The sequence below is a fragment of the Variovorax robiniae genome (assembly GCF_037889955.1).
Lineage (GTDB): Bacteria > Pseudomonadota > Gammaproteobacteria > Burkholderiales > Burkholderiaceae_C > Variovorax > Variovorax robiniae.
On the sequence record NZ_JBBKZS010000009.1, the window covers coordinates 226,023 to 282,694 of the forward strand.

Consider the following 56,672-nt stretch of genomic DNA (forward strand, 5'->3'; position numbering starts at 1 on the left):
CGCATGCACCCGTCGTGCTGCCGCGCAAGCCCTGGTCGCACCTGTCGGACCATGCGCCACTGGTGGCCGACATCGAACTTTGAAATGAACCGGAGAACCGCACCATGAGAAGCCGCTGGACCACCGGCAACAGCATCGAACTGCTGGAGAACGGCGAGAGCTTCTATCCGCGCGTCTTCGAGGCCATTGCCAATGCCGAGCGCGAAGTGATCATCGAGACTTTCATCCTGTTCGAGGACAAGGTCGGCGAGGCACTGCGCGACGCCATGCTTGCGGCGGCGCAACGCGGCGTGAAAGTTGACGTGATGGTCGACGGCTTCGGCTCGCCCGACTTCTCGCACGAGTTCGTCGACAGCCTCACGCGCGCCGGCGTGAAGGTGCGCGCCTTCGACCCTGGCAGTCCGGTGCTCGGCAAGCGCGTGAACCTGTTGCGCCGCATGCACCGCAAGATCGTCGTCATCGACGGTGTGCTGGCCTTCGTGGGCGGCATCAATTTCTCGGCCGACCATCTCGCGGACTTCGGGCCCAAGGCCAAGCAGGACTATGCGGTCGCGCTGCGCGGTCCCATCGTCAACGACATCCACCGCTTCGTGCTGCATGCGATCGCGGCCGGCGGAAAGGGCCTGCGGTGGTTCCGCCGCCGCGTGGAAGCCACCGCGCCCGACGTGCAGGCCGCACAGGCTCCGGGCAACGCCGACGTGCTCTTCGTCACCCGCGACAACCGCCACCACACCAACGACATCGAGCGCCACTACCGCGCCGCGATCCGCTCGGCGCGCCATCGCATCATCATCGCCAATGCCTACTTCTTCCCCGGCTACACCCTGATCCGCGAGATGCGGCGCGCGGCCCGGCGCGGGGTCGATGTGCGCCTGATCCTGCAAGGCGAGCCCGACATGCCGATCGTCAAGACCGCCGCGCGCATGCTGTACCACCATCTGCTGCATGCCGGCGTTCGCATCTACGAATACTGCGACCGGCCCCTGCACGGCAAGGTCGCGCTGGTCGACGACATCTGGAGCACGGTGGGCTCCAGCAACCTCGATCCGCTGTCCCTGTCGCTCAACCTGGAAGCCAACGTCGTCATTCGCGACAAGGCCTTCAACGCAGTGCTGGCCGAACGGCTCAGCCATCTCATGTGCGAAAGTTGCACGCAGATCGAACACCAGCACCTGGACGACTGGAGCGGGTGGCGGCTGGTGCGCAGCTTCTTCATCTTCCACCTGATGCGCTGGTATCCCTCTTGGGCTGGCTGGCTGCCGCCGCATGCGCCCAAGGTGGAGCGCGTGCACCAGGGACAGCCTGCCTCACGCGGTGCCACGCAAACGGACGCGGCATGAGCTTCCATTCGCTCACCGCCCGCCCGTGGTGGCCTTGGGCCAAGCGCATCGGCGTTGCGGGCTTCATCGCCTTCGTGCTCTTCATGCTCGTGCATGAAGCCCGCACCATCGACTGGGGCGAAGTCTTCGCGACGATGCGTGGCTATCCGCTCGGTGTCGTGGCCCTGGCAGCCGCGCTGGCCTGGACCAGCCACCTGATCTACAGCACCTTCGACCTGGTCGGCCGGCACTACACGGACCATCCCTTGCGCCCGGGCTCGGTCATGGCCATCACCTTCGTGAGCTATGCCTTCAACCTCAACCTGGGCACCGTGGTCGGTGCGCTGGCGATGCGCGTGCGGCTCTACACGCGGCTCGGCTTGGAGGCGCCAGTCATCGCGCGCATCGTCGGCCTGAGCATGCTGACCAACTGGCTCGGTTATTGCCTGCTGGCCGGCTTGGCCTTCCTGTTCTGGCCGGTGCCGCTGCCATCGGACTGGCACATGGGCACGGTGGCGCTGCGCGTGCTGGGCGGGGTGCTGGTGCTCGCGTCGCTGGGCTACCTGCTGCTCTGCGCGATCTCGAAGCGCCGCGAATTCAGCGTGCGCGGCCATGAAATCGACTTGCCGAACGTGCGCCTGGCCTGCGTGCAACTTGCCCTCTCGAGCGCCAACTGGGCAGTCATGGGCGCGACGATGTTTGTCCTGCTGCAAGGCCAGGTCGCCTACCCCGTGGCGCTGGGCGTGCTGCTGATCGGCGCGATCTCGGGACTCATGTCGCGCGTGCCGGCCGGGCTCGGCGTGCTCGAAGCTGTGTTCATCGCGCTGCTCTCACCGCCGCTGTCGACCACGACGCTGATTGCCGCGGTGCTGACCTACCGCGCCGTCTACTACTGGGCGCCGCTGGCCGTTGCGACCGTGGTGTACCTGGCGATGGAAGCCCGTGCGAAGAAGCTCGCAGCGCGGGCATCCGACGAGGGCGCAGCGCGAGGGCAACGACTGCAACCTTCCTGCTGACGACCTCAGAAGCGGTAGGCGTAGCGCAGCTTCACCAGGTTTTCCCCCGGATTCGGCTCCTTGATGCCGCCATTGGACACATGCAGCAGGCGCAGCGAGACCTCATGCGCGCCGGTCTCCCCGAAATTCCTCCCCACCGCCAGGACCTCGGTGAACTGGAACTGCGTGCTGAACCGTCGGCTGTCGGTCTCGTAGTAGCCGTCGAACACGGTCAGGCCGATGCCGAGCTCCGTGAACCAGGGCGAAGCGCCGCCGCTGAATCGGTAGCGCGCATTGGCAATCGCCCCAATCTGGGTGTACGTCTGATGACCCAGGAATCGCTGTCGGGCCCGCCAGTTGCTCACGAAGAAGTCGCCATAGGTCGTGACGACCCCGCCCCACATCTCACGCCGCGGCCCGAACGGGTAGGTGACCCCCACCGCGAGTACATCGGACTTGGAGGTGCCCTCCAGCGTCGATCCTCCTTCCACGTAGATGCCCCAATGCGTCGTCTGCGGCTGCGGACCCTGGGAGGACTGGGCCATCGCCGACCCTGCCGCCACCGCCATCACCCCACCGGCTGCACACGCTGCCACCGTCCTTCGCACGCACATTGGTTGAATCCCCCGCGGCAATCGCGCCGCCAACAAGATCTTGTTTGAACAATTGTGTCCAACGAAACGGAAATTTACCTGGGACGCGGTAGGAATGCAGGCCACCCCAATGAACTTTTTGCTGCAGTGCAGCAAAAAGGGATCGTTGCGCCGATAATCGAGGCCATGCGCACGCCCAACACCTCTCCCCGCTTCTTCAATCCGCTGATGCTCTGGACCGATGTCGCCCTGAAGACCGGCGAAATGCTGGTGTCCTCGGGCTCCGTCATCCAGATGCGCACGAGCCGCATGGCGATGCACGGCCTGCAGCCCTCGCCGGCCGACATGCGCGAGATCCACCTGATGAGCGAGGAAAAACTCGCCGCGGCCACCGAATCCGGCACTGCCATCGTGAATCAGCTGCACACCACCAGCTACGCGCTCGTCAATCGCGCCGTGCAACAGTGGTTCGAAAGCCACGGCGCGCTGTGGTCGCTGGCCACCAGCTTCACGCCCGCCCAGCTGCTGACCCGCAGCCAGGCCCTGCTGGATGCCAGCACGCGCCTCGTGCACACCTGGAGCCAGCTCTCCAGCGCCAGCGCCCGCATTGCCCAGCGTGCGCTCAAGCCGATCCATGCCAAGGCCACGTCCAACGCGCGCCGCCTAGCGCTGCCCGCACCCGCGGCGGCCTGACGCCTTTCAACGCGCGCGCACAAGGCGCAGCAGCGCGATTTCCGAGGGCGCGCCAAAGCGCTTCGGCGGCCCCCAGTAGCCGGTGCCCCGGCTCACATAGACCCACATGTCGCGCAGCCGGTGCAGGCCGGCCGTGAACGGTTGCTGCAACGGCACGAACAGGTTCCACGGAAAGAACTGGCCACCGTGCGTGTGGCCGGACAGCTGCAACTGGAATCCCGCCGCGGCGGCCGCCGGCGCGCTGCGCGGCTGATGCGCCAGTAGCACGCGCGTCGTGCTGGCCAGGGGCGCCCCGGCCAGCGCGCCTTCCGGATCGCTCGCCTGCGACGCGTCGAAATGGCCGGCGGTGAAATCGGTCACCCCCGCCAGCACCAGCGCCTCGTTGTCGCCAGTCGAGCGACCCGGTGAGTCCTGGCGAAGCACCACATGCTCGTTCAGCAGCACCTGCAACCCGATCCGGCGGAGCTCCGCGATCCAGGCCGGCGCCCCGGCGTAGTACTCGTGATTGCCGGTCACCACGTAGGTGCCGTGCCGCGCACGCAAGCCACCCAGCGGCGCGATGTGCTCGCGCAGCTCCGGCACGCTGCCGTCCACCAGGTCCCCGGTGATCGCCACCACGTCGGCATCCAGCACGTTCACCGCGTCCACCATGCGCTGGATATAGCCGCGCTTGATGGTCGGCCCGACGTGGATGTCGCTCAATTGCGCGATCGTGAAGCCTTCCAGGGCGCTCGGCAGCCCGGCGATGGGCACGTCGACCCGTCTCACGCCCGCTGTACGCCGCGCATTCACGAATCCGAGGAGGGAGGTACCGGTGGCCATCAACGGCACCGCAGCGGCGCTCCAGGCGGTTGCCACGGGCCAATCGACCGTCCAGAGCCCGGCCCAGTCGCCCAGCCAGGCACCCAACAGGCCGGCATCCCGCACCAGCGTCAGCACGAACATCGAGGAAAACCACCCCATGCTGAGCAGTCCGACCCACTTCAAGGTGTCCGACACCAGCTTCGCGGATGAACGCCGCCCGATGAAGGGCAAGGGCATCGTCACGGCGGAAACGAGCAGCAACAGCAACACCGCCGGCCACAACGGTGTCAGGCTCGCGAGCGAAGGAAGAAGCCGCACCCCGATCAGGAGGTGCAGCAGCAAGGTCAGCAGTGTGAGGGGGCGGATCGGCATCGGGGCCTGAGGCGACGGGGTATCCCGGGCCTATCACATGCAAGGCGCATGCCCCGCATTCAAGGCGCGGTCGCGAGAGATATTCCGGTTCTCAAGACGAAGTAGCTTCGCCGCCGTCAGCCCCGCGCAACCCGACCCCGGGGGGCTCAGGAACTCAGCGCGCTGGTCGGCCAGACAAAGGTCGCCTTGCTCGGCTCGCCCGCGCGCACCGTCAGTTCCTGCGTCAGCGTCTGGCCATTGAGCGTCGCCTCGACGTCATAGCGGCCCGGATCCAGCCGTGCCAGCAGGAACGGCCCGTCCGACTTGGCACTCAGCAACGCCCTGCCGGTGGCGGCATCCAGCACCCGCACCTTCACGTTGGCCGTGAAATCCGCGCCGCGCGCGTTCGTCGGATCCTTGACCGCGAATTCCAGCGTGGCCGCCCAGCGCGGCGACACCGTTTCCATGAACTGCGCCTCGTCCTTGCCGATACCGCCGCTCATGTACTCGATCCCATTGGTCATGCGGATCGGCGGATTCGCTGCCTGCGCGGAGAGCGCGCCGAACAGGCCGGCGCCGCAAAGCACAGCGATCGCCACGGGCCGCATCCTTGATTGCCAGGTCGTCATGGTCCAACTCCTTTCAAAGCGTGTGTGACATCCACATGCACACTCTGCGCCGCGCACCTTAGGGGAACCTGATCGACTCGGCGCCGCCGGACGGCTACAACCAGCCCGCCTTGCGAAACCGGTAGTACAGGTAGCCACTGGTGCTCACGATCAGCCCCAACGCCATGACGTAGCCGTAGCGCCACTTCAGTTCCGGCATCGCTTCGAAGTTCATGCCCCAGATGCCCGCGAAGGCCGTGCACACCGCAAAGATCGCGGCCCAGGCCGCCAGCCGCTTGGTCACTTCGCCGTCCTCGATGGTCACCATCGACAGATTGACCTGGATCGCCGTGCTGATCGTGTCGCGCATCGACTCGATCGACCCGTTGATCCGGCCCAAGTGGTCCACCACATCGCGGAAATACTCCTGCGTGCCCACGCAGACTTGCGGCACGCGCCCGCCATGCAGCTTGTTGGCGCCCTCGAGCAGCGGCGCTACCGCATGCTTGAGCACCATCACGCGCTGCTTGAGCGCATACAGGTTCTGGATGCTGGTGCGCGCGTTGCGCTCGACGAAGATCTGCCGCTCGACCTGCTCGAGCTCCACCTCCAGCGCATCGATCACAGGAAAGTAGCGGTCCACCACCGCATCCATCAGCGCATACAGCACGAAGCCAGAACCATTGCGCAGAAGCTCAGGCTCCCGCTCGCAGCGCGCCCGCACCCCCAGGAACCCCGATTTGCTCCGGCTGCGCACCGACACCACATAGTTGCTGCCCACGAACACGTCGACTTCGCCGACGTTGAGCCCGTGTTCTTCGCCACCCGCGACGGGTTCCACGATCTGCATCACGACGAACAGCGAATCGCCGTACTCCTCGATCTTCGGCCGCTGGTGACCGTGCCGGGCGTCCTCCACCGCCAGCTCATGCAGGTCGAACTCCAGCTTGAGTTCATCCAGTTCCTCCGGCGACGGGTCGCTCAGCGCCACCCACACGAAGCAGCCGGGCCGCAGCATGTAGTCGCTGATCGCCGACACGGGGATATCGGCCAGCTTGGCCCCGTCTTGATACGCAACACAGTTGATCAGCATCGTGAGTTGACCTCCGGTGGAGGTGTTGTGGCTTTGACAAGATTGTCCGGCTGGCCCGAGGGACGCGGTTGTTCTTGCTATTTCTTCTTATTCTTCTTATTCAAATTAGTAGTAGTAGTAAGGGCAGCGCTTTTCTGTGGACAGTGCCGTTTTTTCCTTTGGTTGCAAGGACTTGCGTCACTTCAACGGCTGTGCGCAGCCGCGCTTCCGAGCTGTCGCGCCGAAGCGAACAACATCGCGCTCGATCCGCGCGCTGTGGACAACCCGCCACTTGTGCCGAAAGCGTCCCCAGACTTGTACTTTGACAGCGTCCGAAAACCCCGATAAAGGGAGAAATGCACGTCGCAGTCCTCTGCCCAAGGATTAAGCAGACTGTTGATTCCCATTTAAAATCAACAACTTGCACGATCCCTACAGGTCAGTCCTACAGTTGTCCACAAAGTTACCCAAGTTTTGTGGGGAAAGATGTGACACGCGCATGACGCCGCGCGCACGGGATTGACCATTTCTTTTCGATGTTGCGCGGTGCACCAGGAAGCGCGCGCAAACATCGCTCAACGGTCTTGTATCGACGCTTCAGAAGGCGATGCAACCGGCGCCAGGCGCTGCCAGGCCGCCGCAAATGACGGTGGCGATGGGTCAGCGCGCCCCTTGCCATGGATCGCTTGGCCGGCCTCGCATGGCATGCCAAGCCCGAACCGCATGGAAAGCCCACAAATCATCCCTCTGGCAAGCCGCGGCCGCTCGTCCTCCGTCGCTCCATTGCCCATGCGTGGAACACGAGCCGGCATTCGAGCTCATCGAGATGCTTGCCGAAGCGGGGAAAGCATTCGGCGGCCACGGTCGTCGATCCTCGGCTGTTGCGAATTTCAACTGTTGCGTCGATGCGCCGCCGCAACGCGGGGCGGGGCTCTTCCTGCTATCTCTTCTTATTCTTCTTATTTAAATTAGTAGTAGTAGATAAGGATCGCACCGTCCTGTGGACAGCCTTCTTTTTCTGTTCTCTGACAAGAACTTGCGCCTCCTCAACCATTGTGCGTACCTGCGCTTTTGTGCTGTCGCGCCAAGGCGAACAACATCGAAAGCGTGGCTGGCGCTGTGGACAACCCCTCGCTTGTGCCGGAACGATCCCCAGACTTGTGCTTTGACAGCGTGCGGAGGACTTGATAAAGGGCCGAAATTCCATGCGCCAGGCACTGCCCAGGAATTAAGCAGACTGTTGATTTCCTTTGAAAATCAATGACTTGCATCGGTCCTACACAGTACTCCTACAGTTGTCCACATGGTTGCTCAAGGTTTGTGGGGAGAAGCTTGTGACAGGGTGATGACGGCGACGTTCGAGCCGAGAAATTCGATGAATGACTTTGCATTAACCCAAAAGTTAACAAGTGAAATAACTGCCGGTGAATGCTATGGTTCGCCCGCAGCTCCGCCCGCCCTTCATGAGCCTCCAAGACCCCGACTACATGCACCAACGACGTCAGGCGAGGACTGGCTGGGAGCGCAATCTGCGGCCGCAGCCGGAGCGCCTTGGCGTGCCCTTGCTGCTCTTCTGGATCTTCGCTCTGGCTTTGCTCTACCTCGGAGGGCGATGGCTGCTGGCGCTGCGCTCGCAGCGTCAAACGGCACCAGTAGCCACGAGCGTGCCGAACGTCCAGCGGCAGGCGCTCCCGTCTCCATCAGAGCCGAGTCAGACACAACCGCAGGCGCCAGCTGCTGAGCCTCCGCTCAGCGTTGAAATCACCAAGTGCGTATCGGGCGCCGGCAGGGCCGAATACTCCGATGGACCTTGCGCGAAAGGTTCCCGCGCTGTCGCCGTCCGTGTTCAACCCGACATCAATCTCGCTGATGGCATGAGTCCACAGGCCCGCGAGGCGTCGCGCCAGAACAACCGCGCACTTGCGTTGGAGGTCCGTCGCCGCGAAGAAGCCGTGGCGCGAAACGTTGGCTTCGACAACTCGGCGGCGTGCCGGACGTGGGAAGAGGCCATCGCATCGTTGGATGCCCTTGCTCGCCAACCCAACAGTCCGCAGAGGCTCGATTGGATTCGAGACGAACGAAAAGCGCTGAGAGACCGGCGATTTCGCGCGGGATGCCGGTGACGTCGCTGAGACGAGACGCGACTGTTACTAGACCGAGAACCTCACGCTCATTGGGTTGCTCCCCGTGTGGGACTGGTACCGTGCCTTGCCTCGATACTCGAATGGAGCAGCCTTGCCGCGTTCCAACTTGGTGTCCCGCACAAACAGGTGGATCTCGATTCCCAAGGCCTCGTGTCGAATGATCTCCTGGCCTCGCTTGCTCTGGGGTGTCGTGGCATTCTGACTTTGCCAGTGAAACGTAGACTCGTCGATCCAGCGATCAAGGTATCGGTGTTCGGCTGCTTTGCCCTGCTTGTTCAAGGTGACCAACAGGATATGCACCTTCTTGTCGTTCAGCACCACGTGGCCGACGTTCCAACTCCCCGGATTGAACGACTCGTCGAAGAGCGCTGGAATATCCTCGCGCGCGAACGACTGGCCGACAGCCAGGTCGATTGGTGCGATCACGTTGCGCAATCTGGCAAGCGTGCGCATGTCGTCCTCGGCGGGTAAGTCGGCGTAGTCGGGATTGTTGGCTCGGAGGATGTAGCGGCCATCCTTGGCCTTCGTGACCACTCGGAGCAGATATTGGTTATCGCCCCCGACTTCGTCTTGGCGTTCAAAGGCCATGACAGTACCGGTGGTCGAGCCGGCCTTGCTGGGGCTGAGCATTTCAAGCAGGAGGTAGTCTCCGTCGACGATGGGGTTCTTACCGCCGTTCATCGAGTTGCCCGAAGCGCGTGCGATGAAGTGCCGCGTCGGGTCCAATTGGCCATATTCCGCAGGAAGTGACCGATGCTCCTCGGCATCCGCGCGACCTGCTCGGAAATGGCCGCATGCAATCTTCAAGTTGGGAAAGTAGGGAAGCTCGACGATTGGCTTTGCCTTGGGGACGAAAGGGATGACGTTGGATGCAGCAAGGCCCGTGGATTGTCGGAACTCGTATGTCGCCAATCGGTAGTCGACGAGTTCCTGGATCATTGCTTCGGCAGTGGCCCCGGACCCTTGCGGCAAACTCTTTGCAAACTGGAATCGGTCGTTATCGATGCGGAAGTGCGCCTCGGAGGTGTCCGTGCGAGCTGCACGGATCCAGGCATCGATGGGATTTTTTTGCCAGTAGTTCATCCATTCGGCGGCCCGACCTCCGGACAACTGTTGCTTGTCGTCGGGCAAGTCGCTCAGCAATCCTTTCGGCGATGGATGACTTCCCATGATCGATCGGCCAGGTCGGCGACGGTCGGCGGGGAAATCAATCCATCGAGTTCCAAGAGGGCTTCGAGCAGCACCATCTTGAAACTCTTCGTCAGAGCTGTGGTCTCCACTTCCAGGAAGAAATCGCCAATGCGTTTCAGCAGGTCCGTCTCGCTCTCATCGAGATCGCCCATCGCGTGGACCAACTGGAACCACGAGCCATATTGACGGCGCACTGCCTGCACGCTGGAACCGGAACGGAAAAACTCGGCCAGCGTAGGCCGCCGACCGAGGCTGGCCCGCGAGGCTTCGTATTCTTTCTGTGGCCCTCTGCTGTCCAATGATTTAAGGAACTCGATGATCGCCAAGTCATAGTTGACGTAGCAACCATCAGGCAAATTGAGGCGTTCGTGCTCGGTATCCCTTGCAAAGTCGGCGAGCGCCTTGTAGGTAGCACCGACGCCGAAGAGCGCTTGTGGCTTCTGAAGAAAGCTCTGGTGGTTGCCGATGAAGTCCAAGACCACCAAGTACTTTTTTGAATCGTCACGCCGCAAGCCGCGTCCCAATTGCTGGAGGAAAAGAACCTTTGATTCTGTTGGACGCAACATCATCACGGTGTCGATGCTCGGCAAATCGATGCCTTCATTGAACAAGTCGACCGAGAAGATCACCGCCAGTTCACCATCGCGCAATTGATCCATCGCCTCGGTACGCCCGAGGACAGACCCGCCATAGACTGCCGCCGACGGAATTCCAGCCTTGTTGAATTGATCGGCCATGAAATCGGCATGCGCAATCGACACGCAGAACGAGAGTGTTCGACGCTGTGCACGTGATCTCCATTCTTTGAGGGCATGACGCGCACGAGCCAGCGTTGCAAGCTTGTTGGACAACTGCTCTGGATCGAAACGGCCATTGCGCCACGGGACTTCCCGATAGTCGACCGTCTCGTCGACGATGCCGAAGTAGTGAAACGGTGCGAGCAACTTGGCCTCGATCCCTTCGAACAAATGGCAGGTGAAGACGAGGTTGTCGTCGCACAACGAAAGGATGTCGGATTGGTCCGTGCGATCAGGCGTAGCGGTCAGCCCCAGCAGGAAGTCTGGTGCGAAATGGCCGAGCAGTCTTCGATATGTAGCTGCAGCGGCATGGTGAAATTCGTCGATGACAACGTAGTCGAAATGGTGTGGCGAGAATCTTCCGAGGTGTTCTGTCCGTGCCAGCGTTTGAACAGACGCGCAAAGGATGTCGACCTGCGTATCGCGGTTCTGGCCCATGTAGTAGCCGACACGCGCGCCCGGTCGGATCCGAATGAACGTCTGCGCTGCTTGATTCAGTATCTCTTCGCGATGCGCCACGAACAGAACGCGCCGAGCACCCATTCGCGCCGCATCGAATGCGGCCAGCCACGTCTTGCCCAATCCAGTGGCCAATACGACCAGCCCGCGACGGAATCCTTCGTTGCGTGTTTCGTTCAACGCGTCGAGTGCTTCAAGCTGCACTGACGTCGGAACAGGTGGCGGATCTTGTTCCTGGCTTCCAGGCGCAATGGCGCGCGGTGGCGGCACACGGCGGCGTTCGTAGTCTTCGATCCAACTGTCGTCCAGCGTCACCGTGTGGGGATGAGCAAACAGTTCCGCGAACCGTTCACGGGCTTCGAGGAAGCCATGATCGTCGGGGTAGGCGACCCGGTAGTTCCATTCGAGCCCGTCCTGCAATGCTTGACGGCTGATATTGCTGGAACCAATGAAGGCGGTGCCTTCAACGATTGCACCGGCGGCATGCTGGGCGAATATGTACGCCTTGAGATGGAAACTGCTGTTGCCCTGCGCTGCATAGACTCGAACCAACCCGCCTTGCTCTTGCAGCAATTGGAGATTGCGTAGGGCTTCAGGGTCTGTGACGTCCAAGTAATCACTGGTCAGGAAACGGACGCGGCACGGGGGCGACTTCGTGTTGGCCTGCGGAGTCAATGCCGCCAACAGGTCCGGCATCAGCAGACGCAGTCCCGTCATCTTCGTGAATGCGACGGCGATATCGATCTCAGTGGCTTGCGCCATCGCATGCGACAGATGCGGCAGGAATGGATCGGCGCCGCCAGTGACCAGTTTTCTCTTTCGTGTGTCTTCGCGAAGGATCAACGCGTTGATCCATTGTTCGGCACGGTCGGGCCGCTGGTCGTCCGTCACCCAAGTGTTGATTGCCTCCACTGCGGGTATTGAGCGGAACCACCCACGAATGGTCGCGTCATCTGCATCCGTAAACCGGCGACCACCATGCAAACGATCGCCACTCCCGAGTTTGAAGCTCACATAGAGGCAACCGCCCGGCCGAAGCGCTCGCCACAAGCGATGCAGCGCATCAGGGATCTCGGGCGACGCTACATGCAACAGGCTCGCGCAGGACCAGATACCGTCATAGGCAGCGATTTCCTCGACCTGGGCAAAGGTTCGTGCTTTCACTTCGAAGCCACAGTGATCACTGGCCAATTGGGCCAGTTCGGCTGAGGCATCAAATGCGCTTACTTCGAAGCCTCGAAGCGCAAATGCCTTGGCGTCTCGGCCTGAGCCGCAGCCGGCGTCCAGGATGCGCGCGCCCGGAGGCAATTTTGCGAGGAACGCCGCATACAACGTCGACATGTCGACATTGACGGTTGCTTCGAAAAACCTGCTCGCGTTTTGCTGGTAGTACTCGGTGTTCGGGTCCATCTCTGATGTCAGGCAGCAGCCCAACGGACAACGTGGAAGCCGGCGCGCTGCAGCCTACCAGGTGTCTCAGATATTGTTAACAGCCAGAACTGTGAGTGCCGAAATCCTACAGGGCAGCAAGCTTGGCGGAAGTGCCAATTTGAGATGCCAAGCGCTCGCCTCGAACGCAATCTGCATCAAACGTCGATATTCGCCGCCCGCAGCGCGTTCTGCTCGATGAACTCCCGCCGCGGCTCCACCTCATCCCCCATCAGCATCGTGAACACGCGATCCGCCTCGATCGCATCGTCGATCTGCACTTTCAGCAGGCGCCGCACGTTCGGATCCATCGTCGTTTCCCACAGCTGCTCAGGATTCATCTCGCCCAGGCCCTTGTAGCGCTGGCGCGAGGTCGTCCGTTCGGCTTCGCTGATCAGCCACTTCATCGCGATGCGGAAGTCGCCCACGCGTTCTTCCTTGGCGCGCTCGCCTTCGCCGCGCTTCACCACCGCCTGGTCGGACAGCAGGCCGCGGAAGGTGTTGGCGGCCTCGGCCAGCGCAGCGTAGTCGGCGCCGTGGACGAAGTCCTGCGTGATCACGCTGCTCTTGATGTTGCCGTGATGGCGGCGGCTGATGCGCAGCAGCGGCTTGTCGGTGCGCACGTCGAACTCGCTCGCGACTTCGGCGGGCACACCGGTCGTGTTGAGCTCACGCAGCTTGGTCTGCAAGGCCACGGCCGAGGCTTCGGCGCTGCCGGTCGTGTCCAGGTCGAGCCGCACGCCGTCGGCAATCGCGCGCAGCGCTTCGGCATCCATGAAGTTGCGCAGGCGTGCAATGACGGCTTCGGCCAACTGATGCTTGCGCGCCAGCTCCGCCAGCGTGTCGCCGCTGATCGTGGTCGACTTCTCGCCGCCGGTCTCGATGCTCGCATCCTTCAGCGCCACCTTCAGCAGGAACGCATCCAGCGCCGGGCCGTCCTTCAGGTACTGCTCTTCCTTGCCGACCTTCACCTTGTAGAGCGGCGGCTGCGCGATGTAGATGTGGCCGCGTTCCACCAGCTCCGGCATCTGACGATAGAAGAAGGTCAGCAGTAGCGTGCGGATGTGCGCGCCGTCCACGTCGGCGTCGGTCATGATGATGATGCGGTGGTAGCGCAGCTTGGCGACGTTGAAGTCGTCCGCGCCGCCGCCCGCCGTGGTCGCGCCGGCACGGCCGATGCCGGTGCCGAGCGCGGTGATCATGGTCAGGATTTCGTTGCTGGTCAGCAGCTTCTCGTAGCGCGCCTTCTCGACGTTCAGGATCTTGCCGCGCAACGGCAGGATGGCCTGGAACTTCCGGTCGCGGCCTTGCTTGGCGGAGCCGCCGGCGGAGTCACCTTCCACCAGGTAGACCTCGCACAGCGCCGGGTCCTTTTCCTGGCAGTCGGCCAGCTTGCCGGGCAGGCCCATGCCGTCGAGCACGCCCTTGCGGCGCGTCATCTCGCGGGCCTTGCGGGCGGCTTCACGGGCACGCGCGGCCTCGACGATCTTGCCGCAGATGATCTTGGCGTCGTTCGGGCGCTCCTGGAGGTAGTCGGTCAGCAACTTGCCGACGATGTCTTCCACCGGCGCGCGCACTTCGCTCGACACCAGCTTGTCCTTGGTCTGGCTGGAGAACTTGGGCTCGGGCACCTTCACGCTCAGCACGCAGCACAGGCCTTCGCGCATGTCGTCGCCGGTGACTTCGACCTTCGCCTTCTTGGCGAACTCGTTCTCTTCGATGTACTTGTTGATGACCCGCGTCATCGCGGCGCGCAGGCCGGTCAGGTGGGTGCCGCCGTCACGCTGGGGGATGTTGTTGGTGAAGCACAGAACCTGCTCGTTGTAGCCACTGTTCCATTGCATCGCCACTTCCACGCCGATGTGCGTGCCGGGGATGCCGCCGTAGGTGTCGGCCGGGCGCTCGCCCTCGGCATAGAAGGAGTTCGGATGCAGGACGGTCTTGCCCTTGTTGATGAACTCGACGAAGCCGCGCACGCCGCCGGCGCCGGAGAAGTCGTCTTCCTTCCCGGTGCGCTCGTCCTTCAAGCGGATGCGCACGCCGTTGTTCAGGAAGCTCAGCTCGCGCAGGCGTTTGCTCAGGATTTCGTAATGGAAGTCCGAGTTCTCCTTGAAGATCTGGACGTCGGGCAGGAAGTGCACTTCGGTGCCGCGCTTGTCGGTGTCGCCGATGATCTTCATGGGCGAGACTTCGACGCCGTCGACCGTGTCGATCAGCCGGTTCTGCACGAAGCCGCGGCTGAATTCGAGCTCGTGGATCTTGCCTTCGCGCCGCACCACCAGGCGCAGCATGACGCTGAGCGCGTTGACGCAACTGACGCCCACGCCGTGCAGGCCGCCCGACACCTTGTAGCTGTTCTGGTTGAACTTGCCGCCGGCATGCAGTTCGGTCAGTGCAATCTCGGCGGCCGAGCGCTTGGGCTCGTGCTTGTCGTCCATCTTCACGCCGGTCGGGATGCCGCGGCCGTTGTCGGTGACGGAGATCGAGTTGTCGGTGTGGATGGTGACGACGATGTCGTCGCAGTGGCCGGCCAGCGCTTCGTCGATGGAGTTGTCCACCACTTCGAACACGAGGTGATGCAAACCAGTGCCGTCGGAGGTATCGCCGATGTACATGCCGGGGCGCTTGCGCACCGCTTCCAGGCCTTCGAGGATCGTGATGGAGCCTTCGCCGTACGAGGTGTCCGGCGGGGTGATTTCAATCGGAATCGCGCTGTCGATTTCCGGGGTGTAGACCGGCTCGGTGTGCGGTACTTCGGGCTTGTTTTCTTCGCTCATCACTTTCCTTCCTCGGGCAACTCGGTGCGAGTCACCGTTCTCTCTCTGGTCCAGGGATGCCGCGCAACCGACGCTTGCCGCGTTGCGGGCATCGCCCCTTGCAAGGGGCTGGTCGGCCGCACGTCGTGCAGCCGACTTGTCCTCAAATCCGCATCGGCATCACGACGTACTTGAACGAAGCGTTCTCAGGGATGGTCAACAACGCAGAGCTGTTCGAATCGGCCAGGTCCAGCTTGACCATGTCCTGGCCCATGTTGGCCAGCGCCTCGATCAGGTAGGTCACGTTGAAGCCGATCTCGATCGCGTCGCCGCCGTAGTCGATGTCGAGCTCGTCCTGCGCCTCTTCCTGCTCGGCATTGCTCGATGCGATGCGCAAGGTGCCCGGCTCGATGTTCAGTCGCACACCCTTGAACTTCTCGCTCGTCAGGATGGCGGTGCGCTGGAGGCTGGCCAGCAGCGGCGCGCGGCCCAGGGTCACGCTGTTCTTGTGGTTCTTGGGAATCACGCGGTTGTAGTCGGGGAACTTGCCCTCGACCAGCTTGGTGACGAATTCCATGCCGCCGAAGCTGAACTTGGCCTGGTTGCTCGCGAACTGCATCTCGATGACCGGCTGGTCTTCACCGCCGGCATCGCTCAGCAGGCGCTGCATTTCCAGCACCGTCTTGCGCGGCAGGATCACTTCCTGGCGCGGCACTTCTACGTCCAGCGTGGCCGAGGCAAAGGCCAGGCGGTGGCCGTCGGTCGCGACCAGGCTCAACTGCTTGCCTTCGGCGACGAACAGGATGCCGTTCAGGTAGTAGCGGATGTCATGCACCGCCATCGAGAAGGACACCTGGCTCAGCAGGTCCTTCAGCGTCTTCTGCGGCACGCTGAACACCGGGCCGAAGCTCGCGGCTTCCTGCACCAGCGGGAAGTCCTCGGCCGGCAACGACTGCAGCGTGAAGCGGCTCTTGCCACCCTTCAACACCAGCTTGCTCGCGCTCGATTCCAGGCTCACCGTCTGGTCGGCCGGCATGGTGCGCAGGATGTCGATGAGCTTGCGCGCACCGACGGTCGTCGTGAAGTTGCCCTCGTCGCCGCCGAGCTCGGCGCTGGTGCGGATCTGGATCTCCAGGTCGCTGGTCGTCAGTTGCAGTTGCCCGCCGGTCTTGCGGATCAATACGTTGGCCAGGATGGGCAATGTGTGGCGCCGCTCCACGATGCCGGACACCGATTGCAGCGCGGCGAGAACTTTGTCTTGTGTGGCCTTCAGGACGATCATGCTTGCTTACCTCTTCCAGTCTTTCTTTGAATTGCGTTCCAACACTTGGAGGATCATCAGCCCTTGAGCGTCTGCTCGAGGACGTGCAGTTGCTGATTCAGTTCGGTGAGCTGCTGCCGCTCGCCGGAGATCTTGCGCACGGCGTGCAGAACGGTCGTGTGATCGCGTCCGCCGAACAGCTCGCCGATCTCGGGCAGGCTCTTCTGCGTGAGTTCCTTGGCCAGGTACATCGCGATCTGGCGCGGCCGCGCGATGCTGGCCGGGCGCTTCTTGCTGTACATGTCGGCGACCTTGATCTTGTAGTAGTCGGCCACCGTCTTCTGGATGTTCTCGACCGAAATCTGGCGATTCTGGATCGACAACAAGTCACGCAATGCCTCGCGGGCCAGCGCGATGGAAATCTCTTTCTGGTTGAAGCGCGAGTACGCGAGGATCTTGCGCAGAGCGCCTTCCAACTCGCGCACGTTGGAGCGCACGTTCTTCGCGACGAAGAAAGCCACTTCCTCGGGCATCTCGGCCGACTCGGCGCGCGCCTTGTTGATCAGGATGGCCACGCGCATCTCGAGCTCCGGCGGCTCGATGGCCACCGTCAGGCCCGAATCGAAGCGCGACACCAGCCGCTCGTGGATGTCCGCCAGACCCTTCGGATAGGTGTCGCTGGTCATCACGATGTGCGACTTCTTGGCGAGCAGGGCCTCGAAGGCGTTGAAGAACTCTTCCTGCGTGCGGTCCTTGTTGGCGAAGAACTGCACGTCGTCGATCAGCAGCAGGTCGAGCGAGTGGTAGCGTTCCTTGAACTCATCGAAAGTCTTGCGCTGATAGGCTTTGACCACATCCGACACGAACTGCTCGGCATGGATGTAGAGAACTTTCGATTCAGGCTTGTCCTGGAGCAGGCGGTTACCCACAGCGTGCATCAAGTGGGTCTTGCCCAAACCAACGCCGCCGTAGATAAAAAGCGGGTTGTACAGATGGCCGGGCATGCCGGCCACGTGCATGGCCGCGGCGCGTGCCATGCGGTTGGCCGTACCTTCCACCAGGGTCTCGAAAGTGAGGCCGGAGTTCAACCGGTTCTTGAAGCCGGCAGCGACCGGATCCTCGCCCGGGCCGGCCACGTCGCGGGGCACATCGGTCTCGGCCAGCGCCACCATGGGCGAAGGCCGCACGGGCGCTTCACGCGGAGCAAGCGCTAACTCAACGGCCACCGGTTGACCATAAAGCTTCTCCGCCATGGCGGCGATGCGGCCGGCGTACTGGGCCCGGATCCAGTCCAGCTTGAAGCGGTTGGCCACGAACACCGTCATGCGCGACAGGTCCTCTGCGACCTGTGCGGTGAGCGGTTTGATCCAGGTGTTGAACTGCTGTTCGGACAGCTCCTGCGCGAGCTGGTCGACGCAAGCCTGCCACAGGCTGTCGCCTATGCTGTCACTTGACATGGGGCTGCGGACGAATGGTGAAACCCTCTGTCATCTCTTGTTTGTGTTGTGGATATTTGCTGGTGCGAAGCGCCGGGCATTCTAACTTGTCAAAAACTTATCCACACGTCCGCGACGTGCCCGCAAAAGCCCGACTAAACAACCCTCCATTGTTGCCACACAAAATGTCTGCGATAATCGCGGGTTTCCCTGAATGCCTCTTAGTGTGTGTGTTTCGGGGGCGTCCGGCGCGTCACCTGTCATCCGACAAGCATCGATGAGCCGGACTAATCAGGAAGAACCATCATGAAACGCACCTACCAAGCATCCAAAGTCCGCCGCGCCCGTACCCACGGTTTCCTCGTCCGCATGAAGACCCGTGGCGGCCGCGCCGTCATCAACGCACGTCGCGCCAAGGGCCGCAAGCGCCTGGCCGTCTGACGGCAGCTCCGCGGGCGCCGTTGCCGGCAACCAAGCCATCGGAGCCATCGCCTGCCCTGGCGGCGGGCGCATCGGTTCCCATGCAACGGCTCAAGACCCGCGCGCAATTCCAGGCCGTCCTCGCGGGTTCCACCGTGGCGCGCACTGCTCACTTCGCCCTGCACCGTTGTGCGCTCGATGGCCCATCGCTTTCCGCTGATTCCTCCGCTGCACCGCTGTTCACCGTCGATGACGTGTGGATCGGCGCCATGGTGCCCAAGCGGTGGGCCAAGCGGGCGGTCACGCGCAATGCGATCAAGCGGCAGGTCTACAACGTGAGCGCCCAGTCGGGCGCCGTCTTGCCGCGCGCGGCGCATGTGGTGCGCCTGCGTGCCGCTTTCGATCGCAAGGAATTCATCAGCGCCAGCTCCGAGAAGCTGAAGGCGGCCGTTCGCGCCGAGCTTCAGCAACTGCTGGCGCGCGCAGCCGCGACCCCCTCCGCCGGCGCTGCAAGCACCTCCAGAAAGGCGAGGCCGTGATGCAGCGCCTGCTGGTCGGCATCGTCAAGGCCTACCGGCTGCTGCTGAGCCCATGGCTCGGCGCCTCCTGCCGCTTCGAGCCGACCTGCTCCCTCTACGCCATCGAGGCGCTGCAGGTGCATGGCGCCGGACGCGGCAGTTATTTCACGCTCAAAAGATTGGCCCGCTGCCAGCCCTGGTGCAAAGGCGGGCATGATCCGGTGCCGCCTGCAGGGGGGTCTGCAAAGACTGATTCAGGCGCCCTGTTCACATCTCTCATCTCCGACAAGAAGTCTTCTTCATGAACGATATCCGCCGAACCATCCTGTGGGTGATCTTTGGTTTCTCACTGGTGCTCCTGTGGGACCAATGGCAGGTCTACAACGGCAACAAGCCGACCTTCCTCAACACGGAACATCCCAAGGCGACCCAGCCGGCGACTACCGGCGGCGCGGCGCCAGGCGGCGTGCCGGCGGCCGCGGCCGGTACCCCGGGCAGTGGTGCCGCCGTGCCGGCACAAGCCACCGCGCCGGTGGGTGAAAAAGTGACCGTGTCGACCGACGTGTTCAAGGCGACCATCGATGCCCAGGGCGGCACGCTGTCGCAGCTCGAGTTGCGCAAGTACGTCGACCAGACCAACCACGGCGGCCTGGTCGAATGGTTCATGAAGCTGATCGGCCGGCCTGTGCCGCCGAACGAGATCAAGGACGTGACCTTGATGGAAGACGGCTCGCCGGCCACGCGCTATGTCGCGCAGACCGGCCTGCTGAACCCGGTCGACACCGGTGAGCGCTTCCCCACCCACCTGACCCAGATGACGGCCAAGCCCGGCCCGCGCGAGATGGCCGACGGCCAGAACACGCTGGAAGTGGTGTTCGAGTCGCAGCCCGTGGGCGGCCTCAAGTACGTCAAGACCTACCTGTTCACGCGCGGCGACTACTCCATCCGCGTCAAGCACCAGATCGTGAACACGACCGACCAGCCGCGAGACGCGCAGCTCTACCTGCAGTTCGTGCGCCATGGCACCGTGGCCTCGAGCACGATGTTCGGCACCAACACCTTCACCGGCCCGGCGATCTACACCGACGAGAAGAAATTCCACAAGGTCGACTTCGCGGACATCACCAAGAAGAAGGTCGAGGTGCCGCCGGCCGCCAACAACGGCTGGATCGCGATGGTGCAGCACTACTTCGTCTCGGCCTGGTTGCTCAACGCGCCGGACAGCAAGGACCTGAAGCGCGAGTTCCGCGTGGCCGACCTCGGCAACAACCAGTACTCGCTGGCCATGGTGCTGCCGCTGAACAAACTCGCACCTGGCGCGACCCAAACCGTCGACACCGACCTGTTCGCCGGCCCCGAGGAAGAGAAGAAGCTCGAAGCGCTCGCGCCCGGCCTTGAACTGGTCAAGGACTACGGCATCTTCGCGATCATCTCCAAGCCGCTCTACTGGCTGCTGAACCAGCTGCACGGCATCCTGGGCAACTGGGGCTGGGCCATCGTCGCGCTGGTGGTGCTGCTGAAGGCGGCCTTCTACTGGCTCAATGCCAAGGCCTACGCCAGCATGGCCAAGATGAAGGCCATCAATCCGAAGATCACCGAGATGCGCGAGCGGCTGAAGGACAAGCCGCAGGAAATGCAGCAGGAGATGATGCGGATCTACCGCGAGGAAAAGGTCAATCCGATGGGCGGCTGCTTCCCCATCATGATCCAGATCCCGGTGTTCATCGCGTTGTACTGGGTGTTGCTCTCATCGGTCGAGATGCGCCATGCACCGTGGATCCTGTGGATCCATGACCTGTCGGCACCGGACCCCTGGTTCATCCTGCCGGTGGTCATGACGGCGACCTCGCTGTTCCAGACCTGGCTCAACCCGACCCCGCCGGACCCGATGCAGGCGCGCCTGATGTGGATCATGCCGCTCGCCTTCAGCGTCATGTTCATCTTCTTCCCGGCCGGCCTGGTGCTGTACTGGATCACCAACAACTCGCTGTCGATCCTGCAGCAGTGGTTCATCAACAAGCGGCTGGGCGTGCTCGGCATGAAGTGATGCGGGCCTGATCCGCCGATTCCCAAGGGCCGCCATGCGCGGCCCTTTTTCTTGGTCTGAAAGAATGTCGCCCATGCTTGCCCACGCCACGGACCCCATCGTTGCCATCGCCACCGCACCCGGACGCGGCGCGGTCGGCATCGTGCGCGTCTCGGGCGCGCGACTGGGGCCCTTGATCGAGGCGCTTTGCGGCAAGCCGCTCAAGGCGCGCGAAGCGACCTACCTGCCTTTCCGCGATGCGGCCGGTGAGCCGGTCGACCATGGGCTGGCCATCCACTTTCCAGCACCGCATTCCTTCACCGGCGAGGACGTCCTGGAACTGCAGGCGCACGGTGGCATGGTGGTGCTGCAGTTGCTGCTGGCCCGATGTCTGGAAGCGGCGAACGAAGTCGATGCGTCCAGCGGGCGCGCGCGACTGCCCGGCCTGCGCGTGGCACAACCCGGAGAGTTCAGCCAGCGCGCCTTCCTGAACGGCAAGGTCGACCTGGCGCAGGCCGAGGCGATCGCGGACCTGATCGATGCCAGCACCGAGGCGGCAGCACGCAGCGCCGGCCGCTCGCTGTCGGGTGCGTTCTCGCGCGAGATCCATGTGCTGCGCGATGCGCTGATCCACCTGCGCATGCTGGTCGAGGCCACGCTCGACTTCCCGGAAGAGGACATCGACTTCCTCCAGAAGGCCGACGCGACCGGCCAGCTCGCCGCCCTGCAAGCGCAACTGGCCACGGTGCAACTGCGCGCGCGCCAAGGTGCCCTGCTGCGCGAGGGCATCAAGGTGGTCATCGCGGGCCAGCCGAATGCGGGCAAGAGCTCGTTGTTGAATGCACTGGCGGGCGCCGAACTGGCGATCGTCAGCGCCATACCTGGCACCACGCGCGACGTGGTGGCCAAGACCATCCAGATCCACGGCGTGCCGGTGCATGTGGCTGACACCGCCGGTCTGCGCGAGAGCAGCGACGAGGTCGAGCAGATCGGCATCGCGCGCGCCTGGAGCCAGATCGAATCGGCTGACGCGGTGCTGTTCCTGCACGACCTCACACGTACGGACCGACCCGACTACGCGGCCGGAGACGCCGACATCCTGAATTCGCTGCGGCTCAAGCTGCCGGCCGGCGTGCCGGTGCTCGATGTCTGGAACAAGCATGACGCAGTCGCCAGCACTTCGCAGCCGCACGAGGGTTTGGCCCTGTCGGCGAAGACCGGCTTCGGCATCGAGGCGCTTCGCACGCGCCTGCTCGACATTGCCGGCTGGCAAGCGGTGCCGGACGGGGTGTACCTTGCGCGGGCCCGCCATGTGCATGCGCTGGCCCGTGTCTCGGACCATCTGTCGCTGGCCGCCGATCGGCTCGCCGCTCGCGAGCCGGCATTGGACTTGCTGGCCGAGGAACTTCGCCTGGCACAGAACGCGCTCAATGAGATCACCGGCGCCTTTGGCGCGGACGAGCTTTTGGGCGTGATATTTTCGCGTTTTTGCATCGGTAAGTAACACGAACGGTTTAAATTTGTGACAATTGTTCCCACAAGTATGTCGATTCACGCATACTCCGACCGGCCATCGAGGGTTGAACCATGTCTTCCGCCATTCAGGAACTCTGTCGCGCCATCGCGCAGAACACAAGTTATGACGCCTTTGCCCCCGCCTTCTCGCAGGCGCAGTGGGACATCCTGGGCGCCTACTTGCAGCCGCTCGACATGCCCGCCGGGCAAGTGCTCATCAACCAGGGCACCCAGGATCGCACGCTGTTCTTCATCGAGAGCGGCGCATTGAGCGTGCATGTGGTGGGCGAGGAAGGCCAGATGCAACTCGCGATCCTCAATCCGGGCTCCGTGGTCGGCGAGGGGGCGTTCTTCTCGCGGCTGCCGCGCTCGGCCAATGTAGTGGCGACCGGCTCTGCACGGGTCTGGCGCCTGAGTCCGATCCGCTTTGCCGAGCTGGCCAATCGCCAGCCCGCGGTGGCGCTGGAACTGACGCTGGCGCTTGGCTCCGTGATCGCCCGGCGCATGGTCAACAAGCCCAAGCGCGTGGCGGTCACCTGATGCAGGCGCGACTTCGCCGGTCGCCGGTCGCGGTTGCAGATTGAAAGGCGCCGACATGTCAGTGGTATGCGCGGCTTGCGCCGCAACCAACCGCGATGCCGCCAGGTTCTGCAAGAACTGCGGGTCCAGATTGTCGGCAGCCGCGCCGACGCGTGCGACTTCTTTCGCCCCCGAGTCCGAGGAAGATGCCGCATGGCCAGCCACCGCCCCTGCGCCCCTTGCGCGGGCGCCGGAAGTGGCCGTGGGCGTATTCGATCCCAGTGTGCCGGCACCCGCCCCGCATCCCCGTCCGGAGCCGGTTCCGGCACCGGTCCGACGGCCAGCCGTGTCGGCTGTGAACGCACCCGCGCCAGTCCCGAGCCAGTCATCCCCGGCGCGGCGGGCATCCACGACCGTGCCGCAGGCGCTGCGGAATTCGGCACCGAATCGCAGCCGGATTCCAGGTGTCGGCGTCGCTGTCCTCGTGGTTGTCCTTGCAGGAGCCGGTGCCTGGTATGCCGTGCGTGGCACCAACACGTTGCCGCCGGCGGAAGCTGTCGCCCCTGCGCCGGTGGTTGCCGCCCCAACGCCCGCAGCGTCGCCTGCTCCGGAGGCGGCTGCGACCACGCCGGCGCCGCAAGCACCTTCGCTGGCCGAGTACGTCCAGCCTTCACCAACGCAACCGCCCCAGCTAATTCAGCCTGTTCAGCCACCCGCTGCGGAAGTCGCGCCACCCGCTCGCGCGCCCGTTGCCGCGGCACCGAAGCCCCGGAAGGCCGCGGTCGTCGCTCCGGCGCCCGTTGCAACGCCGCCGGCCGTGGTGGCAGAGGCGCCCGCACCGGCGCCAGCGCCGCCACCCCCTCCGCCGAATCCGCAAGCCGCCTGCGAAGGCCGGAACTTCATTGCCAAGGCCCAATGCATGGCGGCCCAATGCGCCATGGCAGAGTTCAAGGCCACCGCACAATGCGAGGCGGTTCGCGCACAGCAGAGAATTGAAGAAGAGAAACGCAATCCGACCTTGGCCAATTGAGCCGGGCGGGTGCAAGGTCAGGGAGTTGAAAAGAAATGCTTTGTCCGGCTTGTTCCCGGGAAATCGAGGGCGCCTCGCGATTCTGCGACCAGTGCGGCGCCTCCATGTCCGCGCATCGCCGTCGCCGCATCGCGCTGTGGGGCGGCATTGCCGCGGTTGCGCTGGTGACGGCTGGCGGCATCGGCGTGCAGCGCTGGCTCGCCCCGCCGCCGGCCACGTCGGCGGCCCTGCTCGCAGCCATGTCGAACGCGATCGCGAACGGCCAGGTGGCGCCTGGTCGCGACCCCATCTGCGTGGCCAATGGCATCGCCTATGACCAGGAGCCCGTCAACGTGCAGACCGGCAACGTGGCAACCTTGTCGTGGATGAACATGCTGGTCGAGGCGGGGCTGTACGAGAGTCCGAGCAGCGGGCAGTCCGGGGGCTTCCTGTCGCAGCCGATCTCGATCTACCAGCCCTTGCCGGAACTCGCCCGCTGGGGTGGCGGCAAGCGGCTCTGCGTGGCCCGCGGCGTACGGCTCGATTCGGTGTCGAACGTCGGGCGGGTCGAAGAGATGCGCTTGCGCGGCAAGCGCTACACCGGCGTGCTGGCCGATGTCCGCTGGACGCTGGACGGGCCTGCGCCGTGGCTGGCAATGCCCGGCGTCGGCGAAGCGCTGGCCGGCGAACTGCCCGGCTGGCGCAGCGCGCGCTGGCATGCCGGGCCGCATGGTTGGGCGTTGACGCAACGCAAGAGCTTCGTGCTGGTCGACGATCGCTGGACGGCGGGCGATGCGGTCGAGCGCGCCACGTCGACGCGCGGCAGTTCGGACCAGATCTAGGCCAATTCACCCCTTCTGCAGCTTGTCGACGGCGATGGCCAAGGCCCCCGGCTTGCCCGACAGCACCAGCGTATCGCCGTCCGCCAACTGGGTGTCCTCCTGCAGCGGGACGGCCTTGCCGTCCTGGCGGCGCAGGCTGGCCACGCGAACCCCCACGGCATGCAGTGCCAGCCGGGCCAACGGCTGGCCGATCGCACGCGCGCCTGGCGTCAGCGTGAAGGAGTTCAGGCGCTCATGGTCGACCTCGTCGGCATTGTCGTCGTCGGCGCCATGAAAGTAGCCGCGCAGCAGGTCGTAACGCGCGTCGCGCTGCTCCTGCACCACACGGATCACGCGCCGCATCGGCACGCCGACCAGCGCCAGGGCATGGCTTGCGAGCATGAGTGAGCCCTCGATGGCCTCGGGCACCACTTCGGTGGCGCCGGCCGTGCGCAGCCGTTCCAGGTCGTGGTCGTCCTGCGTGCGAACGATGACCGGCACCTGCGGCGCATGGGCCCGGATGTTGGCCAGCACCTTGATCGCGCCCGGCACGTCGAGGTAGGTCACGACCACGGCGCTGGCCCGCGCCAGGCCCGCGGCCATCATCGCCTGCAGCCGCGCGGCGTCGCCGAACACCACGGAATCGCCGGCCGCCGCCGCCTGCCGCACGCGGTCGGGGTCCAGGTCGAGCGCCATGTACGGAATGCCTTCCCGCTCCAGCATGCGTGCCAGGTTCTGGCCGCAGCGGCCGTAGCCGCAGATGATGACGTGCCGGCTGGTGTTGATGGTCTTGCGCGCGATGTTGGTCATCTGCAGCGACTGTTGCAGCCAGTCGCTGGCCACGAGCTTGCGCACGATCTTGTTGCTGTAGAGGATGATGAAGGGCGTGGCCAGCATCGACAGCACCATCGACGCGAGCACCGGGTTGGCCAGCCATTGCGGCAGCAGGTTGCGGTCGCTCGCCAGCGCCAGCAGCACGAAGCCGAACTCGCCCGCCTGCGCCAGGTAGAGGCCGGTGCGTAATGACACGCCGCTGGTCGCGCCCAGCACGCGCGCCAGCACGGTCACCAGCAGTAGCTTGAACAGCAGTGGTAGCGCCAATAGCACCAGCACCAGGGCCCAGCGCTGGACGGCGACGTGCCAGTCGAGCGTCATGCCGATGGTGATGAAGAACAGCCCGAGCAGGACGTCGTGGAAGGGCCGGATGTCGGTCTCCACCTGGTGCTTGAACTCCGTCTCCGACACCAGCATGCCGGCGATGAAAGCACCGAGTGCCAGCGAGAGCCCGGCGAACTGTGTCAGCCAGGCCATGCCCAGCGTGAGCAGCAGCACGTTGAGGATGAACAACTCCTCGCTGCGCAGGCGGGCCACGATGGTGAGCCACCAGCGCATCACGCGTGGCCCGCCATAGAGCAGGATGAACACCAGGAAGCCGCCCTTCGCGACCGCGAGCGCCAGGGCCTTGAACATGGCCTCGGCCGGCGCGCCCAGGGCCGGAATGAGCACCAGCAGCGGCACCACTGCCAGGTCCTGGAACAGCAGCACGCCCATCACGCGCTTGCCGTGCTCGCTTTCCAGTTCAAGGCGTTCGGCCATCAACTTGACCACGATCGCGGTGCTGCTCATGGTGAGCGCGGCCGACAGCGCCAGCGCGGTCTGCCAACCCAGCCGCCATTGCGGCGGAAGCCACGTGGCGACGACCAACGCACCCGATGTGGCCATGGCCATCGTCAACAACACCTGCAAGAGCCCCAGCCCGAACACATGCTTGCGCATCCCGCGCAGCTTGGGCAAGCTGAACTCCAGCCCGATCACGAACATCAGGAACACCACGCCGAACTCGCCCAGGTGCTGGATGCCATCCGAGTTGTCCGCGAGCGCCATCGCATGCGGCCCGATGATCACGCCGGCCACCAGGTAACCCAGCATCGGCGGCAGCTTGAGCGAGCGGCATGCCACCACGCCGACGACCGCGGCCAGCAGGTACAGGAGGGTGAGTTGGAGCGCCGACATGGTCCGATGCTAGAGGAACTCCGGGCGTTTGGAGCCACCATGGCGCGGCCGCGCCGGCAAAGCGGTATCGACGCGAGAGCCCCCGCCTAAAATCCCGCCGATGAGTTCCCTCCCCGACCTGTCGCCCGGCACCGACGCCGATGCCTTGCTGGCGCGCGCACGCCTGACCTTCGACATCGAAGCCGCCGCCGTGCTCGGCCTGAAGGATCGCGTCGGCCCGAGTTTCGTGGAGGCGGTCCGGCGCATCCTGAATGTGCGGGGTCGTGTGGTCGTCATGGGCATGGGCAAGAGTGGCCATGTCGGACGCAAGATCGCGGCCACCCTGGCATCGACCGGCTCGCCGGCGATGTTCGTGCACCCGGCCGAGGCCAGCCATGGCGACCTCGGCATGATCAAGACGGTCGACCTGGTGCTCGCCATTTCCAACAGCGGCGAGAGCGATGAACTCGCCGCGATCCTGCCCGTGGTCAAGCGCCAGGGCGTTCCCCTGATCGCGATCACCGGCGGCCTCGATTCCATGCTGGCCCGCCATGCCGACGTCGTGCTCGACAGCGGCGTCGAGAAGGAAGCCTGCCCCCTCAACCTCGCACCCACCGCCAGCACCACCGCGCAGATGGCGCTCGGCGATGCGCTGGCCGTGGCCCTGCTCGACGCCCGAGGCTTCGGCGCCGAGGACTTCGCACGTTCGCATCCCGGCGGCGCGCTCGGCCGCAAGCTGCTCACGCACGTCAGCGACCTGATGCGCAGCGGCGACCATGTGCCCCGCGTCTCGCCCGGCGCCACGCTCAGCGAGTTGATGCGCGAGATGAGCTCCAAGGGCCTGGGCGCCACCGCGGTGGTCGATGCCGATGGCCGCGCGATCGGCATCTTCACCGACGGCGACCTGCGCCGCCTTGTCGAAACCGGCGCGGACCTGCGCGAGCTGACTGCGGGCGACGTCATGCACAAGGGACCCCGCACGATGCGCGCCGATGCGCTCGGCGTGGAAGCGGCCGAGTTGATGGAGCAATACCGCATCACCAGCATCCTGGTCACGGATGCGGCCGGCCTGCTCATCGGCGCCATCAGCATCAACGACTTGATGCGTGCGAAGGTCATCTGATGACGGACATGCCGAGCGTCCGGTTCGACACTGAAACACTGCTCGCCGCGCAGGACGTGCGCGTCGTCTTCTTCGACGTCGACGGTGTGCTCACCGATGGCGGCGTCTACTTCAGCGAACACGGCGAAACGCTCAAGCGCTTCAGCATCCTCGACGGCCTCGGCCTGAAGCTGCTGCGCCAGGCCGGCATCACGCCGGCCGTGATCACCGGTCGCGATTCGAAGCCGCTGCGCGTGCGCCTCGAAGCACTCGGCATCGAGCACGTGCGCTACGGCACCGAGAACAAGCTGCCCGCCGCCGAGGCCATGCTGGCCGCGCTGGGCTTCGGTTGGAAGCAGGCCGCCGCGATCGGCGACGACTGGCCCGACCTGCCGGTGCTGGTCCGCTGCGCCTTCGCGGCTGCCCCGGCCAATGCGCATGCCGAGGTCCGCGCCATTGCCAACTACGTGACCAGCGCGCGCGGCGGCGAAGGCGCGGCCCGCGAGTTCTGCGACCTCTTGCTTACAGCCACCGGGCACTACCGTCGCCTGCTCGACGTGGCGCGGGGGCCGGTCGCTTGACCGCCGGCGCCCGGCGACTGCTCGGCCTGCTGCGGCGCGGTGTCGACCGCGTCAGCCTCTACCTGCCGATCATCGTGGCGGGTGCGCTGGCGCTGGGCACCTACTGGCTGGTGCGCAATGCGCCGCGCCTGGCCGTCCCCATGCCCAAGGAGGAAGCCACCCACGACCCGGACTACTTCATGCGCGGCTTCGTGGTGAAGAACTTCCTGCCGAACGGCGAACTCCGCAGCGAGCTTGCCGGCACCGAAGGGCGGCACTATGCCGACAACGACACCATCGAAGTCGACCAGGTCCGCGTGCGCTCCATCTCGCCGCAGGGGCTGGTCACGCATGCCTCGGCCGACCGCGGCCTGTCCAACAGCGACGTCAGCGAGGTGCAACTTTTCGGCAATGCGATCGTGGTCCGCGACGCGGCCGTGAGCCCGAGCGGCAAGCCCTTGCCCCGGCTGGAATTCCGCGGCGAGTTCCTGCATGCCTACATGGATACCGAACGCGTCCGCTCCGACAAGCCGGTCACCTTGACCCGTGGCACGGACCGCTTCACGGCCGATGCCATGGACTATGACAACCTCAGCGGCGTGGCCAACCTGAACGGGCGGGTTCGCGGCGTGCTGATGCCGCCGGCGTCCGCGGCCACCGCAACGCCGCCCAAGGCTGACAACAACAAGAAAAAAGGGAAGCAATGACGCAAGGCCTGGTCTTTATCACAGGCGCTTCGAGCGGCATCGGCCAGGCGCTGGCGGCGCGTTTCTACGACGCGGGCTACAGCCTCGCGCTGGTGGCTCGGCGCACCGAGCAGATCGCATCCTGGGCGGCAGAGCGCAAGCTGGACGCCGCGCGCTACCGCGTCTATGGCGCCGACGTGGCCCTGATCGACAGCATCGTGGCCGCCGGCAAGGCCTGCATCGCCGAACAAGGCGTGCCCGACGTGGTGATCGCCAATGCGGGCGTCAGCATCGGCATGGACACCGCGGAACGCAGCGACCTCGATGTCATGGCCAGCACCTTCGCCACCAACAACGTCGGCCTGGCCGCCACCTTCCATCCCTTCGTCGCCGCGATGGCCGCGCGTGGCAGCGGGCGCCTGGTCGGCATCGGCAGCGTGGCGTCGATCCGCGGACTGCCGGGCCATGGCGCTTATTGCGCCAGCAAGTCCGGCGTGGTCGCGTACTGCGAAAGCCTGCGCGGCGAAATGCGCGCCAGCGGCGTCAAGGTCGTCACCATCTGCCCCGGCTACATCGACACGCCGCTGACCCAGGGCAACCGTTACGGCATGCCCTTCCTGATGAAGCCGGAGGCGTTCGCCGACCAGGCCTTCCGTGCCATCGAGCAAGGTGTGAGCTATCGCGTGATTCCGTGGCAGATGGGCGTAGTCGCCAAGCTCATGCGCGTCCTCCCTGATGCCGTGTACGACCGCGCAGTGCAGGGTCGGGGGCGCAAGAAGCGCCTCGGCGAAAGTTGAGACCACATAGGACGTCCACGCGGAAAGCTGTTCGGAGACCGGCCAGACAGGCAACAAAAAAGGCTCCCGAGGGAGCCTTTTGACTTGGGCGCGCGCGCCGACCGATCAATAACCGCTGTTGCCGCCGTTGTTGCCGCCGTAGCCGCCACCGCTGCGGCCGCCACCGCCACGCGGGCCGGCGCCGTAGGGGCTGCGGAAACCGCCATCGCCACCACCGCCGCCACCGCCGTAGCCGCCGCGACCACCGCCGCCGCCACCGTAGCCGCCGCCACCACTGCGACCGCCGCCACCGCCGGAGCCACCGCCACCGTAGCCGCCGCCGCCAGAACCACCGCCGCCGTAGCCGCCACCGCCGCCGTAGCCACCGCTGCGGGGCGGGCGAGCTTCCATCGGACGTGCTTCATTCACGACGACACTGCGGCCGCCGAGCGGTTGACCATTCATACCGTTGATGGCAGCTTGCGCTTCGGCGTCGCTGCCCATCTCGACGAACCCGAAGCCCTTCGAGCGTCCGGTGTCGCGTTCCATCATGACCTTGGCGCTGGTCACGGCGCCAAATTGCCCGAAGGCCTGTTCGAGGTCTCCGTCGCGCACGGAATATGGCAGGTTGCCGACGTACAGTTTGTTGCCCATGACGGGACTCCTATAAACACATCAAAGAAAGCGATGGAGTCCCGACTGCATATCCAACTTGAAACGCTGAGTCGCGCGAAACTGGCCGATCACCCACATTTGCGTCATCCAAATGTTGCGGAGGTACGCTCGCTCATTATGTGTGAAATACACATTGTGCAAGAGTAAATTTGTATCTCGCGCCACGCTTGAGTAACTAAGAAAGTCAGTACACACTGACGTACAAACCTTGTCGCCGGGCTAGAATGTCTGCTGTCATTGGGGAGTAGCCGCCTTCCATTGCGAGAAGGGCTTGCGTCAACAGACTTGTCCTGCGCCCAGCAGAACATGGCGTAAGCAGTTTCCCACCTGGCGAGACCTTTGACTGTGCAACTTCGGGAATATGGCCGAAGGTGTTGCATGGTCAATTGCGTCCTTCGGCCTGAGGAACTCACACATCATGGAAGCATTTCTGGTTGCGACGGGCATCGTCTCGCTCGCGGAAATGGGCGACAAGACCCAACTTCTCGCCCTGGTGCTGGCCGCGCGTTTTCGCAAACCCTGGCCAATCGTCATAGGCATATTCGCCGCAACGATCGTCAACCATGCCTTGGCGGGCGCGGTCGGAACCTTCGTCACGCACTGGCTCGGACCGGTCGCCCTGCGCTGGATCCTGGGCGTGTCCTTCATCGCGATGGCGATCTGGATGCTGATCCCCGACAAGCTCGACGAGGAAGAAGGCGCGGCCCGCTCGCACTTCGGCGTCTTCGGCACCACGGTGATCGCGTTCTTCCTGGCCGAGATGGGCGACAAGACCCAGATTGCCACGGTCATGCTCGCGGCACGCTTCGTCAACGACTACATCTGGGTTGTGGCCGGCACCACGCTGGGCATGATGCTGGCCAACGTGCCGGTGGTGTTCTTCGGTGAACGCATCATGCGGCGCGTGCCGATCAAGCTGGTGCATGGCGTGTCGGCGGTGATCTTCCTCGGGCTCGGGATCATTGCGATCCTTGGCTAAGCCCCCGGTGCGGGCTGCATCGGGCCCGCGGAGATATACTCCCCTCGCGCCGATTTGCTACAGCTTGCGGGCGCTTAACAAATTCAGCTAAAGACCGTGGCCGACCCGGCTCGTTTTTTGGCGAGGCCGGGTTTTTTCATGCGCACATCTGCCCACGCTCATCACTTCGTCGATCGCTGCCCTGTGGAGGGACACTGATGTTCGAAGCCGTTCCCCAGTCGATGTCCTTCGCGCGCCCCTTGGCGCTGCGCAGTGGTGCGTCGATCGCCGACTACACGCTCGCCTACGAAACCTACGGCACGCTCAATGCGGACCGCAGCAACGCCGTCCTGATCTGCCACGCGCTCAATGCCGACCATCACGTGGCCGGCAGCTATGCGGGCAAGCCGAAGTCGGAAGGCTGGTGGGACAACATGATCGGCCCGGGCAAGCCGGTGGACACGGATCGCTTCTTCGTGATCGGCGTGAACAACCTCGGCTCCTGCTTTGGCTCGACCGGCCCGATGCACGTGGACCCCACGACCGGCCGTGTCTATGGTGCGGACTTCCCGGTGGTGACGGTCGAGGACTGGGTCGATGCACAGGCGGTGCTGCTCGAAGCCCTGGGCATCCAGACGCTCGCCGCCGTCATGGGCGGCAGCCTCGGCGGCATGCAGGCCCTTAGCTGGACCTTGCAGTACCCCGACCGCGTGCGCCACGCCGTGGTCGTGGCCAGCGCGCCCAACCTCACGGCCGAGAACATCGCCTTCAACGAAGTCGCGCGCCGCGCCATCGTCACCGACCCGGATTTCCACGGCGGCCACTTCTACGAGCACGGTGTGGTGCCCAAGCGCGGCCTGCGCATCGCCCGCATGATCGGCCACATCACCTACCTCAGCGACGACGTGATGAACGAGAAGTTCGGCCGCATGCTGCGCAGCATGACCGAGGGCGAAGCGGCCGGACCGAACTACCGCTATTCGACACAGCAAGTCGAGTTCCAGATCGAAAGCTACCTGCGCTACCAGGGCGACAAGTTCGCCGAGTACTTCGATGCCAACACTTACCTGCTCATCACCCGCGCGCTCGACTACTTCGACCCGGCGCGGGCCCATGGCGGCAACCTCACCGAGGCGCTGGCCAAGGCCACGGCCAAGTTCCTGCTCGTGAGTTTCAGCACCGACTGGCGCTTCTCGCCGGCTCGCAGCCGCGAGATCGTCAAGGCGCTGCTCGACAACCGCCGGAGCGTGAGTTACGCCGAGATCGATGCGCCGCACGGCCACGATGCCTTCCTGCTCGACGACGCACGCTACTTCGGGGTGGTGCGTTCCTTCTTCGATCGGATCGCACTCGGCAATGAAGGAGGCCGAGCATGAGCGACCTCGCCACCCAAAGACTCATCGCGCAACTCGTGCCGCAAGGCTCCCGCGTGCTCGACCTCGGCTGCGGCGACGGCGCCTTGCTCGACCTGCTGCAACGCGAGCGCGGCTGCAGCGGCTACGGCGTGGAGATCGCCGACGGCAACGTCATCAAATGCGTGCAGCGCGGTGTCGACGTCTTGCAGTTGAACCTCGACGAAGGCCTGACGATGTTCGGCGACGCGTCCTTCGACGTGGTGCTGCAGATCGACACGCTGCAGAACCTGCGCAATGCCGAGATCATGCTGCGCGAGACCGCGCGCGTGGGCCGCATCGGCATCGTCGCGTTCCCGAATTTCGCGCACTGGCCCAACCGCCTGAGCGTGGCGCGCGGGCGCATGCCGGTCACGCGCCGGCTGCCCTACCAGTGGTACGACACGCCGAACATCCGTGTCGGCACCTTCAAGGATTTCGAGGTGCTCGCGCAGCGCAACAAGCTGCGCCTGCTCGACGCGTTCGGCCTGCAGAACGAACGCGAGGTGCGCTGGCTGCCGAACGCACGCGCCAGCACGGCGGTGTTCAAGTTCGAGCGCGCCTGAGTATTGCCACTGGCCCGCGTGACGGGCGCGGGTAGTAAGCTTTGCGGCCGCCAATCGCAACAACAACAGCAGGCCGACACGTCATGAGCTTCCCCCTGGGCTGCATAGCCGACGACTTCACGGGCGCGACCGATCTCGCCAACAACCTGGTGCGCGCCGGCATGCGCGTGGTGCAGACCATCGGTGTGCCCAAGGGGCCGCTGGGCGCCGAGGTAGATGCCGTCGTGGTCGCGCTCAAATCGCGCACCATCGCACCGGCCGATGCCATCGCGCAATCGCTGGAGGCCTTGCGCTGGCTCCAGGCGCAGGGCGTGAAGCAGGTCTACTTCAAGTACTGCTCGACCTTCGACAGCACGCCGCAAGGCAACATCGGCCCGGTCACCGAGGCGCTGATGGACGCGCTGTCCACCGACTTCACCATCGCCACGCCGGCCTTTCCCGACAACCAGCGCACGGTGTTCAAGGGCTACCTGTTCGTCGGCGACATGCTGCTCAGCGAGAGCGGCATGAAGGACCACCCGCTGACGCCGATGACAGACGCGAACCTGGTGCGCGTGATGCAGGCGCAGTGCCGGCGCAAGGTCGGGCTGATCGACCATCGTGCGGTGGCCGCGGGCGCCGATGCGGTGCGTGCGCGCATCGCGCAACTCAAGGCCGATGGCGTCGGCATCGCCGTCGTCGATGCGGTGTCCAACGACGACCTGCTGCGGCTCGGTCCTGCACTGGCCGACATGCCGCTGGTGACGGCGGGCTCGGGCGTGGCCATCGGGCTGCCGGGCAATTTCGGCATCGCGCCCTCGCCGCGCGCAGCGGCGCTGCCACCGGTGAGCGGCTTGCATGCGGTGGTCTCGGGCAGTTGTTCCACGGCCACCAACCGGCAGGTGCGGGACTTCATTGCGCGCGGCCATCCGGCGCTGGCGCTGGACCCGATTGCCGTGTCCGAGGGGCGGCAGAGTGCCGAAGAGGCGCTGGCGTGGGCCGCGCCGATGCTGGCCAGAGGGCCGGTGCTGGTCTACTCCACCGCCGATCCGCAGGAGGTCAAGGCCACGCAGGGGCAGCTGGGCGTCGAGGCTGCGGGCGCGTTGATGGAACGCACGCTGGCAGCCGTGGCGCGCGGCCTGGTCGAGCGCGGCGTGCGGCGGCTGCTGGTCGCGGGCGGCGAGACATCGGGCGCCTGCGTGCAGGCGCTCGGCATCGCGCAATTGCAGATCGGTGCGCAGATCGACCCAGGCGTGCCCTGGTGCCATGCGCTGGCCGATGTCGCACCGGCACCGGGCATGCACATCGCGCTCAAGTCCGGCAACTTCGGCACCGACGACTTCTTCACCAAGGCCTTCAGCGCATGACCGAGTCCCAGGCGCGCGAGGAGATTTGCCGCGTGGGTGCCAGCCTGTTCGCGCGCGGCTACGTGCATGCGACCGCCGGCAATATCAGCGTTCGGCTGGAGGATGGCGGCCATCTCATCACACCCACCGATGCCTGCCTGGGTGCGCTCGACCCGGCGCGCCTTGCACGGCTCGATGCCGACGGCCGGCAGACGAGCGGAGACCGCGCCAGCAAGACCATCTCGCTGCACATGCGCATCTACACGGCAGCGAGGCGCTTCGATGCCGACACGCGCTGCGTGATCCACACGCACAGCACGCATTGCGTGGCACTGAGCCTGGATTCGCCGGCGCATGCCGCTGAGGAACTGCTGCCACCACTGACGCCTTACTTCATCATGAAGGTCGGCCATGTGCCGCTGATTCCCTATCACCGCCCCGGCGCTCCCGAAGCCGCCGAGGCGGTGGCGCGGTCCATCACGCGCCATGGCGAAAGCGGCGTGCCGATCCGCGCCGTGATGCTCGAGCGCCTCGGCCCCAACGTGTGGCACGACACGCCCGCCGCCGCGATGGCCACGCTCGAGGAACTCGAGGAAACGGCGCGCCTGTGGCTGCTCACGCGCGATCGCTATCCAGCCCCGCTGGACCAGCCCGCCATCGACGAGTTGCGCGCCAGCTTCGGCGCGCGCTGGTAGAACACACACGAACAAGTCGCGCGCCACCAACACCCCGAGGAGACACCCATGCCCCGCTTTGCCGCCAACCTGTCGATGCTCTACACCGACCTGCCCTTCATGGATCGCTTCGAGGCCGCCGCGCGCGATGGCTTCAAGGCGGTGGAGTATCTGTTCCCCTATGCCTTCCCCGCGAACGAACTGTCTGCGCGCCTCAAGGCCAACGGCCTGCAGCAGGTGCTGTTCAACGCCCCGCCCGGCGGCGATTCGCCCGAGACCAACAACACGGCCTGGGAACAGGGTGCGCGCGGCACCGCCAGCGTGCCGGGCCGCGAGGCCGAGTTCCGCTACGGCGTGCAGCGTGCGCTCGAATATGCCGCTGCGCTTGACTGCCCGCGCATCCACGTGATGGCCGGTCTGCTGGCCGACGACCAGACCCGCGAGGGCCTGCGCGGCGTGTACATGGACAACCTGCACTGGGCCGCCGTCGAAGCCGCCAAGTCCGGCCGCGACATCCTGATCGAGCCGATCAACACGCGCGACGTGCCGCGCTTCTTCCTCAACCGGCAGGACCATGCGCACGACATTGTCGAGGCGGTCGGCGCGCTCAACCTGCGCGTGCAGATGGACCTGTATCACGTGCAGATCGTCGAAGGCGACGTGGCGATGAAGCTGCGCAAGTACCTGCCGACCGGCCGCGTCGGCCACATGCAGATCGCCGGCGTGCCGCAGCGGCATGAGCCCGACATCGGCGAACTCAACCATCCCTATCTGTTCAGCGTCATCGACGAACTTGCCGCCGAAGGCCACTGGGATGGCTGGATCGGTTGCGAGTACCGTCCCCGCGTCGGCACCAGTGAAGGGCTGGGCTGGGCGCGCGGCCTCCTGTGAATGTGAATGTCCTTCACGCTCGCTGAACCGGTCCACAGCGAGCTGCTGCTCAAGAAGAGCCGCTTCATCGGCTGCGTGCAAGCGGTGGCCGACCGGCCTGCGGCGCTGGCGGTGGTGGAAAGCCTGCGGACGCAGCATCCAGGTGCAGCCCATGTCTGCTGGGCGCTGATGGCGGGCGGCCAGTCGGCCGCCAATGACGACGGCGAGCCCGGCGGCACCGCCGGCCGGCCGATGCTCGAAGTGCTGCGGCATCAACAACTGGAAGGCGTGCTGGCCACGGTCGTGCGCTACTTCGGCGGTGTGAAGCTGGGCGCGGGCGGACTCGTTCGCGCATACACCGATTGCGTGGCGCAAGCGCTGCTCACGGCGATGCCCGTGCCGCTGGTTCAGCAACGCAGTCTCTGCTGTGCCGTGAACTATGCGCTCGAAGGCTTGGTGCGACGGGAGATCGTCGCAGCCGGCGGTGTGCTCGAGGAGGTGCGCCATGAGGCGCTGGTGCAGTTCAGGCTGTCGCTCGCTGCGTCGCAGGCGGCAGCCTTTGTGGCGCGCCTCGACGATGCCTCACAAGGCCGCGTCGACTGGCGGGCTTGAATCTTCGAGGCATGGCGCCTACCATGCTATGGATTTCATAGCGCGCGGACGAAAAGGCGCGCCGCGCGGAGCAAAAGCCAGTGCCTTTTGCGCCTGCCACAACGCAGGCAAAAGTTCAAGGGGAGTTCGACAAGTAACGTTTTTGGTTACGCATCTTTCCCAATGAAGTAATGAGGTGCGGAAGTGCGTTCTTACGATAGTCAACTTTTCCAGGAGCTACACCTTTGGCCACTCAGTCCCCCTTCTTCGGCAAGCGCACCAGCGATACCGACAACGTTCCTTCCCGCCCGGCTCCGCTGGTGGGTTCGCCAACCAACCTGTCAGGCTCCCCCGTGAACCAGGCTTCGCTCGTCAATGCACAAGTTGCCAATGCCGTTGCTCCACCGGTGAAGGAAGGCGGCAGCAAGCTCACCGTCGGCCCGAACATCAAGCTCAAGGGCGTCGAGATCACGGACTGCGACACGCTCGTGGTGGAAGGCCTGGTCGAGGCGACGATGGAATCGCGCGTGATGCAGATCGCCGAGCAAGGCGCCTACAAGGGCTCCGCCGAGATCGACATCGCCGAGATCCATGGCACCTTCGACGGCAACCTCACGGTGCGTGAGCGACTCGTCATCCACTCGACCGGCAAGGTCACCGGCAAGATTCGCTACGGCAAGATCGTCATCGAGGAAGGCGGCCAGCTCTCGGGCGAGATCACCTTCGGCACGGCGAAGAGCGACAGCAAGCCCGCGGTTGCCGACAGCAAGCCGGCAGAAAGCAAGCCGGCCCTGCAAGCCGCGGCCTAAGCCTTCTCGCTGGGCGTCCAGCCCAGGCGCTCCAGCAACGCGCCCGCCGCTGCGGGTGCGCGTTCCTTTGCGCCATTGATCATGAAGACGAACACGTCCCGCTTCACCGGCGATGTGGTCCATGCCTTGGCCCGCTTGGCCCATTCGTCGAGCGCCTGCGGTGCATAGCCCGTGGGCAGGTCGGCGGCGCACATCATCAGGCGCGCATACGCGAAGTCGCCCTCGGGTTCCTCGAAGGACGGGAACTTGTCCGAATCGGTGAACACCGTCGACACCTTGTACTTCTTCGCTAGCTTCTGGTAGTCCGGCGAGATGAAGCTCTCATGCCGCACGTCCATCACATGGCGCAGCGTACGGCTGCCCTCCTTCTTCGGCAACAAGGCCAGGAAGGCCTCGAAGTCTTCCGCATCGAACTGCTTGGTCGGCATGAACTGCCAGACGATCGGGCCCAGCTTGTCGCCCAGTTCGGCAATGCCGCTGCCGATGAAGCGCGCGATCGAATCACCCGCCTCCGCCAGCACCCTGCGGTTGGTCGCGAAGCGCGAGGCCTTGAGCGAGAACATGAAGTCGTCCGGTGTCTCGTCATGCCACTTGCGAAAGCTATCGGGCTTCATGGTGCTGTAGTAGGTGCCGTTGACCTCGATGGCCGTGAGGTGCCGGCTCGCGTACTGCAACTCGAGCTTCTGCGACAGGCCCTTCGGATAGAAGTTGTCTCGCCAGGGTTCGAAGGTCCAGCCGCCGATGCCGACGCGGACGGGGTGCTTGGAGGTGGCCATGAATGCGGACTTCCTTTGAACGCTGAAGCCGCAAAGGTTACGCAGAAGTCTCAAAAGAGGACATCATTTTTTGGCTGTTCTTTCGCGACCTTCGCGAAACCTTCGCGTCCTCTGCGTCCGGTATCCGATCCCGCTTTCAACGACCTGTGATCCAGCGCAAAATCGCGCATCGTCCCGTCAGAGAATCTCCCCGATGAACGCCCCCCTGCACCGTGAAATTCCAGCCGGCCAGCTCGACGCTGAGCGCGCCCTCTCCGATGTCTCCGCCCAGTGGGACGGCGACATCGTCAAGCAGCTCAGCAGCTACATCGAGATCCCCGCCAAGTCGCCCGGCTTCGACCAGGAGTGGTCGGCCAACGGCTACCTCGAGACCGTGTTGCGCAATGCCGCGAAATGGGTCGAGGACCAGAAGGTCGAAGGCCTCAAGCTGGAGATCGTGCGCATCGAAGGCCGCACGCCAGTCATGTTCTTCGAGGTGGCGGCCACCGGCACGACGATGACCGAGACCGTGCTCATGTACGGCCACCTCGACAAGCAGCCCGAGTTCAGCGGCTGGCGCAATGACCTCGGCCCCTGGACGCCCAAGTACGAAGACGGCCTGCTCTACGGTCGCGGCGGCGCCGACGATGGCTACGCGGTCTATGCCAGCATCGCTGCGATCCAGGCACTCAAGGCGCAGGGCGCGGCCCATCCGCGCATCGTCGGCATGATCGAAACCTGCGAGGAAAGCGGCTCCTACGACCTGCTGCCCTACGTCGATGCATTGCGGCCCCGGCTTGGCAATGTGGAACTGGTGATCTGCCTGGACTCCGGCGCCGGCAACTACGACCAGCTCTGGCTCACCACCTCCCTGCGCGGCATGGCCAGCGGCACGCTCAAGGTCGAGGTGCTGACCGAAGGCATCCACTCCGGCGACGCGTCGGGCCTGGTGCCTTCGAGCTTCCGCATCATGCGCCAGGTGCTCGACCGGCTCGAGGACAGCAAGACCGGCCGCCTGCTCCCCGCCAGCTTCCATTGCGAAGTGCCGGCCGACCGGCTCGCGCAGGCCAAGGCCACGGCCGCCATCCTGGGCGAGGAGGTCTACAAGCGCTTCCCCTGGGCCCACTATGACTGCGAAGGCGCTACGGCCTTCGCGCTGCCTACCACCACCGACCCGGTCGAGGCCTTGCTCAATCGCACCTGGAAGCCGACCCTCAGCGTCACCGGCGCGGAGGGGTTCCCTGCGCTCAAGGACGCCGGCAACGTGCTGCGCCCGTACACGGCGTTCAAGCTGTCGCTGCGCCTGCCCCCGCTGGTGCAGGCGGACGAAGCCGTGCAGCAACTCAAGGCATTGCTGGAAGACAACGCACCGTACAAGGCCCGCGTGACCTTCGAGGGCGGCAGCGCTGCGACGGGCTGGAACGCGCCGACCATCACGCCGTGGTTCGAGCAGGCGCTGCATGCCGCCAGCCGGGCGCATTTCGGCGCGTCCTGCGGCTTCATCGGCCAGGGCGGCACGATCCCGCTCATGAACATGCTGACCAAGGGCTTCCCCACGGCGCAGATGATGGTCTGCGGGGTGCTCGGGCCCAAGAGCAACGCGCACGGGCCCAACGAGTTCCTGAACGTACCCTATGCCAAGAAGCTCACGGCCGCGGTGTCCGAAGTGATCGCCGCATTGCCCGTGTCACACGCGATGGCCACGGCGTGAACCAGATGCTCGCCCCTGCGGAAGTCGAGGCCATCGCCGCCGAGGTGGACGGCCTGACCTTGCGGCGGCCCGACGGCGAGACGCTGGCGCTGCGCGAGTGGACCGTCGAAGGCACGACGCCGCGCGCGGTCGTCCAGATCACGCATGGCCTGGGCGAACACATGGACCGCTACGACCATGTGGCACAACGGCTCAACGCCTGGGGCTTCGACGTGCGCGCGCACGACCACTACGGCCATGGCCGGTCGAGCGGCCCGCGGGGCGGACTGCCGAGCGCGATGCGCCTGATCGACGACCTGGCCGCCGTGGTCGACGAGACGCGCCGCGTCTGCCCCGACACGCCATTGATCCTGCTCGGCCACAGCATGGGCGGTCTGATCGCGGCCAGCTTCATTGCACGCGAGGTGCGGCCGGTCGAGGCGCTGATCATGTCCTCCCCCGCGTTCGATCCGGGCCTGGATGCCATGCAGAAGATGTTGCTGGCCGTGTTGCCCAAGATCGCGCCGAACCTGCGCGTGGGCAACGGCATCAACGTCGAACACATCTCGCACGACCCGGCCGTGGTGCAGGCCTACCGCGACGACCCGCTCAACCACGACCGCATCTGCGGCCGCCTGGCGAGCTTTCTCGCGGAAGAAGGCGCGGTGGTGCAGTCCGTGGCACGGCACTGGAAGGTGCCCACCCTGCTGCTCTATGCCGGCGCCGACAAGATCGTGCGACCGGGTGCAAGCAAAGCCTTCGCGCGGGCCGCGCCGCAGGATGGCATCGTGGCTGCGACCTGCTTCGACGGGCTGTTCCACGAGATCTTCAACGAGATGAACGCGAAGGCCGTGTTCGCAACCTTGCGCAGTTGGCTCGACAAGCACTGTTGAGTTCAGGCCGCGAGCCGGGCGGCCCGCCGCTGCGTGAAAGCCAGCCACAGCAGCGCCACCCCCGTCAGCGCCACGGGCAGCAAGGAGCCGTAGTTCAGCAGCGTCCAGCCTTGCGTCGTGACCAGCACGCCGGAGGCGAACGAGGTCACGCCCAGCGTGGCGAACATGCAGAAGTTCAGCGCGCCCTGGGCGCGGTCCTTCTCCTCGGGCGAGTAAGTGGTCAGCGACAGGGTCGTCGCGCCGGTGAAGAGGAAGTTCCAGCCCACGCCCAGCATCGTCAGCGCGAACAGGAACTGGTGCAGGTCCACGCCCGACAGCGCCACCGCGATGCAGCCGAGGTTCAGGAGCAGCCCCACGCCCATCACCGCCAAGGCGCCGAAGCGGCGGATCAGATGGCCCGTGAAGAAGCCCGGCGCGAACATGCCGATCACATGCCATTCGAGCACCAGGGCGATGTCGGGGAACGGCAGGCTGCAAACCTGCATCGCGATCGGCGTGGCCGCCATCAGCAGGTTCATCACGCCATAGCCCAGCGACCCCGCCACGGCCGCCACCAGGAATGCGGGCTGCCGCATGATTTCGCCGAGCGGCCGGCCGCCCGCGGCCTGCTGCCGGCTGAGCGGCGGCGGGAACTCGATGAAGCGAAGCACCGCCATCGACAGCAGCGCCACCACTGCCAGCGCAAGGTACGCGCCGACGAAGGGTGCATCGAACAGCCCGCGCGTCACGGCCGCCAGGTTCGGCCCGATCACCGCGCCGATGAGGCCGCCGGCCATCACCAGCGAGACGGCTTTCTCACGCCAGGCCGGCGCCGCAATCTCTGCCGCGGCAAAGCGGTACAGGCCCGCGTTGGCGTTGTAGTAGCCGGCCACCACCGTCGCGAAGCTCAGCAGCCAGAAGTGCTTTCCGTAGGCCGCATAGGCGCAAAGGAGGGCCGAGCAGACAGCCACCGCCAGCCCGAGCTGGAACGACCCGCGCCGGCCGAAGCGGCGCTGCGAGCGCGCCACCAGGCCGGTGCTGAGGGCGCCGCCGACCACGTAGCCCATGACCGGCAAAGTCGCCATCCAGCCCCGAGGCGCGAGGCTCAGGCCGACCAATCCATTGATGGCGATGAAGGTGACGTTGTTGGTGAGAAACAGCCCTTGGCAGATCGCCAGCAGCCAGAGGTTCTTGTTCATGAGCCCATTGTGCGGGGCCGCGTTGCGCGTTCCGGGCGATGCTGCCTCGACGCACAAGAAAAAGGCGCCTGGTGAGGCGCCTCGGCATCGAGCGAAAGGGTGGTCAGCCCTTTTGCAGGAGGCCGCTGAGCGAGGACAACAGATCGTCCTGATTGCCCAGGCCCTGCTCCGGAACCTTGCCGTGTGGCGTGAGCTGGTCGATCAGCGAGGGCAGCAGTGTCGCGAGCATGGGCAGCAGCGTCGTGGCATTCACGCCGAGCTTGCTGGCAATGCCGGAGATCGCGTCGCCGCCGAGCACCTCGCCCAGCTGGTTGCCGGAGATCGGCGCGTTCTCACCCTTGCCGATCCACGAGCCGATCACGTCGCCCATGCCGGCCTGCTCGAACTTCGAGACCAGCCCGCCCAAGCCACCTGTGTCGCCGTTGTTGGCCAGCAGGCCGCCGAGTGCGCCGGCGATCCCGCCGAGATCACCGCCCCCCAGGCCTGCAAGACCTCCTAGGCCGCCAAGACCCCCTTGCTGTTGCGGCTGCGACTGTCCTCCGACCGCGCCGATGACCTGACCGAGTACTGAATCGAGCAATCCCATGGTGTTCCCCTGTTGTGCGCACGCGAGCGTGCTTGATGTGTGACAGCCTCACATTGTTGATGGGCCGGCCTTGCAATCCGCAGCGCGGCCACCTCGATCAAGGGTTCAGTGTGAAGGACTGCCTCGAAACCGCCGTGCTGATCACGCTTGCGCGCAAGGGCGGGCGACCGGGGGAATTCTGCGCGCCCGGCTGGCGGCTGTCACGCCTGCCCATTTGCGCAGAGAGGGAAAGTGGTCTTGGGCGCCTCGGCCTTGGGGGACGGCCGTGAAGGCTCAGTTCGCGAGGGCGACCAACGCCGCAATGGCCGCGGTTTCGGCGCGCAGCACCCGCGTGCCCAGCGTGAGCGGCAGGAAGCCCCGGCGCACTGCCTCCTGCTCCTCGGAGGGGCTGAGGCCACCCTCGGGGCCGCTCAGCACCGTGAAGCTGGCCGGCGCGTCCGCCAGGAGCGCCCCGGCGCTGCGCGCACCATCGGCAAAGCTCAGGATGCTTCGACACGCGCCCGCGCCCGGTGCGGGCAGGGCGGCAAGCCAGTCGTTCAGCGACCGTACCGGCAGGACCTGTGGCACACGGTTGCGACCGCTTTGCTCGCAGGCCGCCACGGCTACCGCCTGCCAGTGCGCGATCTTCTTGTCGGCGCGCTCGCCCGCCAGGCGCAGCACGCCATGCGCCGTCATCAGCGGCTGGATGCTCGCGACGCCGAGTTCCGTGGCCTTCTCGACCAGCCAGTCCATGCGTTCGTTGGCCGGCATGCCCACCGCGAGATGCACCGGCCGCGGTGCTTCACGCTCGACCGGGTCGTGCGCGCCGACATTCACCGCCACGTCGCTGCGGCCCATCCGCTCGACGGTGGCCGCATATTCGCCACCGTTGCCGTCGAACAGGGTGATCTCGTCGCCCGGCTGCAAGCGCAGCACCTGCACATGCCGCGCCGCACCGGGCGGCAGCACCAGCGTGTCGCCGCTCGACAGCGGTACGGAGCAATGAAAGCGCGGCATCGTGGCGTCGCTCAGACGCGCGGAATCGCGAACCCGATGGCGTCGGTCGTGCCTTCGACCTCGTCGATCACGCGCAGCAGCGGCGTGAGCTGGGTGTAGCGGGCGCAGGTCGTGCGGATGTAGCGGATGAAGCGTGGCGTGTCGGCGAGGTAGCGCGGCTTGCCATCGCGCAGCGTCAGCCGCGCGAAGATGCCGGCCACCTTCAGGTGGCGCTGCAGCCCCATCCACTCGACCGCACGATAGAAGCTACCGAAGTCGTCATCGACCGGCAAGCCGGCCTTGCGTGCGGCTTCCCAGTAACGCACCGTCACGTCGAGCACGAACTCCTCGTCCCAGCTGAGGAACGCGTCGCGCATCAGGCAGGCGATGTCGTAGGTGATAGGGCCGTAGACGGCGTCCTGGAAGTCCAGCACGCCGAGGCGGTTGGCGTCCGGACCCCTGCCGACGCCGGGCCGCCCCAAGGCGGCAGGCGCCCCCTCGGGGGGCAGCGAGGACACGGCAGTGCCGAGCGTGGGGGCTGCAACCATCAGGTTGCGCGGCATGAAGTCGCGGTGCACGTAGACGTTGGCCGACGCGAGGTTGGTCTCGACGATGAGCTTGAATGCGCGATCGAGCCGCTCCTTCAGGATGCCTTCGACCGCCACGCCCCGGTGCGCACCCAGGTACCACTGCGGGAACAGCGACAGCTCGCGCTCCAGCAGCGCCTTGTCGTAGGGTGGCAGCACGCCGGGCTTCGACGACAGCTGCCAATGGATCAGCGCGTCGATCGCCTGCAGGTAGTGCGGCAGGTTGGCCTCGGGCCGCTCGGCATCGATCACGTCGAGCATGGTCTGCCGGCCGAGGTCATCGAGCAGCAGGAAGCCCTCGGGCTGGTTCCAGTCGAGCACGCGCGGCGCCTTCACGCCGGCCTCGGCCATCAGCCCGGCCACCTGCACGAAGGGTGCGCTGTTTTCCTGCGCAGGCGGTGCGTCCATCACGATGCGCGTGGCGATCGCGGGATCGAGGCTGTCGACACGGAAGTAGCGGCGGAAGCTGGCGTCGGCCGAAGCCAGCCGCACGGTTTCAGGGCGCAATCCCTGAGCCGGTGCGATGGCGGCGAGCCATTGTTCGAATGCGAGGGCGCGGGCAGGGTCGCTCCACGCGATGGCCGGGTCGGCGCCGTGGGGCGTTGGCGAAGGTGCTGTCATGGATAATGGAATTCTACAAATCCGCCTGGCGCGGACGGCCGCCGGCAGCCTTGGGACTCGGCTTCGGCCCGACCCCTTGCCAACCTCCACCGGCCACTCTGCCTCCATTGCCCGACGCCCTTGCCTGTGCCGACGCCTGACCTGACCCGTGCCACCCTGCGCCGGTGCCGACCCCCGCTACCGCTGGCCGTGCTTTCGCTCGCGCTGTTGCATGCGCACGGCGCGAGCGCTCAAACAGTGGACCTCGAGGGGCCGCTCACGCTCAAGCGCACGCCGCAACTGCAGGAAACCGTGCCGCAAGCCTTGCGCGGCGACCAATCGAGCTTCATCAGCGGGGAGCGCATCTCGGGCCAGCCCGACCTGCAGACCGAGGTCACCGGCAACGCCCAGCTGCGCCGCGGCGACACCGTGATCAACGCCGACAGGCTCTCCTACGACCAGCCCACCGACCTGGCCAAGGCCACCGGGAACGTGCGCGTGAACCAGGCCGGCAACGAGTATTCGGGCCCGGATCTCGAACTCAAGGTGGAAAGCTTCGAGGGCTTCTTCAACAACGTGCGCTACCGCTTCCTGGCCACCGGCGGCCATGGCGACGCGCAACGCATCGATTTCGTCGACGATGCCCGTTCGGTTGCGCGCGACGCCACCTACACCACTTGCCGGCGCGAGGACTATCCGGGCTGGATGCCGGCGTGGATGCTGAGCGCGACCACCCTGCACACCGACACCGAGGAAAACGTCGGCGTTGCGGAAAACGCGCAACTGTCCTTCATGGGCATCAGCACGCCGCCGTTCCCGAGCCTGAGCTTTCCGCTCAACAGCAACCGCAAGACCGGCCTGCTGCCGCCGACGATCGGCATCGACAACGTCAATGGCGTCGAAATCACCCAGCCGTGGTACTGGAACCTCGCGCCCAACCGAGACATCACCCTCACGCCCACCTTCATGAGCAAGCGCGGTCTCAACCTGAGCACCGACTTTCGCTACCTTGAAAAGGGCTACAACGGCGAGGCGCGCGTCGACTACATGCCGGACGACGCCTTGCGCGATCGCGAGCGCTGGGGCATCTGGACTTCGCATTCGCAGACCTTCGATGCCAAGGCCCTCGGGCTCAGCAGCTTCAGCGGGTCGCTGAACATCAACCGCGTCAGCGACGACGACTACTGGCGCGACTTTTCGCGCACGCCGTCGCTCACGCAGCGCCTGCTGTCCAGCGACGGCACGCTCAGCTGGAGCAAGGGCGACTGGAGCGGCCAGGCGCGCGCGCTGTACTACCAGACGTTGCAGGACACCACCACGTCCTCGACCATCATCCCGCCATACAACCGCATGCCGCAGGTCACGGCCGACTACAACAAGTACGACTGGCATGGCTTTGACGTCGCGCTCAACAACGACTTCACGCGCTTCGACAGCAATCCGCTGCTGCAGTACCAGAACTCCAACGTCCTGCTGAACCAGCCGAACGCCGAGCGGGTGTACTCGCAGGCCACCATCAGCCGTCCGTTCCTGACGCCTGGCAGCTTCGTCGTTCCAAAGCTCCTGCTCAATGCGCGGGCCTACAACTTCGCGGATCCGCTCTCGGTGCGGCCTGACGCGGAGGCCTACGGCAAGATGAACGGTGTCTCGTCCGCCACCGTGACGGTGCCGACCGTGAGTCTCGACACTGGACTGGTCTTCGAGCGCAACACCAGCTTCTTCGGCCGCTCGCTGGTCCAGACCTTGGAGCCGCGCGCGTTCTACGTCTACACGCCCTATCGCGACCAGAGCGCGATCCCGGTCTACGACACCGCGGCCAACGACTTCAACTTCGCCACCGTCTACACCGAGAACGCCTTCTCGGGCAACGACCGCATCGCCGACAACAACCTGCTCACGCTGGGCCTGACCTCGCGCCTGATCGACGCCGACACCGGCGCGGAAGCCGCGCGCTTCGGCATTGCGCAGCGACTGCGCTTCAGCGACCAGAAGGTGCAGCTGCCGAACGTCCCGACCGTCGAGAAGGGCGTGGGCGACGTGCTGATGGGCGCGCAGATCAACTGGACGCCCAAGTGGGGCCTGGACACCACCATCCAGTACAACCCGGACAGCCACCGGTCGACCCGCAACACGCTGAGCCTGCGCTACAGCCCCGGCCCTTACCGCACCATCAGCATGGCCTACCGGTACCAGGCGGATTCGACCCCGGGCGCGGGCGATGGCAACAAGTCGATCGACATTGGCTGGCAATGGCCCCTGAATGACCTCTGGGGCACAAAGGACGAGAATCTGGGTCCGGGGCGCGGCCTGGGCGGCGGGCGCTGGTATGCCGTCGGCCGGCTCAACTACAGCCTGATCGACCGCCAGATGACCGACGGCATCATCGGCCTCGAGTACGACGGATGCTGTTACATCGGCCGTGTCGTGCTGGAAAGGCTTACGACCGGTCAGGTCACCGCAAACACGCGCATCATGTTCCAGATCGAATTCGTGGGATTCACCAGCGTCGGCACCAGCCCGATGCGAACCCTGCAAACCAACATTCCGCGCTACACACCGCTGCGCCAGCCGGTCCTCGGCCCGAGCCGCTACACCAATTACGATTGAGCATCCCTGTCATGAAACACCTTCGCTCCACCCCCACGCTGGCCATCGTCACGGCATTGGCCATGACGTTCGGCGCGCAGGCGCAAGGCCTCCGACCCGCCGCAACGAGCAACGGCTCCCCCGCGCCGAGCCGCGGCATCACGGACATCATGAAGTCGCCGCAGGGCTTCGTCGTGCCACCGGCGCAGCAGGCGCGTCCGCCCGCCGCCCCGGCGGTGCAGCGTTCCGCCGAATACATCGTCGCGCTGGTCAATTCGGAACCCATCACCAACTCCGACGTGCAGTCGCGCGTGGAGCGCATCATCGAGCAGAACCCCACCGAAGCCGGCAAGATGCCGCGGGCGCAGCTGAATTCGATGGTGCTGGAGCGCCTGATCAGCGAGCGCGCCCAGTTGCAGCTGGCCAAGGAACAGGGCATCAAGGTCGACGACATCGCAGTCGACCAGGCCGAACAGACCGTGGCGCGCCAGAACCAGCTCAGCGTCGACGAGTTGCGCCGCCGCGTGGCCGCCGATGGCATCTCGCAATCGGATTTCAGGCGCGACCTGCGCAACCAACTGTTGCTGACGCGCCTGCGCGAGCGCGAAGTGGACCCGAAGGTCAAGGTCAGCGATCTCGAGGTCGACCAGTACCTGCGCGACCAGCGTTCGGCGCCCAATGCCGCACTGGCGTCCGACATCAACCTGGCGCAGATCCTGGTGGCCGTGCCCGAAAACGCGACCGAGGCGCAGGTTGCCCCCTTTGAACAAAAGGCCCAGTCCATTGCCAAGCGCGTGCGCGCCGGCGAAGACTTCGCGAAACTGGCGCGCGAATTCTCTGATGCACCCGACAAGGTCGCGGGCGGCGCGATTGGCCTGCGCAGCGCGGACCGCTATCCGCAGCTGTTCAGGGATGCGGTCGAGGGCACGGCGGTCAACGGCATTGCCGGACCGGTGCGCTCGCCGGCCGGCTTCCACGTGCTCAAGGTGCTCGCCCGGTCGCAGCCGGGCGCCGCCGATGCGACCGTCACGCAGACCCAGGTCCGGCACATCCTGCTGCGCACCGATGCCAAGTTGAGCAACGAGCAGGCGATTGCCCGGCTCGCCGATTTCAAGCGCCGCATCAAGGCAGGCACCGCCACCTTCGAAGGGCTCGCGCGCGACAACTCCCAGGACGGCAGCGCCAAGGACGGCGGCGAACTCGGGTGGTCGCGTTCCGGCCAGTTCGTGCCTGAGTTCGAGGAGGCCGTCAACCGCCTGTCGCCCGGCGAGATCAGCGACCCGGTGGTGTCGCGCTTTGGCGTGCACCTGATCCAGGTGGAAGGCCGGCGCGACACCAAGCTGAACCCGGCCGAGCAGCGCGAGGCGGCGCGCACCGCCCTGCGCGACAAGAAGCTCGACGAGGCCTTCGACACCTGGTCGCAAGAGGTGCGTGCGCGCGCCTACGTCGAGTTCCGCGAGCCGCCGCAGTCTTGAAGCACATTGCGCGCAAGCGCTTCGGCCAGCACTTCCTGACCGACGGCGGCATCATCGACGCGATCGTCCAGGCGATCGCGCCGCAGCCGGGCGACGCGATGGTGGAGATCGGCCCGGGGCTGGCCGCGCTGACGCAGCCGCTGGTCGAGCGCCTCGGGCGCCTCACCGTCATCGAACTCGACCGCGACCTGGCCGCAAGGCTGCGCGAGCACGCGCATCTCGACGTGATCGAGTCCGACGTGCTGAAGGTCGACTTCGGCGCGTTGGCGACCCAAAAGGCGCCGGCCGCGTTGCGCGTGGTGGGCAACCTTCCCTACAACATCTCCACGCCGATCCTGTTCCATCTGCTCGGCTTCGCGCACCGGATCGCCGATCAGCACTTCATGCTGCAGAAAGAGGTGATCGACCGCATGGTGGCGCGCCCGGCCACTTCCGACTACAGCCGCCTGAGCGTGATGCTGCAGTGGCGCTACGGCATGGAGAACGTGCTGTTCGTGCCGCCGGAAAGCTTCGACCCGCCGCCGCGTGTGGACAGCGCCGTGGTGCGCATGGTGCCGCTGGCACAGCCGCCCGCCGTCGACGCCGCGCGTCTGGGCGAGATCGTGCAGGTCGCCTTCAGCCAGCGGCGCAAGATCCTGCGTCACACATTGGGCCAATGGCTGGAGACGCATGGCTTCAGCGGCAGCTTCGACATCCAGCGGCGCGCGGAGGAAGTGCCGGTGGCGGAATACGTCGCGCTGGCACAAGCCGTCCCGCCATGAAAAAAGCCCGTCGCATGGACGGGCTTGAATGACTGGAGGAGCGCCACTGGCCGGCATGGCCGGTCAATGGTCACCGCGTTGCAAGGACGGTGGGCGCGGCACGACGAATGCGCAGCGCTCGCCGGGCCGCACTCAGGCTGCGGCCAACCAATATCCTGCGTTGAAGGGGCTGCTCATGCGCAGCGCCAGCGGCGAGACGTCGACCAACTTGTCGGTCGGCATTTTCTCGGCGTTGGGATCGGCCTCGATGGCGATCCCGGCGGGCACGGTGGTGCCCAACGAAGCCTCGTTCGCCCGTTCTGCTTGGCTGGTGTGTGCAGAACGGGCTACAGAAAAGAATAGAAGCACCTGAACGGTATCTTCCGGTCTCCCCAGTAGTCGGAGGCGTCGCGGAAGATGTCGAGCAGTTGCTCGCGCGCTTCCTTGTCGAACTTGGTGTTGGCCGGAATCTGTTCCAGCACCACCACGAAACCAGGCTGCGGGCCCGACTTGTGCAGCGGATCGGTCATGCAGTCGTAGAGCGCGTCGAAGTTCTTGCCGACATGCGCCGGGAAGGTGAACTGTTGCGCGATCAGGTCGAGCACGTCCTGCTTGGTCTGGGCATTGCCCAGGTTGGCATACAGGAAGTGCTGACCGGCTGCGTGCGCTGCCTCCTGCAGGTCGTTCACGCGGAATGCGCGAATCGACTGCACGATGTTCGGCCGCACGGCACGAAGGGATAAAGTCATCTCCGCTGGTCTTTCAATGGTTGTCGTCGTCATTGCATCCTGGCGCGTCAAGGCGCCCCTCCATTCCAAATCGTCACTGCTCATGGCGTGATGCGCCTGAAACTTGCGTAATGGTCAGCCGTATACCAGCAGGCAGACGGTGTGGTCTGTTCGCCGCCGCACACAATGCGCTTGGCACCGCGATCTCGCGAACCAGGGGTTTCGACCGTGTATTCACGGTAATGGCCTCGCCGTTCCCGCGGCAACTGGCGTTCGCGATTGCCGAACACCGTGCCGTCTTTCTCAAATTTGAAGGGGCCACCCTTCAGGATGGCCGCGTATGTTTTCTGCCCTTGTACAGGCAACTCGGTCAACGCAATAGTTCCCGTGTCCGGCTGCCCATTCCTGAAACCGAACCATTCACGGGCCTGGACTCCGGTGGAAAGCGCCACCAGCAACAAGCCAGTGAGCGCAAACTTGGAAACAGGAAACGTGATCGGGGCGTGAGCCGCCATGGGGCACCAGGAGGAAAGAGAGCGAGGCCGAATCCGGGGCCAACTTGGGGTTAACCCGAAAATTCAGCCCGCTAGTGTGCACCAGACGCGCACGAATAGCAAGCACCTGCCCAAGGAATGAGCAGTGCCCGAGGTGGGATCCCTTTGTCTGTAAGTTAGCGCACGCTGTCTTGGTTTGCCTTATCGCTCGGCGCTTGCATCCGCGACGGTGAGGGCTGTCATGTTGACGATCCGGCGCACCGTGGCGCTCGCGGTGAGAATGTGCACCGGTTTTGCCGCCCCCAGGAGCACCGGGCCAATCGCAATATTGCCGCCAGCGGCTGTTTTCAGCAGGTTGTAGGAGATGTTGGCGGCGTCAATATTCGGGAAGACCAGCAGGTTGGCATCGCCGGCCAGCGCGCTGTGCGGCATGACCGCAGCGCGTTGTTTTCCGTCCAATGCAACGTCGCCGTGCATTTCTCCATCGACTTCCAGCCAGGGCGCCTGCTCGCGCAGCAAGGCCAGCGTCTTGCGCATCTTGATCGCGGTGGGCTGGTTGCTGGTGCCGAAGTTGGAGTGCGACAGCAGGGCGGCTTTCGGCTTCAGGCCGAAGCGCATCATTTCCTCGGCGGCCATGGTGGTGATCTCGGCCAGTTCCTCGGGCGTCGGGTCATAGTTGACGTGCGTGTCGACCAGGAACACCTGGCGATCGGGCAGCAGCAGGCCGTTCATGCAGGCGTAGACCGGCACGTCCTGCGGCGTGCTTTCGCAGCCGCCGGCGCGCTTGCCTATGACCTGGTCGATGTAGTGCAGGTGCGTCTGCGTGGTGCCCCAGGTGCCGCAGATCAGGCCGTCGACCTCGCCCTTGTAGAGCAGCATCGAGCCGATCAGCGTGAGGCGGCGGCGCATCTCGATCTTGGCGGTCTGCACCGTCTGGCCCAGGCGCTCGGTCATGCGGTGGTAGGTCTGCCAGAAGTCGCGGTAGCGATGGTCCTGCTCGACGTTGACGACGTCGTAGTCGAGTTCTTCCTTCAGGCGCAGGCCGAACTTCTCGATGCGCTGGGCGATGATGGCCGGGCGGCCGATCAGCGTCGGGCGGGCCAGGCCCTCGTCGACCACGATCTGGACGGCGCGCAGCACGCGTTCTTCCTCGCCCTCGGCAAAGGCCACGCGCTTCTTGGTGGCGCGGCGGGCCGCGTCGAAGATGGGCTTCATCGCCGTGCCGGAGGCGTAGACGAAGCTTTGCAGCTTGTCGCGGTAGGCGTCCATGTCCTGGATCGGGCGCTGGGCCACGCCACTGTCGGCGGCCGCCTTGGCCACGGCCGGCGCGATCTTCATCATCAGGCGCGGGTCGAAGGGCTTGGGGATCAGGTACTCGGGGCCGAAGCTGAGCTTCTCACCGACATAGGCGGCCGCCACACGCTCGCTCTGCTCGGCCTGGGCCAGCTCGGCGATGGCATGCACTGCGGCGATTTCCATCTCGTCGGTGATGGTGGTCGCGCCGCAGTCCAGCGCGCCGCGGAAGATGTACGGGAAGCACAGGACGTTGTTGACCTGGTTCGGATAGTCGGTCCGGCCGGTGGCCATGATCACGTCGTCGCGCACGGCATGCGCGTCTTCGGGGGCGATCTCGGGGTTGGGGTTGGCCAGCGCGAAGATCACCGGACGCGGCGCCATCGACTTGACCATGTCCGGCTTGAGCACGCCGCCGGCCGAGAGGCCCAGGAACACGTCGGCGCCGACGATGACCTGCGACAGCTTGCGCATGTCGGTCTTCTGCATGTACTGGCGCTTGTCGTCGTCCATCAGCTCTTCGCGGCCCTCGTAGACCACGCCGGCCAGGTCGGTCACGAAGACGTTCTCGCGCTTCAGGCCGACCTTGAGCAGCAGGTTCAGGCAAGCCAGCGCGGCGGCACCGGCACCGGAGGCGACCAGCTTGACCTTGGCGATGTCCTTGCCCGCGACCTTGAGGCCGTTGACCATGGCCGCCGCGACCGTGATGGCGGTGCCGTGCTGGTCGTCATGGAACACCGGGATCTTCATGCGCTTGCGCAGTTCGCGCTCGACGTAGAAGCAGTCCGGGGCCTTGATGTCTTCCAGGTTGATGGCGCCGAAGGTCGGCTCCAGCGCAGCGATGACTTCGACCAGCTTCGCCGGATCCTTCTCGTCGATCTCGATGTCGAACACGTCGACGCCGGCGAACTTCTTGAACAGGACGCCCTTGCCCTCCATCACCGGCTTGGACGCCAGCGGGCCGATGTCGCCGAGGCCCAGCACGGCGGTGCCGTTGCTGATCACGCCGACCAGGTTGCCGCGCGAGGTGTACTTGAAGGCGTTGGCCGGGTCCTTGACGATTTCCTCGCAGGGGGCGGCGACGCCGGGGGAGTAGGCCAGCGACAGATCGCGCTGGTTGGTCATCTGCTTGGTTGCCGCGATCGCGATCTTTCCGGGGACCGGGAATTCGTGGTAATCGAGGGCCGCCTTGCGCAACTGGGCGCGCTTGTCTTCAGCGGGGGCGGTCGGGGACGCGGGGGAATCGGACATGGACACCTGGCTCCTGCAGTCGCTGGGCACACGCAATCAGCCGTCGGCGACATTGATTATTGGGGGCGCGATTGTAGACCTCGGTTTGCAGGCGGGCCGGCTGCGGGGCATGGCGCCCGGGCATGAAATCGAGGCATGCCGCCATGCCGATGTGGCAATATCCGCGCGGCACAACCACCCTTGCCGAGGAGAGAGACATGGCCCTGATGGATTTCATCAAGAAGCAGTTCATCGACATCATCCAGTGGACCGAGACCGGCGACGGCACGCTGGCCTGGCGCTTCCCGATGGCGGAGATGGAAATCCAGAACGGCGCCTCGCTCACGGTGCGCGAATCGCAGGTGGCGGTGTTCGTCAACGAGGGCAAGGTGGCCGACGTGTTCGGCCCCGGCATGTACAAGCTGACGACGCAGACGCTGCCGGTGCTGACCTACCTGAAGAACTGGGACAAGCTCTTCGAGTCTCCGTTCAAGAGCGACGTCTATTTCTTCAGCACGCGCCAGCAGGTCGACCAGAAGTGGGGCACGCCGCAGCCGATCACGGTGCGGGACAAGGACTTCGGGGCGGTGCGCGTCCGGGCGTTCGGCAACTACTCGTTCCGCATCGGCGACGCCAAGCTGTTCCACACCGAAATCTCCGGCACGCGCGATGTCTACACCGCCGCCGACCTCGACGGGCAACTGCGCGGGCTGGTGCTGCAGAACATCAGCAACGCGATCGCCTCCAGCGGCGTGCCCTTTCTGGATCTTGCGGCCAACCAGATCCAGTTCGCGACGGCGCTGGCCACGCAGCTGGTGCCCGAGTTCGCGAAGATCGGAATCAAGCTCGAGAACATCACGGTGCAGAACGTGTCGCTGCCCGAGGAGCTCCAGAAGATCCTCGACCAGAAGATCGGCATGGGCATGGTCGGCAACGACATGGGCAAGTTCATGCAGTACCAGACGGCGCAGGCGATTCCGAAGTTCGCGGAAGGCGCGGGCGGTGGCAGTGGCATTGCGGGTGATGCGATGGGGCTCGGCGCCGGCGTGGCGCTGGGGCAGGTGCTGGCGCAGAACCTGGCGCAGGGCTTGAACACGAGCAATGCCGCGGCAGCCGGGCCGGCGGTGGCCCAGCCGGTGGTGGCGGTGGTCAGCGCGGCCGATGTGATGACCACGTTGGAAAAGCTCGGCGAACTCAAGGCCAAGGGCATCCTCACGCAGGAAGAATTCGACGCCAAGAAGGCGGAACTGCTCAAGAAGCTGGTGTAGCGGTTGGCTGAGGAAAGCCAGCGCGCCTACCGCGCGCCCTGCCCTGGCTGCGGCGCGCCGGTCGAGTTCCGGTCGGCGCAGTCGACCTTCGCCGTCTGTGCCTACTGCCAGAGCACGGTGGTGCGCCAAGGCGAGACGCTGGCGCGCATCGGCAAGATGGCGGAGCTGTTCGATGACTTCAGCCCGCTGCAATTGTTCACGGCGGGGCGCATCCAGGACAAGCCGTTCACGCTGGTCGGGCGATTGCAGTACAGCTATGCCGGCGGGCGCTGGACCGAGTGGATCGCCGCGCTGGACGGCGACCGCACCGGGACGTTGAGCGAGGACAACGGCGCCTACGTCTTCTCGCTGCCGCTGGCCCTGCAGCAGGCCGCGCCACCGGCCACCGCATTGCGAGTGGGCGCCACCACCGCGATCAATGGCCAGTCCTACACGGTCGCCTCCAACGAGCAAGTGCAGTTGGTCTCGGCGCAGGGCGAATTGCCCAAGCTGCCTGAACTGGGGCGGCCTTTCACGGTCGTCGAGTTGCGCAGCGACAAGGGCATGGTGCTGAGCCTGGACTACGGCTCGGAGCCGCCCGGCGCGTACCTCGGACGCGCGGTACGGCTCGAAGACCTGCAACTCGCCGGCCTGCGCGGCGAGTCGGCCAAGGAGGACAAGGGCCGCAGCTTCAACTGCCCGAACTGCGGCGCGACCGTGACGGTCAACTTCGACAGCAGCAAGAGCATCACCTGCCGCAACTGCAGCAGCATCATCGACCTGACGCAAGGCATCGGCGGTGAATTGCGGCATGCCGAGCAGGACGAGCCGGTGCGCCCATTGATCGCGTTGGGCACGCTGGGCACCTTGCAGGGCGTGCAATGGCAGGTGGTCGGCTTCCAGCACCGCATGGGCCATGCGGCCGGCGACGACGAGCACTTCGGCTGGGACGAATACCTGCTGTTCAACAAGAAGCGCGGCTTCAGTTTCCTGGTGGATGCGGAGGACGGCTGGAGCATGGTCGCACCGACTACCGGCGCGCCGACCATGGCCCAGGGCGGCGGCGCAGCAACCTACCTGGGCAAGCGCTACCTGCTGCAGTACGCGTACAACGCCGAGACCACCTACGTGGCGGGCGAGTTCTACTGGAAGGTCGAGCGCGGGCAGGCCACTTCCAACCGCGACTTCGCCAGCGGCAACAGCCTGCTGTCGATGGAGCGCTCGCCCAACGAGCTGACCTGGTCATCGGGCGACAAGCTCGACAGCGCGACGGTGGCGACCGCCTTCAAGCTCGAGGCGAAGAAGGAGATGTTCAAGCGCGCGGACGCGGCGCCGGTGAGCAGCGCGGCGCGCCTGGGCTGCGGCACCATCATCCTCATCGTGGTGATCATCCTGATCCTGTTGATCATCCTGAGCACCTGCAGCAGTTCGTCGGGCGGGGGCTACCGCAGTTCGGGTGGTTCATCCGGCGGTTTCTCGAGTGGCGGTGGGCACAAATGAATTGTTTGACTGGAGGTCCCCATGGGATTTGAATGGCTGAAACCGGGTGTGATCCTCGGCTCGCTCATCTACGCGGTGATCGGTGTCGCGGTGTTCTGGGTCGCGTTCGTGATCATCGACAAGATCACGCCCTACGACCTGTGGCGCGAGATCGTCGAGAAGCAGAACATGGCGCTGGGGCTCGTGGTGGCCGCGATGAGCCTGGGCATCTGCGTGATCGTCGCGGCAGCGATCCATTGACGCTGCGGTGAGCGCCGTGCTTTCGCCCGCGCGGGCCACGGCCGGCGCGCGGCCGGTCGAGGTCGCGTTGCTGGCCAGCGTGTTCGTCATCGCGGCCTGCGGGCTGGTGTACGAACTGACGGCGGCTGCGCTGAGCTCCTACCTGCTCGGCGATTCGGTGCTGCA

The 56,672-nt window shown here is 65.3% G+C and carries 52 protein-coding genes, 1 pseudogene and 1 riboswitch (2 of these 54 cut by a window edge); of the genes and pseudogenes, 33 read left to right on the forward strand and 20 right to left on the reverse strand.

The features are described 5' to 3' along the window. The 3 genes in view from WKW79_RS21555 to WKW79_RS21565 are tightly spaced (at most 21 nt apart) and all read left to right on the forward strand, a layout consistent with a single transcriptional unit that may run on beyond the window. Positions 1-83, forward strand: partial view of an endonuclease/exonuclease/phosphatase family protein gene (locus WKW79_RS21555; RefSeq protein ID WP_340337248.1) — the end only. Its footprint begins 706 nt before the window's first position; the window shows 83 of its 789 coding nt (coding positions 707-789); its start codon lies beyond the left edge, outside the window; it ends in the stop codon at positions 81-83. Positions 84-104: 21 nt separating this feature from the next. Continuing rightward, on the forward strand, positions 105-1,340 hold the full coding sequence (gene clsB / locus WKW79_RS21560; RefSeq protein WP_340337249.1) for a cardiolipin synthase ClsB: 1,236 nt from the start codon (positions 105-107) through the stop codon (positions 1,338-1,340). Next, on the forward strand, positions 1,337-2,335 hold the full coding sequence (locus tag WKW79_RS21565; RefSeq protein ID WP_340337250.1) for a lysylphosphatidylglycerol synthase transmembrane domain-containing protein: 999 nt from the start codon (positions 1,337-1,339) through the stop codon (positions 2,333-2,335). Before clsB ends, WKW79_RS21565 begins: the two co-directional genes overlap by 4 nt. 5 nt (positions 2,336-2,340) lie before the next feature. On the opposite strand, the gene WKW79_RS21570 is transcribed toward WKW79_RS21565, so the two are convergent. After that, positions 2,341-2,859: an acyloxyacyl hydrolase gene (locus WKW79_RS21570; RefSeq protein ID WP_340337251.1), complete on the reverse strand. Its 519-nt coding sequence runs from the start codon at positions 2,857-2,859 to the stop codon at positions 2,341-2,343. Between the two features lie 234 nt (positions 2,860-3,093). Between WKW79_RS21570 and WKW79_RS21575 the strand changes: the two genes are divergently transcribed. Then, a complete protein-coding gene (locus tag WKW79_RS21575) occupies positions 3,094-3,600 on the forward strand; it encodes a polyhydroxyalkanoate granule-associated phasin (protein ID WP_340337252.1) in 507 nt (168 codons plus the stop codon). 6 nt (positions 3,601-3,606) lie between these two features. On the opposite strand, the gene WKW79_RS21580 is transcribed toward WKW79_RS21575, so the two are convergent. The 3 genes from WKW79_RS21580 to WKW79_RS21590 all read right to left on the reverse strand — a co-directional run bounded on the left by WKW79_RS21580 (position 3,607) and on the right by WKW79_RS21590 (position 6,456). Continuing rightward, a complete protein-coding gene (locus WKW79_RS21580) occupies positions 3,607-4,776 on the reverse strand; it encodes a metallophosphoesterase (protein WP_340337253.1) in 1,170 nt (389 codons plus the stop codon). 146 nt (positions 4,777-4,922) lie between these two features. After that, entirely contained in the window at positions 4,923-5,384 is a 462-nt protein-coding gene (locus WKW79_RS21585; RefSeq protein ID WP_340337254.1) for a carboxypeptidase-like regulatory domain-containing protein, read from the reverse strand. Positions 5,385-5,478: 94 nt separating this feature from the next. Further along, positions 5,479-6,456, reverse strand: coding sequence for a magnesium and cobalt transport protein CorA (locus WKW79_RS21590; protein ID WP_340337255.1), 978 nt, complete (start codon positions 6,454-6,456; stop codon positions 5,479-5,481). Between the two features lie 1,535 nt (positions 6,457-7,991). Here WKW79_RS21590 and WKW79_RS21595 point away from each other — a divergent pair. Beyond that, complete coding sequence (locus WKW79_RS21595) at positions 7,992-8,558, forward strand: hypothetical protein (protein ID WP_340337256.1); 567 nt, start codon at positions 7,992-7,994, stop codon at positions 8,556-8,558. A gap of 27 nt (positions 8,559-8,585) precedes the next feature. Here the strand turns inward: WKW79_RS21595 and WKW79_RS21600 are convergent, their stop codons facing one another. From WKW79_RS21600 to dnaA, 5 genes and pseudogenes are all read right to left on the reverse strand, one after another. Then, on the reverse strand, positions 8,586-9,710 hold the full coding sequence (locus WKW79_RS21600; RefSeq protein WP_340337257.1) for a DUF3427 domain-containing protein: 1,125 nt from the start codon (positions 9,708-9,710) through the stop codon (positions 8,586-8,588). A 5-nt stretch (positions 9,711-9,715) separates the two neighbouring features. Continuing rightward, positions 9,716-12,436, reverse strand: coding sequence for a DEAD/DEAH box helicase family protein (locus tag WKW79_RS21605; protein WP_340337258.1), 2,721 nt, complete (start codon positions 12,434-12,436; stop codon positions 9,716-9,718). Between the two features lie 176 nt (positions 12,437-12,612). After that, positions 12,613-15,129 (reverse strand): annotated as a pseudogene (gyrB, locus tag WKW79_RS21610) (DNA topoisomerase (ATP-hydrolyzing) subunit B); the annotation flags it as partial. 244 nt (positions 15,130-15,373) lie between these two features. Continuing rightward, on the reverse strand, positions 15,374-16,492 hold the full coding sequence (gene dnaN, locus WKW79_RS21615) for a DNA polymerase III subunit beta (RefSeq protein WP_340337260.1): 1,119 nt from the start codon (positions 16,490-16,492) through the stop codon (positions 15,374-15,376). Positions 16,493-16,548: 56 nt separating this feature from the next. After that, positions 16,549-17,928, reverse strand: coding sequence for a chromosomal replication initiator protein DnaA (dnaA, locus tag WKW79_RS21620; RefSeq protein WP_340337261.1), 1,380 nt, complete (start codon positions 17,926-17,928; stop codon positions 16,549-16,551). Positions 17,929-18,213: 285 nt separating this feature from the next. On the opposite strand from dnaA, the gene rpmH reads away from it, so the two are divergent. The 7 genes from rpmH (at position 18,214) to WKW79_RS21655 (ending at position 24,756) form a co-directional block, all read left to right on the forward strand. Further along, positions 18,214-18,348: a 50S ribosomal protein L34 gene (gene rpmH / locus WKW79_RS21625; protein WP_007834827.1), complete on the forward strand. Its 135-nt coding sequence runs from the start codon at positions 18,214-18,216 to the stop codon at positions 18,346-18,348. Between the two features lie 80 nt (positions 18,349-18,428). Further along, a complete protein-coding gene (locus tag WKW79_RS21630) occupies positions 18,429-18,866 on the forward strand; it encodes a ribonuclease P protein component (RefSeq protein WP_340337262.1) in 438 nt (145 codons plus the stop codon). Further along, positions 18,866-19,150 carry a membrane protein insertion efficiency factor YidD gene (gene yidD / locus WKW79_RS21635; RefSeq protein WP_340337263.1) on the forward strand — a complete coding sequence of 95 codons (285 nt, stop codon included), beginning with the start codon at positions 18,866-18,868 and terminating at the stop codon, positions 19,148-19,150. The genes WKW79_RS21630 and yidD overlap by 1 nt, the downstream gene beginning before the upstream one ends. After that, positions 19,147-20,892, forward strand: a complete 1,746-nt coding sequence (gene yidC, locus WKW79_RS21640) for a membrane protein insertase YidC (protein WP_340337264.1) — start codon at positions 19,147-19,149, stop codon at positions 20,890-20,892. The genes yidD and yidC overlap by 4 nt, the downstream gene beginning before the upstream one ends. Positions 20,893-20,965: 73 nt before the next feature. Then, positions 20,966-22,375, forward strand: coding sequence for a tRNA uridine-5-carboxymethylaminomethyl(34) synthesis GTPase MnmE (gene mnmE / locus WKW79_RS21645; RefSeq protein ID WP_340337265.1), 1,410 nt, complete (start codon positions 20,966-20,968; stop codon positions 22,373-22,375). 83 nt (positions 22,376-22,458) lie between these two features. Then, on the forward strand, positions 22,459-22,926 hold the full coding sequence (locus WKW79_RS21650) for a Crp/Fnr family transcriptional regulator (protein WP_340337266.1): 468 nt from the start codon (positions 22,459-22,461) through the stop codon (positions 22,924-22,926). Between the two features lie 1,113 nt (positions 22,927-24,039). After that, positions 24,040-24,756, forward strand: a complete 717-nt coding sequence (locus tag WKW79_RS21655) for a hypothetical protein (RefSeq protein ID WP_340337267.1) — start codon at positions 24,040-24,042, stop codon at positions 24,754-24,756. 6 nt (positions 24,757-24,762) lie between these two features. Here the strand turns inward: WKW79_RS21655 and WKW79_RS21660 are convergent, their stop codons facing one another. After that, a complete protein-coding gene (locus WKW79_RS21660) occupies positions 24,763-26,748 on the reverse strand; it encodes a cation:proton antiporter domain-containing protein (RefSeq protein ID WP_340337268.1) in 1,986 nt (661 codons plus the stop codon). Between the two features lie 100 nt (positions 26,749-26,848). Between WKW79_RS21660 and WKW79_RS21665 the strand changes: the two genes are divergently transcribed. Genes WKW79_RS21665 through WKW79_RS21680 form a run of 4 tightly spaced genes read left to right on the forward strand, consistent with a single transcriptional unit; the run spans position 26,849 to position 29,872 of the window. Then, the gene (locus tag WKW79_RS21665) at positions 26,849-27,850 is read left to right on the forward strand and encodes a KpsF/GutQ family sugar-phosphate isomerase (RefSeq protein ID WP_340337269.1); all 1,002 of its coding nucleotides are present in this window, start codon (positions 26,849-26,851) and stop codon (positions 27,848-27,850) included. Positions 27,851-27,858: 8 nt separating this feature from the next. Then, positions 27,859-28,410, forward strand: coding sequence for a KdsC family phosphatase (locus tag WKW79_RS21670; protein WP_340337317.1), 552 nt, complete (start codon positions 27,859-27,861; stop codon positions 28,408-28,410). Next, the gene (gene lptC / locus WKW79_RS21675; protein WP_422823937.1) at positions 28,407-29,096 is read left to right on the forward strand and encodes an LPS export ABC transporter periplasmic protein LptC; all 690 of its coding nucleotides are present in this window, start codon (positions 28,407-28,409) and stop codon (positions 29,094-29,096) included. The genes WKW79_RS21670 and lptC overlap by 4 nt, the downstream gene beginning before the upstream one ends. Continuing rightward, positions 29,093-29,872 carry an SDR family oxidoreductase gene (locus WKW79_RS21680; RefSeq protein ID WP_340337270.1) on the forward strand — a complete coding sequence of 260 codons (780 nt, stop codon included), beginning with the start codon at positions 29,093-29,095 and terminating at the stop codon, positions 29,870-29,872. Before lptC ends, WKW79_RS21680 begins: the two co-directional genes overlap by 4 nt. Before the next feature lie 105 nt (positions 29,873-29,977). Here the strand turns inward: WKW79_RS21680 and WKW79_RS21685 are convergent, their stop codons facing one another. Next, positions 29,978-30,505: an RNA recognition motif domain-containing protein gene (locus tag WKW79_RS21685; protein ID WP_340337271.1), complete on the reverse strand. Its 528-nt coding sequence runs from the start codon at positions 30,503-30,505 to the stop codon at positions 29,978-29,980. A gap of 248 nt (positions 30,506-30,753) precedes the next feature. Then, positions 30,754-30,937: riboswitch (yybP-ykoY riboswitch) on the forward strand. 7 nt (positions 30,938-30,944) lie between these two features. Between WKW79_RS21685 and WKW79_RS21690 the strand changes: the two genes are divergently transcribed. From WKW79_RS21690 to WKW79_RS21725, 8 genes are all read left to right on the forward strand, one after another. Continuing rightward, complete coding sequence (locus tag WKW79_RS21690; protein WP_340337272.1) at positions 30,945-31,505, forward strand: TMEM165/GDT1 family protein; 561 nt, start codon at positions 30,945-30,947, stop codon at positions 31,503-31,505. A gap of 194 nt (positions 31,506-31,699) precedes the next feature. Further along, positions 31,700-32,860, forward strand: a complete 1,161-nt coding sequence (gene metX, locus WKW79_RS21695) for a homoserine O-succinyltransferase MetX (RefSeq protein ID WP_340337319.1) — start codon at positions 31,700-31,702, stop codon at positions 32,858-32,860. After that, positions 32,857-33,441: a methionine biosynthesis protein MetW gene (metW, locus tag WKW79_RS21700; protein WP_213957298.1), complete on the forward strand. Its 585-nt coding sequence runs from the start codon at positions 32,857-32,859 to the stop codon at positions 33,439-33,441. The genes metX and metW overlap by 4 nt, the downstream gene beginning before the upstream one ends. 83 nt (positions 33,442-33,524) lie before the next feature. Then, a complete protein-coding gene (gene otnK / locus WKW79_RS21705) occupies positions 33,525-34,787 on the forward strand; it encodes a 3-oxo-tetronate kinase (protein WP_340337273.1) in 1,263 nt (420 codons plus the stop codon). Then, positions 34,784-35,461: a class II aldolase/adducin family protein gene (locus WKW79_RS21710; RefSeq protein WP_340337274.1), complete on the forward strand. Its 678-nt coding sequence runs from the start codon at positions 34,784-34,786 to the stop codon at positions 35,459-35,461. Before otnK ends, WKW79_RS21710 begins: the two co-directional genes overlap by 4 nt. Before the next feature lie 48 nt (positions 35,462-35,509). Further along, positions 35,510-36,331, forward strand: a complete 822-nt coding sequence (gene otnI / locus WKW79_RS21715; RefSeq protein ID WP_340337275.1) for a 2-oxo-tetronate isomerase — start codon at positions 35,510-35,512, stop codon at positions 36,329-36,331. A gap of 6 nt (positions 36,332-36,337) precedes the next feature. Continuing rightward, complete coding sequence (locus WKW79_RS21720; protein ID WP_340337276.1) at positions 36,338-36,922, forward strand: IMPACT family protein; 585 nt, start codon at positions 36,338-36,340, stop codon at positions 36,920-36,922. A gap of 224 nt (positions 36,923-37,146) precedes the next feature. Further along, positions 37,147-37,710 (forward strand): bactofilin family protein, encoded by a 564-nt coding sequence (locus WKW79_RS21725; RefSeq protein WP_340337277.1) that lies wholly within the window; start codon positions 37,147-37,149, stop codon positions 37,708-37,710. On the opposite strand, the gene WKW79_RS21730 is transcribed toward WKW79_RS21725, so the two are convergent. Beyond that, positions 37,707-38,486, reverse strand: coding sequence for a DUF72 domain-containing protein (locus tag WKW79_RS21730; protein WP_340337278.1), 780 nt, complete (start codon positions 38,484-38,486; stop codon positions 37,707-37,709). The two genes, WKW79_RS21725 and WKW79_RS21730, sit on opposite strands and share 4 nt — an antisense overlap. 193 nt (positions 38,487-38,679) lie before the next feature. On the opposite strand from WKW79_RS21730, the gene WKW79_RS21735 reads away from it, so the two are divergent. Continuing rightward, positions 38,680-40,176 (forward strand): M20 family metallopeptidase, encoded by a 1,497-nt coding sequence (locus WKW79_RS21735; protein ID WP_340337279.1) that lies wholly within the window; start codon positions 38,680-38,682, stop codon positions 40,174-40,176. Positions 40,177-40,181: 5 nt separating this feature from the next. Further along, entirely contained in the window at positions 40,182-41,048 is an 867-nt protein-coding gene (locus tag WKW79_RS21740) for an alpha/beta hydrolase (RefSeq protein WP_340337320.1), read from the forward strand. Positions 41,049-41,050: 2 nt separating this feature from the next. Here WKW79_RS21740 and WKW79_RS21745 read toward each other — a convergent pair whose 3' ends face one another. From WKW79_RS21745 to WKW79_RS21760, 4 genes are all read right to left on the reverse strand, one after another. Beyond that, positions 41,051-42,226 carry an MFS transporter gene (locus WKW79_RS21745; RefSeq protein ID WP_340337280.1) on the reverse strand — a complete coding sequence of 392 codons (1,176 nt, stop codon included), beginning with the start codon at positions 42,224-42,226 and terminating at the stop codon, positions 41,051-41,053. 103 nt (positions 42,227-42,329) lie between these two features. Next, entirely contained in the window at positions 42,330-42,812 is a 483-nt protein-coding gene (locus WKW79_RS21750) for a YidB family protein (protein WP_422823939.1), read from the reverse strand. Positions 42,813-43,085: 273 nt separating this feature from the next. After that, the gene (locus tag WKW79_RS21755) at positions 43,086-43,808 is read right to left on the reverse strand and encodes a 16S rRNA (uracil(1498)-N(3))-methyltransferase (RefSeq protein WP_340337281.1); all 723 of its coding nucleotides are present in this window, start codon (positions 43,806-43,808) and stop codon (positions 43,086-43,088) included. 11 nt (positions 43,809-43,819) lie between these two features. Continuing rightward, positions 43,820-44,995: an aminoglycoside phosphotransferase family protein gene (locus WKW79_RS21760; RefSeq protein ID WP_340337282.1), complete on the reverse strand. Its 1,176-nt coding sequence runs from the start codon at positions 44,993-44,995 to the stop codon at positions 43,820-43,822. A 189-nt stretch (positions 44,996-45,184) separates the two neighbouring features. Here WKW79_RS21760 and WKW79_RS21765 point away from each other — a divergent pair, with 189 nt between their 5' ends. Genes WKW79_RS21765 through rsmA form a run of 3 tightly spaced genes read left to right on the forward strand, consistent with a single transcriptional unit; the run spans position 45,185 to position 49,796 of the window. Next, positions 45,185-47,581 carry an LPS-assembly protein LptD gene (locus WKW79_RS21765; protein WP_340337283.1) on the forward strand — a complete coding sequence of 799 codons (2,397 nt, stop codon included), beginning with the start codon at positions 45,185-45,187 and terminating at the stop codon, positions 47,579-47,581. Positions 47,582-47,592: 11 nt separating this feature from the next. Beyond that, complete coding sequence (locus WKW79_RS21770; RefSeq protein ID WP_340337284.1) at positions 47,593-49,035, forward strand: peptidylprolyl isomerase; 1,443 nt, start codon at positions 47,593-47,595, stop codon at positions 49,033-49,035. After that, positions 49,032-49,796 carry a 16S rRNA (adenine(1518)-N(6)/adenine(1519)-N(6))-dimethyltransferase RsmA gene (gene rsmA, locus WKW79_RS21775; RefSeq protein ID WP_340337285.1) on the forward strand — a complete coding sequence of 255 codons (765 nt, stop codon included), beginning with the start codon at positions 49,032-49,034 and terminating at the stop codon, positions 49,794-49,796. Before WKW79_RS21770 ends, rsmA begins: the two co-directional genes overlap by 4 nt. Positions 49,797-49,928: 132 nt before the next feature. Here the strand turns inward: rsmA and WKW79_RS21780 are convergent, their stop codons facing one another. The 4 genes from WKW79_RS21780 to WKW79_RS21795 form a co-directional block, all read right to left on the reverse strand. Beyond that, complete coding sequence (locus tag WKW79_RS21780; protein ID WP_340337286.1) at positions 49,929-50,075, reverse strand: hypothetical protein; 147 nt, start codon at positions 50,073-50,075, stop codon at positions 49,929-49,931. Positions 50,076-50,122: 47 nt separating this feature from the next. After that, on the reverse strand, positions 50,123-50,524 hold the full coding sequence (locus WKW79_RS21785) for a barstar family protein (RefSeq protein ID WP_371319844.1): 402 nt from the start codon (positions 50,522-50,524) through the stop codon (positions 50,123-50,125). Between the two features lie 80 nt (positions 50,525-50,604). Continuing rightward, complete coding sequence (locus WKW79_RS21790) at positions 50,605-51,018, reverse strand: guanyl-specific ribonuclease (RefSeq protein ID WP_340337287.1); 414 nt, start codon at positions 51,016-51,018, stop codon at positions 50,605-50,607. Positions 51,019-51,198: 180 nt separating this feature from the next. Beyond that, a complete protein-coding gene (locus WKW79_RS21795) occupies positions 51,199-53,541 on the reverse strand; it encodes an NADP-dependent malic enzyme (RefSeq protein ID WP_340337288.1) in 2,343 nt (780 codons plus the stop codon). Positions 53,542-53,738: 197 nt separating this feature from the next. Between WKW79_RS21795 and WKW79_RS21800 the strand changes: the two genes are divergently transcribed. The 4 genes in view from WKW79_RS21800 to WKW79_RS21815 are tightly spaced (at most 21 nt apart) and all read left to right on the forward strand, a layout consistent with a single transcriptional unit that may run on beyond the window. After that, complete coding sequence (locus WKW79_RS21800) at positions 53,739-54,788, forward strand: SPFH domain-containing protein (RefSeq protein ID WP_340337289.1); 1,050 nt, start codon at positions 53,739-53,741, stop codon at positions 54,786-54,788. A 3-nt stretch (positions 54,789-54,791) separates the two neighbouring features. Then, the gene (locus WKW79_RS21805; RefSeq protein ID WP_340337290.1) at positions 54,792-56,267 is read left to right on the forward strand and encodes a DUF4178 domain-containing protein; all 1,476 of its coding nucleotides are present in this window, start codon (positions 54,792-54,794) and stop codon (positions 56,265-56,267) included. 21 nt (positions 56,268-56,288) lie between these two features. Beyond that, positions 56,289-56,507, forward strand: coding sequence for a DUF350 domain-containing protein (locus tag WKW79_RS21810; RefSeq protein ID WP_213957278.1), 219 nt, complete (start codon positions 56,289-56,291; stop codon positions 56,505-56,507). 7 nt (positions 56,508-56,514) lie between these two features. Continuing rightward, positions 56,515-56,672 carry the beginning of a polyamine aminopropyltransferase gene (locus WKW79_RS21815; protein ID WP_340337291.1) on the forward strand. 1,423 nt of this gene lie beyond the right edge of the window, so the window shows 158 of its 1,581 coding nt (coding positions 1-158); its start codon is at positions 56,515-56,517; its stop codon lies off the right edge, out of view.

Coding starts and splice junctions, on each gene's coding strand:
- WKW79_RS21740 (WP_340337320.1), top strand. CDS start 40,182: ATGCTCGCCCCTGCGGAAGTCGAGGCCATCGCCGCCGAGGTGGACGGC.
- WKW79_RS21665 (WP_340337269.1), top strand. CDS start 26,849: ATGAGTTCCCTCCCCGACCTGTCGCCCGGCACCGACGCCGATGCCTTG.
- WKW79_RS21630 (WP_340337262.1), top strand. CDS start 18,429: ATGCAACGGCTCAAGACCCGCGCGCAATTCCAGGCCGTCCTCGCGGGT.
- WKW79_RS21750 (WP_422823939.1), bottom strand. CDS start 42,812: ATGGGATTGCTCGATTCAGTACTCGGTCAGGTCATCGGCGCGGTCGGA.
- dnaA (WP_340337261.1), bottom strand. CDS start 17,928: ATGTCAAGTGACAGCATAGGCGACAGCCTGTGGCAGGCTTGCGTCGAC.
- WKW79_RS21785 (WP_371319844.1), bottom strand. CDS start 50,524: ATGACTTTATCCCTTCGTGCCGTGCGGCCGAACATCGTGCAGTCGATT.
- WKW79_RS21800 (WP_340337289.1), top strand. CDS start 53,739: ATGGCCCTGATGGATTTCATCAAGAAGCAGTTCATCGACATCATCCAG.
- WKW79_RS21685 (WP_340337271.1), bottom strand. CDS start 30,505: ATGGGCAACAAACTGTACGTCGGCAACCTGCCATATTCCGTGCGCGAC.
- WKW79_RS21585 (WP_340337254.1), bottom strand. CDS start 5,384: ATGACGACCTGGCAATCAAGGATGCGGCCCGTGGCGATCGCTGTGCTT.
- WKW79_RS21605 (WP_340337258.1), bottom strand. CDS start 12,436: ATGGACCCGAACACCGAGTACTACCAGCAAAACGCGAGCAGGTTTTTC.
- yidD (WP_340337263.1), top strand. CDS start 18,866: ATGCAGCGCCTGCTGGTCGGCATCGTCAAGGCCTACCGGCTGCTGCTG.
- WKW79_RS21660 (WP_340337268.1), bottom strand. CDS start 26,748: ATGTCGGCGCTCCAACTCACCCTCCTGTACCTGCTGGCCGCGGTCGTC.
- WKW79_RS21670 (WP_340337317.1), top strand. CDS start 27,859: ATGCCGAGCGTCCGGTTCGACACTGAAACACTGCTCGCCGCGCAGGAC.
- rpmH (WP_007834827.1), top strand. CDS start 18,214: ATGAAACGCACCTACCAAGCATCCAAAGTCCGCCGCGCCCGTACCCAC.
- WKW79_RS21590 (WP_340337255.1), bottom strand. CDS start 6,456: ATGCTGATCAACTGTGTTGCGTATCAAGACGGGGCCAAGCTGGCCGAT.
- otnK (WP_340337273.1), top strand. CDS start 33,525: ATGAGCTTCCCCCTGGGCTGCATAGCCGACGACTTCACGGGCGCGACC.
- WKW79_RS21790 (WP_340337287.1), bottom strand. CDS start 51,018: ATGGCGGCTCACGCCCCGATCACGTTTCCTGTTTCCAAGTTTGCGCTC.
- WKW79_RS21580 (WP_340337253.1), bottom strand. CDS start 4,776: ATGCCGATCCGCCCCCTCACACTGCTGACCTTGCTGCTGCACCTCCTG.
- WKW79_RS21735 (WP_340337279.1), top strand. CDS start 38,680: ATGAACGCCCCCCTGCACCGTGAAATTCCAGCCGGCCAGCTCGACGCT.
- otnI (WP_340337275.1), top strand. CDS start 35,510: ATGCCCCGCTTTGCCGCCAACCTGTCGATGCTCTACACCGACCTGCCC.
- WKW79_RS21570 (WP_340337251.1), bottom strand. CDS start 2,859: ATGGCCCAGTCCTCCCAGGGTCCGCAGCCGCAGACGACGCATTGGGGC.
- WKW79_RS21575 (WP_340337252.1), top strand. CDS start 3,094: ATGCGCACGCCCAACACCTCTCCCCGCTTCTTCAATCCGCTGATGCTC.
- WKW79_RS21710 (WP_340337274.1), top strand. CDS start 34,784: ATGACCGAGTCCCAGGCGCGCGAGGAGATTTGCCGCGTGGGTGCCAGC.
- WKW79_RS21565 (WP_340337250.1), top strand. CDS start 1,337: ATGAGCTTCCATTCGCTCACCGCCCGCCCGTGGTGGCCTTGGGCCAAG.
- WKW79_RS21810 (WP_213957278.1), top strand. CDS start 56,289: ATGGGATTTGAATGGCTGAAACCGGGTGTGATCCTCGGCTCGCTCATC.
- WKW79_RS21680 (WP_340337270.1), top strand. CDS start 29,093: ATGACGCAAGGCCTGGTCTTTATCACAGGCGCTTCGAGCGGCATCGGC.
- WKW79_RS21760 (WP_340337282.1), bottom strand. CDS start 44,995: ATGACAGCACCTTCGCCAACGCCCCACGGCGCCGACCCGGCCATCGCG.
- WKW79_RS21745 (WP_340337280.1), bottom strand. CDS start 42,226: ATGAACAAGAACCTCTGGCTGCTGGCGATCTGCCAAGGGCTGTTTCTC.
- WKW79_RS21730 (WP_340337278.1), bottom strand. CDS start 38,486: ATGGCCACCTCCAAGCACCCCGTCCGCGTCGGCATCGGCGGCTGGACC.
- clsB (WP_340337249.1), top strand. CDS start 105: ATGAGAAGCCGCTGGACCACCGGCAACAGCATCGAACTGCTGGAGAAC.
- WKW79_RS21655 (WP_340337267.1), top strand. CDS start 24,040: ATGTCCGCGCATCGCCGTCGCCGCATCGCGCTGTGGGGCGGCATTGCC.
- WKW79_RS21690 (WP_340337272.1), top strand. CDS start 30,945: ATGGAAGCATTTCTGGTTGCGACGGGCATCGTCTCGCTCGCGGAAATG.
- WKW79_RS21795 (WP_340337288.1), bottom strand. CDS start 53,541: ATGTCCGATTCCCCCGCGTCCCCGACCGCCCCCGCTGAAGACAAGCGC.
- metW (WP_213957298.1), top strand. CDS start 32,857: ATGAGCGACCTCGCCACCCAAAGACTCATCGCGCAACTCGTGCCGCAA.
- WKW79_RS21720 (WP_340337276.1), top strand. CDS start 36,338: ATGTCCTTCACGCTCGCTGAACCGGTCCACAGCGAGCTGCTGCTCAAG.
- mnmE (WP_340337265.1), top strand. CDS start 20,966: ATGCTTGCCCACGCCACGGACCCCATCGTTGCCATCGCCACCGCACCC.
- yidC (WP_340337264.1), top strand. CDS start 19,147: ATGAACGATATCCGCCGAACCATCCTGTGGGTGATCTTTGGTTTCTCA.
- WKW79_RS21650 (WP_340337266.1), top strand. CDS start 22,459: ATGTCTTCCGCCATTCAGGAACTCTGTCGCGCCATCGCGCAGAACACA.
- WKW79_RS21770 (WP_340337284.1), top strand. CDS start 47,593: ATGAAACACCTTCGCTCCACCCCCACGCTGGCCATCGTCACGGCATTG.
- WKW79_RS21755 (WP_340337281.1), bottom strand. CDS start 43,808: ATGCCGCGCTTTCATTGCTCCGTACCGCTGTCGAGCGGCGACACGCTG.
- dnaN (WP_340337260.1), bottom strand. CDS start 16,492: ATGATCGTCCTGAAGGCCACACAAGACAAAGTTCTCGCCGCGCTGCAA.